The sequence below is a fragment of the Janthinobacterium rivuli genome (genome assembly GCF_009208735.1).
Lineage (GTDB): Bacteria > Pseudomonadota > Gammaproteobacteria > Burkholderiales > Burkholderiaceae_D > Janthinobacterium.
Window position 1 is genome coordinate 455850 of the sequence record NZ_WFLJ01000001.1, and the last position, 57671, is coordinate 513520.

The window sequence follows — 57671 nt, forward strand, 5'->3', positions numbered from 1 at the left end:
AAGATGGGCAGCTCGCCTTTCATGCTGCCCGGGCCGTTCCAGTGATGACCGTCGGTCTTCACCGTCAGCGCGCCGGGTCCGCCCAGCTCCACCGCGCCGCCGGACAGCTTCAGGTAGGCGCCGCCCGCCGTCATGAAGGTGATTTCGTCCTGCGCCACGCCGACCAGGCGCGTGCCCGCCGTCAGGCGGATTTCCTTGGCCGCGTCCGCCTGCAGCAAGTCGTGCTGGCTTTGCAGCACAAACTTGCCGAAGTGGGCCACCTGCACGATGCCATCCTGGTGCGCGAACAGGGAAATGCCCTTGCCAGCGTTGACGTTGCAGCGCTGGGCCGCGCTCAGTTGCAGATGCTGCTGGGCCACCAGGTCGATATTCGTGCCTGCGTTGCTGGCGATGCTCCTGGGCGTGCTCAGCGCCACGCCCTCGGGCGCCGTGATGCTGACGGCGGCCTGGTCGGCGGCGATGGCTGCCCCCAGCGCCTTGCTGCCGGTCGCGTCCAGCGCCAACGCCTGGTGCTGGGCGGCAAACTCGCCCAAGGAGCTCAACAATTCCAGGCACTCCTGCATCACGGCGGCATGCTCGCTGCCGTCGAGCTGCTTGCCGCTGGCGCCCAGCTGTTTCCAGGCCGAAATCAGCAGCGAGCGGGCGGTGCGCACGCTGCCGCTGGCGTCGCTGCGCAATTCAAAGCCGTCGCCGCGCTGCTGCCCTGCCCCGTCGCTGCGCGGCTCGGTCAGGTAGCCAAGATTCAATTGCGTGGCCGCCTGGTCGCTGGCCAGCTGCGCGCTGATTTGCGATGGCGTGTCGTCAAAGCACAGCTGGTTGCCGCGTCCACCGCGCACTTCGCGACTGCGCATGCCGGAAAGATACCGGTTGCCGGGCAAGGTGCCGCGCACGCTCAAGCCCGGCGGCGCGCCCACGGTGTTGTACAGCTGGCCGACAATGATGGGCCGGTCCGGGTCACCACCGAGAAAATCGATCAGCACTTCCGCGCCGATGCGCGGCAATGTCAAGGTGCCGCATTGTTTGCCGCTGCCCGGGCCATTGCCGGTCCAGCTCGATACCACGCGCACCCAGGCCGAGTCACGCTCCGTATCGGAGGCGCCGCTGCCGTCGGCATGCGCGTGATCCGGCGTGCGCGTGGCGCCAAAGCGCACCTTGACCCGTCCCAGCGCATCGCAATGCACCTCTTCGCCGGCAGGCCCCACGACCAGCGCACTTTGCAGGCGCACGACGGGAAAATCGCCGCGCGGATCAAAAGCGGGCACGATGGCGATGCCGCGCCGCACGCAGGTAAAACGGTTGCGGTAGCGCAAGGCCGCCTGGCCATCGGCGCCTGCCCCTTGCGCGGGACCGGCGTCGCGCTGCCAGCCGCTCTGCGCAAACAGGCGCTCGACCCGCGCGTCTAACCCCGTCGGCAAGTTATTGCTGGCCGCCACGCTCAAGGCCGTGAGGACGAAACTGCGCTCGGCCACCGGGTGGCTGTCGATCTCGGCATGCCCTTCCAGGCTGAACCACTGGCCCGCGCAAAAGTCGCGCACGCAGCCTTCGCCCTGGAAACACTTGCTGTCCATATCGTGGCGCGCCATCGCCAGCTGGCCCAGTTGCCGAAAATCGTCGTTGCTGCCATCGGCCAGCGGCGGCTCCACGATATAGTCGTCGAGACTGGCTGCGAAGCGATTGCCATTGCTGCCCTGATCCACGCCGCCGTGTGACCGCGTGGCCATGAACTGCGGGCTGTGCGGGTGACCATCGTCCCAGCTGTAGCGCTCGGACTTTCCCGGCTGCAAGCGGCGCACGGCGCTCCAGGCCGTCACGGTATCCCTTTCCTCAGTGGCGTCATCGCGGTGATAGCGCACCGTGCCGGCCGCGTTGTGCGCCAGGCGGCTGGCGTCGTCGAACAGCAGCAGGGTATGCACGGGCGTGGTGGCGGCGTTCGAACTGGCCGGCGCTCCCGCCTGGAAGCACCAGGCGATGCCGCGGCGCCGGAGCAGGCGGCGGATAAAGGCGGCATCGGATTCATTGTGCTGCATCGTGAATTCGCGCATGGGCAGGCTGCGCGCCGCCAGCGCCGCATCGATGGCGAGATCCAGGCTGGCCGCAAGCACGCTATTGCCCTGCCGCCACTCGTCAAACAGCAGCTGCACGATCTGCAATTCATGTTTATTGCGAAACACGCGCGTGTTGATACGTTTTTCCAGCAACGCCAATCCATCGCGCAGCACCAGCTGATAGGTGGCAAGGCCGCCGTCGCTCTGCCCCGCACACGCTTCGGCGACGATGCCGCACACCCTGCGCAGTTGCCCCTGGTCGGTAACGATCTGCAATTCGGCCGGCACGGCGATGAACTGTTTCAGCGGCAACTGCGCCTCGGTGGCCACGCACAGAATGCGGTATTCCAGGCCGCCGCAGATGGCCTCGCTGCCGCTGATGCGCTGCGGCAGCAAGACATCCTCATTGATGCCATCCGGGTAAGCGAGGCGCAGCCGCAAGGCACGGTTTCCGGCAGTCAAGTTCTTGTCCACGGCCATCCATTGCGCGAAGTCTTCCATGGGTTTCCTCCTTCCAGCATTCATCGAAACACAGCAGGCGATCTCAGGCGGAACCATCGAAACGCAGTTCGTAATGCATGTCGTCACGGTCGCGGGCCTGCAACTTGTCTGCCAGGAAAGCATCCTCCGCCAGGCAGGCGCCCACGCCCAGGATGCAGCCGCGCACGTCTTCCCGGCGCAGCACCAGGCGTATTTCGAAGCTCACGCCCGGCAAGCCAAACAGCGCCAGCATCTGGCGCAGGGCCAGCGCGCCTGGCCGGCCGGGCAAGAAATCCTCATAGACACGGCGCGCCAGCGGCCCCAGCACCAGACGCACGCGCAAGTCGGCGCGCCGGCAGCGCTCGCCCAGCATGGCGCCCTGCCCCAGCCGCGCATGCGCCGTGGCCAGCAAGGTGCGCTCCCGCGGCGCGCGCCGGAACCAGGCGCCAACAAACCGCTGCAAGCGCACGGGCACGCCGAAATACTCGGCCAGCACCGCCTGCATCGCGTCGGCCGACACCGGGCGATGGCGCAGCATGGCCGCGTAATGGGCCAGCACATGGGCAGGCAAGCCATCCGCCTGCCTGGCCATCTCGGCAGGCCAGGCGCCCGCCAGCGCCAGTTGCAAGGGCAGGAAATCGCCGCCGTCGGTGTCTTGCTGGCATTCGATGCGGAAGCGGGCCCAAGCCTGGTAAAACAGGACGAGCGCGCGGTGCGACAAGGTATCGAGCCAGTCACCGGGGCCACCGTCGCCCGTCTGCCGCGCATGGCGGGCCAGCGTTTCCGTGTAATGCAGCGGCAGGCTGCCATGCACGCCCAAAAAACCCAGCATGGCCGCGCGCACATGCACGTGCATCCCGCCGTCCGCCTGCGGCTCCAGCCACAGCGCTTCGATTTCTCCCGGGGCAAACGACAGCGACGCGCTGCCATGCAGGCGCAGGCAATCGCGAAAAACGTGTTCCTGCGACATGCCTTGCTGACTCAGCCAGGCAGACAACAAGCGCACCGCCTGAAAGAAGCCGGTGCCGGACGGATCGGCAATCAGGCGCGCGACTACACCAGCGTCTGGCTTCCATTGCGTGGCAGGCAGCACAGCAACTCCTTTCCAGTCTTTTGCGACAAGACGATCAGGCGGGTGAACGAGCCCAGATGCACATACAGCCCGAGAAAACGTTCGATGACCTGGGCAAACGCATGCAGGCCGCTGCCGACAAAGGCGTCCTCGTCAACGGACAGCAGCACGTCGACGCCGAAGACCAGGCTGCCACCCGACTCGTCGTGCAGCCAGGTGCTGGCGGCGCGCTGGCGCAGTGCGCTTATGCCCGCGATCTGGCGCGCGGCGCTGGCCGAACCGGGCAAGTTGTACAACTCGAGTATTTGCTTGAAGAGCGGCAAACCCTGTTCATTCAGCGACTGATGGTTCAGGGACAATTGCGCGATCAGCCGCCAGTGCGACGCCGCGCCCGCAGGGAAGCGACACGGCGCACCGGGTTTGCGCAGCAGGCGCACCGGCAAGGCGCTGGCCACGCCGTCATGATGCAAGTCGCCGGCGGCATGGCCGAACACCAGGCGGCCCGGCAAGTCGCGGTTGCTGCAAGTCAGCATGATGGACACCGTTTGCGTCGCGTCGTGCAAGGGCTGCATGGCGCCGTCGACAAAGGCGATGCGCATGTCGTAGCCGGGCTTGCTCAACGCCATGTCCTCGTCGCGCCGCGTCACCCAGTAGCGCCCCTGGCGCCCGCCCGCCTCGCCATGGCGCATCGAATAGAACGGGTGAAACGCATCGAGTCCGCTGCCGTTCTCCATTTCACTGAGGATATGTGCGCTATCGACGCTGTAAATATCGTAGCAATGCGCCTGCCGCACCGATGGCAGCAGCACATGCTCGGCGCTCGCGTGCGTGAGGCGGATGGGGTTGGCCGCCTGGCGGAACAGGTTGACGACAGGCGTGCATCCCGGCAGCAGATGCCTTGCGGACAGGGGCCGCAAGATACGCGCGACATCCGTATCGGCCTGCACGTCGGCCAGCAGCAGGTGCACGGTGCAACGCCGGCAGGCCGGCGGCAACAGCGGGCGCAGCACAGCCAGGTCGAGGTCGATGAAATTGAATTTATCCGGAAAGGCAAACCATTCGCCCAGCAAGCGGTAGGCGGGATGCGAGGCGGCCATGGCCGGCATCAGGGCATCCTCGGCGGCAAAACCGACCGGATGCAGGGGCACGGCGTCCAGCCCATGCCATGTGCCGTCGACTTCCACATAGGCACAACGTGCACGCAGAAACAGGCTGTCGCGCAGGGTGGCGCAAAAGGAAGGCTCGCCGTCGAGGAACAGGCGCAGCGCCGGCAGCGGGAGCCCGTCCAGCGTGGACGTTGCGCCCGTCGCTTCGAGCGTGATGCTGATCGCCGCGCCCAGATCCGGCGCCAGGCGCACTGCGGGCGGGGCCGCCACGATGGACTGGAAGCGCACGTCGGACAGACGCAGCGGCGCCACGGCGACATCGTACGCGGTGGTGAACTTGCAGGCAACGCCCTGATGCTCGGCCGCATGCATGACCGTGCCGCGCGGAATGGTGGCCAGCTCGGTCACCGTCGCCGCGTCATTATCGATGCGGGCAATGGCGCAGGCAGGAAACGGGCGCAAGTAATGGGGAAAGTTCACTTCCAGCAAGGTTTCACTGAAGGTGCCAAAGCCATCGGCCAGCCGCTTGGCCGTGCGCGCGTTGAACATGGCGAACGCCTGCAGCATGCGCGCCAGATGCGGATCACCCATGTCGCCGCCCGCGATGCCCAGCGCGCCGGCGATGGCGGGATAGCGCCGGGCAAACACCTGATTGTGGGCGTGCAAGGTGCCCAGTTCGCGCTCGTAATACTGCAGCAACTCATCCATGAACGCTCCCATCGCCTGATCGACACATGCCGGTATCACCCCATCTGCATTATTGAGGAAGCGGGAACGAGGAAAGTTGAGTTTGGACAAGATTGCATGCATCAGCAAGGAATGCCATCCAGGCGCTGGCATGGCAACTTTTGTTCACTCCTTGTCAATAATAATTGACTTATTCGAAACAATCGTTTTAAATCAGGAAGTTACTCAAAATCAATCATCTTGAGCATGCAAACATCGCATTGACCCTTTTCGATGCTTGACGCCCACGTTGATGCACTCTCAAGCCAAGGTATATGGAACTGCTCGACTCCCTGCGTCAGCCCCCGCCGCAAGACGACACGATCAGCGGGCACTATGAAGTGCGCCGCTTGCTGGGCGAAGGCGGTTTCGGCCATGTATTCGAAGCCTGGGATGCCAAACTGTGCCGCAGCGTGGCGCTCAAGCGGCTGAAACCGCAAGCCGACGTGCTGCATCCCGAAAAACTCATCAATGAAGCGCGCCTGGCCGCCTCGCTCAAGCATGCGGCCTTCGTGCGCATCTTCGCCATCGAAGGCCAGGGAACGGGCCAGTCCATCGTCATGGAACTGGTCGAAGGCCAGACCCTGGGGCAGTTCATGCACGGCGGCAAGGCCGACCTGCACGCCGCGCTCGACATCGCTTACCAGATCGCCGACGCCATGGACGAGGCGCACGCCATGGACCTCGTGCACGGCGACCTGAAACCGTCGAACCTGATGCTGGAGGCGAACGGCAAGGTGCGCATCCTCGATTTCGGCCTGGCACGCCACATGGACCCGCAAGCCACGCAAACGACCACCCTGTGCGACTTGCAGGGCACCATCGCCTACATGGCGCCCGAGCGCCTGATGGGCCGCCTGCCCGACACGCGCGGCGACGTGTATGCCTTGGGTGCCATGCTGTACGAAATGCTGGCCGGCCAGCGCCACTTCGCCCACCTCAACGGCCTGGCCCTGGCCGCCGCCCACATGCAGGCGACGCAGCCGTGGCCCGACCTGCCGGACTCGGTGCCGCCCACCATCAACGCCCTCGTGCGCGCGATGACGGCTCACGACCCAGCCGAACGGCCGCGCACCATGCGCGATGTGCGCGAGGCGATTGGGACGCAGCGCGGGGAACCGCTCACCTTGGCCACGCCCCTTGCTGACGAGACGCCCGCGAAGGAAGAACCGCCCGCCAGCGTCTCCATCCGCCTGCCCCTGCCCCGCAAGCGCACGCTGAAATGGGGCGCGGGTGTGGCACTGCTGGCCGTGCTGGCGGGATGGCAGCTGCCCAACATCATTCCTGCCGTCAAATCGTTCGTCACGGGAGAAAAAGCACCCGCGCCATATTCGGAAATGGCCAGCATGGCGGCGGGGATGGAGGCGTTGCGGGTGTTTGATCGAGATAGCAGCCAGGAACAGGCGATCAAACATTTCAGTACAGTATTGCAACACAATGCATCCAATGCGGCTGCGTCAGCCGGGCTGTCATTGGCATACGCCCTGCGCTATATAGGCAATGGCCGCGATATGGTCTGGCTGAAGCGTGCGGACGCCAGCGCCCAACAGGCAATCGCATTGGATAATCAACTAGCGCTCGCCCATGTGGCACATTCCTGGGTCCTGGAGTTCCAAGGGAAACAGGAAGATGCTCAAATTGCAGTGTCCAAGGCATTGAATCTGGATCCGCAAAACGTACTGGGCCTATACGGAAAAGCAAGGTCACTGGTCTTTACACAAAAATTTGAACTGGCAAAAAAATTACTTGATAGCGCAATAACCCTGCATCCCAAAGAGCGACTTTTCCCTATCATGCAGGGAATCATGATGTATAAGCAGGCCGATTATGCAGGTGCAGAAAAGGCATATCGAAAAAGCATTGAGCTTGATCCGCAATCGGTGAACGGATATGCCTATCTAAATGCCGTACTGCTGCGTCAAGATCGCAATGACGAAGCGTTACGCGTGCTTCAACAGGGCCTGCAATTCCAGCCGCATTGGGAGTTGTACACAAATCTAGGCACGTCACTATTCGCCAAAGGCGATTATTTAGGTGCAGTGCAGGCATTTGAGAAATCGGTTGGTTCGGCCAAGGGTAATCCGGGAACCTATCAGCTATGGGCGAATCTTGCAGATGCACAACGCTGGATACCAGCGCAGGCCGCAGCGTCGCAGCGCTCGTACCGGCGGGCCATTGAATTGCTGACCCCACTCTTGGCCCTCATGCCGGAAGACGCCACCCTCAATTCACGCATGGCAATGTACCTCGCTTATGTAGGTGAAAAAAAAGCGGCAACGATGAGGATAGAAAAGGCCCTTGGCATCGCCCCAAAACTATCCGACCTACAATTTAGAGCGGCCCTGACATATGAGTTAACGGGAAACCGCGACGCAGCCTTGGCGGCATTACTAGAAGCGAGCAAGCTCGGCTACCCTATCAACCTGATCGAATCCGCGCCCGATTTATTGAACCTCAAACGAGATGCTCGCTATCAGCAATTTATTATCCACTTGAAAAGAGACCTTAAGACATGACGCCTGTCAGCCCTTGGATGAAGTTATCCGTACATTTTGATGCAGACCAGATTACCAATCAGCTCGACTATAATTTCACTTCCTGTGACGGTACGGCCGATCCCCGCCATGGGCCCTACATGGGCGGTGTGCACTTCCAGAAAGGCCAGCATGTATACTTGGATGTCACTTGCTGCGGCTCCAAGGAAAGCGGTTTCACGTCGTTCCAGATCGTTGATTGCTGCATCATCACCGTACCGCAATTGACGCAGATTGGCCCCAAAGTACCCACGATTTATTCGCCGCCATCGCCGTTCTTACAAGCCGTGGGCGCTACTTACCATTTACCGTTGGATTTCGAGATCCAACAGCTGTTGGGCGAACCAGATCAAGTGCCGCTGCACCGCATTCGCCAGGAATGGAAACACAACCTGGACGTAGGCTATGCTGCTGGCCGTTGGGAATTGTCTTTCGTCATGACCGTGCGCATCATGCGCGGTGAAGATGTGCAGCCAGAATTGCGCGTCTTCTCTTTCGATCCGGAAAGCTCAGTTGGCGGAACGTCGACCTACGGCTAATATTGCCTTTCCTTATATCCAAGGCACGACTCGATTCGTCATTCGGCTTTCATCGGCATTTATATCGATAGCGTGAGTTCATGACGACATACCTGGCCAGTACGGCGTTCTGGCGAGAGCTAGCTTGCCATTACCTGCCGCCGGCAAGTAACCCAAGCCGCGCCCCCACCGGCGCGGCTTTTTCACACCCGCACGCAATACGCCGCCCTGCCCGCCGAAAGCGGTAAAATGACGGCCTTGAACCCAAGCTCCGCCCCCTGGCGCGGCTTGGCACGCACACAGCACCACACACAGCCCGGCAGGCACGCCTTTCCTGCCGCCGGACCAACGACAAAGAACACATGACCACCGTCCCAAAAGAAATCAACGCCGCCGCGGCAAAGAAGAATTCGGCTGAAAAGCTCACGCCCATGATGCAACAATATATGGGCATCAAGGAAAACCACCCGACGATGTTGGTCTTTTACCGCATGGGCGATTTCTACGAGCTGTTTTTCGAGGATGCGGAAAAAGCCTCGCGCCTGCTGGGCATTACCCTGACGGCGCGCGGCGTGGCCAGTGGCAACCCGATTAAAATGTGCGGCGTGCCTTTCCATTCGCTGGACGGCTACCTGGCCAAGCTGGTCAAGCTGGGCGAGTCGGTGGCCATCTGCGAACAGATCGGCGACCCGGCCACCAGCAAGGGCCCCGTCGAGCGCAAGGTCATGCGCGTCGTCACGCCGGGCACCCTGACGGATGCGGACTTGCTGCCCGAGAAGGCCGAGCGTCCGCTGCTGGCCATGTGCAGCATCACGCAGCGCAAGTCGGTCACCACGGGCCTGGCCTGGCTGTCGCTGGCCAGCGGCGCTTTGAAACTGATGGAGTTTTCCGGCGACAGCGCCACCGTGGCGGCGCGCCTGCAGCAGGAACTGGAACGCATCGTGCCGGCCGAAATCTTGAGCGGCGACAATGGCAGCCTGTTCGACGACTACGCGGGCACCCACATCAACCGCGTGCCGGACTGGCATTTCGACGTGGTGGGCGGCCACAAGGCCCTGCTCGATCAACTGGGCGTGGCGACCTTGACGGGCTTTGGCGCCGATGGCCTCGGCGCCGCGTTCGGCGCGGCCGGCGCGCTGCTGCGCTATGCGCAATCGACGCAGGGACGGGGCTTGCAGCACGTGCGCTCGCTGACAACCGAGACGGAAAGCGAATTCATCGGCCTGGACGCGGCCACGCGGCGGAACCTGGAATTGACGGAAACCATCCGCGGCCAGGAATCGCCGACCTTGTTTTCCCTGCTGGATCATTGCCGCACGGCCATGGGTTCGCGCATGCTGCGCCACTGGCTGCACCATGCGCGGCGCGACCAGAACGTGGCGCGCGCGCGCCATGAAGCCATCGCCGCGCTGGCGCAAAGCGAAGCGGCGGGGCCACTGGCCGCCACCCTGGCGCAAGTGCCCGATATCGAACGCATCACCACGCGCATCGCCCTGCTGTCGGCGCGTCCGCGCGACCTTGCCGCCCTGCGCGACGGCCTGCTGCAACTGCCGGCCCTGCGCGGCGACGTGGTCCGCTGTTATGGTCCTGGCCAAGGCGGCGAAAGCGGCTTGCTGGCCGCCATCCACGCTGCGCTGGCGACACCGACCGCCTGCCTGGACTTGCTGGTGCGCGCCGTGGCGCAGGAACCGGCGGCCATGGTGCGCGACGGCGGCGTGTTCGCCACCGGCTTCGACGCCGAACTGGACGAACTGCGCGCGCTGTCGGAAAACGCGGGCCAGTTCCTGCTCGACCTGGAAACGCGCGAACGCGCGCGCACGGGCATCGCCAACCTGCGCGTGGAATACAACAAGGTGCATGGCTTCTACATCGAAGTCACGCACGGCCAGACGGACAAGGTACCGGACGATTACCGCCGCCGCCAGACCCTGAAAAACGCCGAGCGCTACATCACGCCTGAACTGAAGGTGTTCGAAGACAAGGCCCTGTCGGCGCAAGACAAGGCCCTGGTGCGCGAAAAGCTGCTGTACGACCTGCTGCTGGCCGAGCTGGCGCCGCACATCGGCACCTTGCAGACGATTTCGCAGGGCCTGGCCCAGCTCGACACCCTGAACGCGCTGACGGAACATGCGCAGCAGCACAACTGGGCCGCGCCGCAGCTGGTCGACGAGCCGTGCATCAACATCGTCGAGGGCCGCCACCCGGTGGTGGAAAAGCAGATCGAACGCTTCATCGCCAACGATTGCCGCCTCGTCAACGAGCGCCGCTTGCTGCTGATTACCGGCCCGAACATGGGCGGTAAGTCGACCTTCATGCGCCAGGTGGCATTGATCACCCTGCTGGCTTACGTGGGCAGCTACGTGCCGGCCGCGTCCGCCACCATCGGTCCCATCGACCGCATCTTCACGCGCATCGGCGCCACCGACGACCTGGCGGGCGGACGCTCGACCTTCATGGTGGAAATGACGGAATCGGCGGCGATTCTGAACGGCGCCACAGAACACTCGCTGGTATTGATGGATGAAGTGGGCCGCGGCACCTCGACCTTCGACGGCCTGGCCCTGGCGTGGGCCATCGCGCGCCATCTGATCGACAGCAGCCGTAGTTTCACCCTGTTTGCCACGCACTACTTTGAGCTGACGCAACTGCCGGACAGTCACCCGAGCGCCGCCAACGTGCATTTGTCCGCCGTCGAGCACAAGGACAGCATCGTCTTCCTGCACGCCGTGCAGGCCGGTCCCGCCTCGCAAAGCTACGGCTTGCAGGTGGCGCAACTGGCCGGCGTGCCGCAACCCGTGATCAAGGCGGCGCGCAAGCACCTGGCGCGCCTGGAAGCGCAGGCGCTGGACGCCACGCCGCAGCGCGACCTGTTCGCGCTGCCTTCCGCCGATCCGTATGCGCAAGAGGAAGAAGAGGCAGCGGCGGCGCCGCTGGCCGCGCTGAACGCAGCACAGCAAGCCTTGCTCGACGCCATCGCCGACCTCGATCCCGACGCGCTCACGCCGCGCGACGCGCTGGAACAGCTGTACCAGTTGAAACGGCTGGCCGCCGCATGACCATACGGCGCAGCATCGCCAGCCTGCGCCTGCTGGCTGCCGGCCTGCTGGTCGCCAGCCTGCCATGGCAAGTGGCGCTGGCGGCCCCCGCCGACCAGGCCGGCTTCGAGTTTGCCGTGCTGGGCCATTCCTTCAACGCGGGGCCGGACGATGGCCCCCTGAAGAAAGCCATCGCGGAAACGAGCGCCTTCAATGCCTCTTTCGTGGTGGCCACCGGCATCAAGGCCGCCAGCGAATCGTGCAGCGACAAGCTGTACAGCCAGCGCAAGGACGTGCTGGACGCCAGCGGGCCGCCGCTGATCGTCTCGCTGTCGGCCAGCGACTGGGCCAACTGCCGCAATTCGCGCGGCAGGGTCAACGCCATCGAACGCCTGAACCGCTTGCGCGACGTGTATTTCGCCGACGACCAGAGCCTGGGCCAGCGCAAGCTGACCCTGTCGCGATTGTCATCGACGGCGAAATTCCGCAGCTATGCGGAAAACGCCCACTGGGAATACGGCGGCGTGCTGTTTGCCACCGTCAACCTGCCCGCCAACAACAACCATTTCTTGCCGGAAGCGGGACGCAACAGCGAATTCGAAGACCGCCTGGTGGCCAACCGCTCCTGGCTGCAGCGCCTGTTCGCCATGGCGCAGCGCAAGCAGCTCGACGGCATCGTGCTGTTTTCCGATGGCGACGTGGGCGTGCTCGATGAAGACGACAATTCGCTGCTGCCCAGCTTCAGTTCGAAACAGGATGGCTTTGCGGGACCGCGCAAGCAGATCCGTACCCTGGCGAAGAAATTCAGCGGCAAGGTGTTATTGGTCGATACGCAACGCGATGGCGACGCGGAGGGCAAGGAAGGGAAAAGTAAAAAGGCCGCGGCCAGGGCAGGCGGGCCGAAAATCAGCTGGAAAGGCAACCTGGGCCACGTCAGCATCGACAACGACTGGTCCGCCATCGCCGTACGGCCCGGCAAGACGCCATTCTTTGAGGTGCGTCAACGCGCCACTCGACCATCGGCGCAGGCACGGGCCAGGGCGTCGACGCTGCGCCGATAAAATAAAGGCCGGCACGCAGCCAGCCTTTATCTAACAAACAACAGACGTCACGACGCCTGACAAAACCGTAGCGAGCGGCAGTGATTTGTGGCCGAGAAGCGCAACCGTACTCTAGTACGGTGAGCATCGCCGGCCGCAAAGCGCGCCGCGCAGTAGGTTTGGTCAGGTGTTAATGAATAGGATGGGTGCGGAAGTGATCGCCGTCTTCGCCTTCATCATCTTCATCGCCATGGTCATGGCCGTGTGCGCCATGCACGTGGCCATGGGCGATTTCTTCTTCGGTGGCTTCGCGCACGTCAGCGACGGTCAGCGAGAAGCGCAGCGCGATGCCGGCCAGTGGATGGTTACCGTCCAGCACGACCTTGTCGTCGGCGATATCGGTGACAGTGAAGATCATCGCTTCTTCGTCCGGCGAATCGCTTTCCGGCATGCCTTCGAACTGCATGCCCACTTCCAGCGGCTCAGGCAGGCGATTGCGCGGCTCGACCTTCACCAGCGCTGGATCGTATTCACCGAAAGCATCATCCGGTTCGATCTGGATCGTGTTGGAATAGCCAACTTCCTTGCCGTCGAGCTCTTCTTCGATCTTCGGCAGGGTGTTTTCATAATCACCGTGCAGGTAGACCATCGGCTGACGGCCGTCTTCGATCAGATTGTCTTGCGCGTCTGACAGTTTGTAGTTGACAGTCACGACCGTATTTTTGGCAATCTTCATTATGCTTCCTTTCATTGTATAAGCTGGCAAATTATACCTTCACGCCGCCAACGGCAGGCGCATTCCTGCATTTCCGGTTGTTATAATGGGCGCATGAAAAAATTAACTCTCCTCGGCGATATCACGCCGGCGCAATTCCTGCGCGACTACTGGCATAAAAAACCCTTGTTGATCCGTCAAGCCGTGCCTGGCTTCAAGGCGCTGTTCGATTTCAAGGCCCTGGCCGAGCTGGCCACCCTGGACCACGTCGAATCGCGCCTGGTCAGCCATGCGGATGGCCACTGGAACATGCAGCAAGGTCCGCTAACCAGCCTGCCTTCGCTGAAACAGAAGGAATGGACCCTGCTGGTGCAGGGCGCCAACCTGCACAGCGCCAAGGCCGACGCCCTGCTGCGCCAGTTCCGCTTCCTGCCGGACGCGCGCCTGGACGACCTGATGGTCAGCTTTGCCACCGACGGCGGCGGCGTGGGCCCGCATTTCGATTCCTATGACGTGTTCCTGCTGCAAGGCCAGGGCAAGCGCCACTGGCGCATCGGCGCGCAGAAAGACCTGAGCCTGATCGACGGCTTGCCGCTGAAAATCCTCAGCAACTTCACGCCCGACGAGGAATTCACCCTGGAACCGGGCGACATGCTGTACCTGCCGCCCCACTACGCGCACGACGGCGTGGCCATCGGCGATTGCCAGACGTATTCGATCGGCTTCCGCTCGCCCACGTTCCAGGAACTGGGCGAAGCGTTCCTGCAATTCATGGCCGACTCGATCGACTTGCCGGGCATCTACAGCGATCCCGACCTGAAAGCGTCGGGCAAGCCAGCGGAAATCCCCCGCGAAATGCTCAGCACCATCACGGAAGAAATGAACAAGGTGCGCTTCACGGAAGAAGACGTGACCATTTTCCTCGGCGAACACCTGTCGGAACCGAAGCACAATGTGTTTTTCACGCCGCTGTCCAAGCCGCTGACGGTGGGCCGCTTCGCGGATGCCGCACAGAAAAAGGGTGTCGTGTTGTCGCGCAAGACCCTGATGCTGTATCGTGGCAAGAATGTCTTCATCAATGGCGAATCGTTTGCCATTGGCAAGGCCGATAAAACGGCCCTGGAAACCCTGGCCAACGAACGCGCCCTCGATGGCGCCACCGTGGCCCAGGCTTCCGATGACGTGATGGATGCCTTATATACCTGGTATCAGGATGGCTGGATCGAACTGGCTTGAATGAGTGTGTCGTAGCAAAGTGATATTACAGCAGGTAAAATAGCAGCATCTGCGTCAGCGCAATGGAACATATTATTTTTATATCGTTTTGTCGCGCTTTCGCAAATCGCTTACACTTGCTTGCAATTTGCTTCGGCAAATATTGCGATATCACAAAATAGTTGCGAATTTGCCTCTTGCTCCTATTGCGACGCACCAAAAATCGCTATAATATTCGGTTAGGAAGTTTCCGTTGTCTGGCAGGCACCACCTGGTACGAAAAGCCTTCGAAGACGACCTAACGAGCGATAATTACCGGTAATTATTCATCGCAACAATATTGATTTATTTTTTGAAATAATTAAGGAAAACAAATGAAAAAATCCCTGCTGATCGCCTCCCTGATGGTTGTTGCTCTGGCTGCTTGCAGCAAAAAAGAAGAAGCTCCTGCACCAGCACCAGTAGTTGAAACCCCAGCACCAGCACCAGCAGTTGAAGCTGCTCCAGCTGCTGCTGCTGCTGACGCTGCTGCTTCGGCCGCTACCGACGCTGCTGCTGCTGCTTCGGCTGCCGCTTCGGCCGCTACCGACGCTGCTTCGGCTGCTTCGGCTGCTGCATCGGCTGCTAAGTAATTTAGCACCCTGCACTAAAGAAAGCCGACCTTAGGGTCGGCTTTTTTGTTGGGTAAACGCCCAGCAAACCTGCTGCGCGCCGCGCTTTGCGACCTGCGATGCTCACCGTACCATCGTACGGTTGCGCTTCTTTGCCACACATCACTGGCGCTCGCTACGGTTTTGTCAGGCGTTGCTGCGTCCAGGCGCATGCATAATAAAAAAAGGCTGACCCCGTTTCCCGGGGTCAGCCTTTTTTAATGCGCGGCAGGTTTTCAAAACTGCCGCTGCCACACCACTTATTTCAACTGATCGTTCAGCAAGCCCAGGATCTTCTCGGCCACTGGCGAGACGGCCGGCTGGCCTTCGTTGCTGAGGATGCTGACCAGGCTGGTCGAGCCATTGCCGGCCTTGACCAGGACGCGGTAACGCTGCGCTTCCTTGTCCTTGTCGGACGACGAACCCCAGCTGAACAGTTTCGAGAAGAAACCATCTTTCTTGACCACGTCCGGATCCACGTAACGCACGAAATACGTGCCTTGCGTGCGGTCGCGGTCTTCCACGGTGAAGCCAACGCGGTCCAGCGCCAGGCCGACACGGCGCCAGGCGCGGTCGAAACCTTCATCGACTTCGATGGCGCGCGCCGGCGTGGCGGTATCGCCCACCAGCTTGGCGTGCTGCGGCTGCACGATGGCACCGTCGACGGCCGTCTTCGCTTGCGCATCGTCGCTGGCCGCGCCCAGGCGCGTCATCAGCTTGGCCAGGAATTGCGCTTCCAGGCCAGGATCATTCGGACGCGCGGTCCAGGTGGTGGTTTCCTTGTCGCGGCCAGTAACAACCTCTTCCACGCCACGGTGGCTGATGTAGATTTCGGTCGAGCCATCGGCCAGGCGCTCCACGCGGGTGCGGAACTTGTCTTTTTCACCGGTCGAGTACAGCGAATCGAAGGCCTTGCCGATGGTGCTGCGGATAAAGTCTTGCGGCACCTTGGCGCGGTTCTCGTTCCACTCGGTTTCCATGATGCCAGCCGTCGGCTGGTCGATGGCGATGGTAAAGCCCGAATCTTCCCAGAATTGCTTCAGTTGCGGCCACAGCACTTCAGGCGACTGCTTGACGACCAGCCAGCGCTGGTTGCCCGCGCGCTCGACCTTCACGCCACCTGCCGTGACGGGCACGACACCCACCACGCCGTCGGCGCCCACGATGACGGGCGCGCCGGCCGTGGCGTTGCGCTGCGCGTTGTAGCCGGAAGCCGTGGCCACGCCGTTTTTCGCATCAGGCAAGGAGTAACGGTTGTCCTGCTGCAATTGCGTCAGGTCAGGCGGCACGTCCAGGGTGCTGGCTTTCTTGACCGACTTGTAGTCGACCTTGTCGCCGCCGACTACCGAACTGATCATGCCGCAGCCCGCGAGGCTGGCTGCGACGGCGCCGATGACGATGCCGCGGACGGCGATGGTGGCAGGCGCCGGTTGGGTTTTCTTGCAATTAGTCATGTCGTAACTGGATAAGAAGCTAAGTAGCAGCTGGAATCAGGGAAGGTCCGGACTGGTCGAGCCCGGGCTTGAAGTTCGGCTTAAGACAGGATGCCAGCGTCGCGCAAGGCATCGCGCACGGTGGCATGGCAATTTTCAGCCAGCGGCACCAGTGGCAAGCGTATGCCGGCAGGCATCAGGCCCATTTCGGCCATCGCCCATTTGACGGGCACCGGGTTGGGCTCGACAAACAATTTCTGGTGCAGAGGGAACACTTTGTTATTGATGGCGATCGCCGTGGCGCGCTCGCCCGCCATGGCCGCCACGCACATGTCGTGCATGGCGCGAGGCGCGACGTTGGCCGTCACGGAAATGTTGCCGTGACCGCCGCAGAACATCAGCGCCATGGCCGTCGGATCGTCGCCCGAGTACACGGCGAAGTCCGCTGGAACCAAACGCAGCAGGTCGACGCCACGGCCGATATTGCCGGTCGCATCTTTCACGCCGACGATATTCGGGATGGCGGACAGGCGCACGATGGTTTCGTTGCTCATGTCGGCAACCGTGCGGCCAGGCACGTTGTACAGGATGACGGGAATGTCGACGGCTTCGGCGATGGCCTTGAAGTGCTGGTACATGCCTTCCTGGGTAGGACGGTTGTAGTACGGCACGACTTGCAAGACGGCATCGGCGCCCGCTTCTTTCGCGTAGCGCGTCAGTTTGATGGCCTCGGCCGTGGAGTTGCCTCCGGCGCCGGCGATGATAGGAATGCGTCCCTTGGCATGTTCGACGGTCAACTGGATCAGTTCGCAGTGTTCTTCCACGCTGACCGTTGCCGATTCGCCCGTTGTGCCAACGATGACGATGCCGTCCGTACCCTCGGCGATATGCCAGTCGATCAGCTTGCGCAGACCTGGAAAGTCCAGACTGCCGTCTGCGTGCATCGGGGTGACGATTGCTACAATGCTGCCCTTGATCATAGTAAGTTTATAGCGCCGATAAATAAAACAACGATTGTAGCGGATAGCCCGCGCCTGTGGTGCATTCTGACATAGTATGGCCGCTCAAAACGTCGGCAGCAGGGCTGCCAACCGTGGAAAATCCGGCCGGACGGCGCAAATTCGTTGCACCAGAGCAGCTTTTGGCTGTTCCACGCGCCCATCCTCATACGCTACCACACGCAAGCCCTGCTGCACCGCCCAGGTCAGCATTTCGCCTTCCTTCAGCAGGAATTTCGGGTTCGACGGCTTGCCGAACTGTTCATTGCCTTCGGCGAACGTTTCGTACAGCAACACGCCATCGGGCGCCAGGCTGGCCACCATGGCTTCCAGCAGCGGCCGGTGCAGATAATTGGTGACGACGATGCCGGCAAAGCGGCCGGGAGCGAAGGGCCACACGGCGCCCGGCGCTTCCAGGTCCACCAGCGAGGTGGTGATGCCCGTGCCGGCCGCCTTTTCCAGCATCTCCGGATCATGGTCGAGCGCGATCACGGGGTGGCCCAGGCTCACCAGGTGGCGCGCGTGACGGCCTGCGCCGCAGGCCAGGTCCAGCACCTCGCCGCCCGGGATCAGGGGCGCCCAGCGGCGCAGCCAGCCGGAAATCGCTTCGGTTTCTATGGTTGGTTCAGTTACTTGCATCGGTACTTCCATCAATTATGTGCATACATCCAGTTGCCTGTCGTACATCCAGCTTATCTCACGTCAACAGGGCCGTCAGGGGCGTGACCACAGTGACAAAAATGCCGATGACAAATTCGATCGCCGCCAGCAAGGCGCGGTTTAAGATGCCCGTGTACATCAGCAGCACCAGGGCGCCGAACACATACAGGCTGTAGCGCTCGATGCTGGCGTAAGGACGCGCCAGCGACATCGGCAGCAAGCCCGTCATGATGCGCCCGCCATCGAGCGGCGGCACGGGAATCAGGTTAAAGACGAACATGGCCGCATTCACGCTGACGCCCGCACCGGCCATCTTGCGGAAAAACATGCCCATTTCCGTCGGCGGCAGGACGCTCAGGACGACGAAGGCGATCATCCAGCCCAGGCCCATGACGAAATTGGCGCCTGGACCGGCAAACGCCACCCAGGCCATCTGCTTCTTCGGGTTGCGCAGGCGGCTGAAATCGACGGGCACCGGCTTGGCATAGCCAAACGGCACCTGGATCGTGAAATACAGCATCAAGGGCAGCAGGATCGTGCCGAAAGGATCGATATGCCGCATGGGATTGAGGCTCAGCCTGCCCTCGTTCGAGGCCGTGGGATCGCCGAAATAGCGGGCGGCGTAGCCGTGCGCCGCCTCATGCAGGGAAATGGCAAACAGCACCGGCACCAGGTACACCGCAACGGTCTGGACTATCGTATTGAAATCGCTCATGGACGCGATTCTACCAGAGGCGTCCTGGACACTTTCTTACGTTGCCATTAAAGACAGGTAAATTTCGGCGCCGGGATGGACGCGCGATGCCGCCTACAAGCCCAGCACGGCCGGGTCGCCGCGCCCCACGCGCACCACTTCCGGTTCCGCGCCCGTCAAGTCGATCACGGTGCTGGGGCCATGCGCGCAGACGCCGCCATCGATGATCAGGTCGACCAGTTTTTCCAGGCGCTCACGGATCGTGTCGGCATCCGTCAGGCTGTCTTCCTCGCCGGGCAAGGTCAAGGTCGCGCCCAGCAGTGGCTGGCCCAGTTCTTCCAGCAGGCATTGCACGATGCGGTGCTGCGGCACGCGCAGGCCGATGGTCTTGCGCGAAGGATGGCTGAGGCGGCGCGGCACTTCCTTGGTCGCCTCCAGGATGAAGGTGTAGGCGCCCGGCGTGGCCGCCTTGAGCAGGCGGAACTGGCGGTTGTCGACCCTGGCGTACACGCCCAGCTCGCTCAAGTCGCGACACAGCAGGGTCAGGTGATGCTTTTCATCCACGCCACGGATGCGGCGCAGGCGCTCGACGGCGCCCTTGTCGTCGAGCTGGCACACCAGCGCGTAGCAAGAGTCGGTGGGCAAGGCCACGACGCCGCCGGACTGGATGATCTGCGCCGCCTGTTTGATCAGGCGCAATTGCGGGTTCTCTGGGTGAATATGAAAAAATTGACTCATGTGTAAGCGTTCTGGCGAACCAGCTTGTTAAGTTATCATGATTGTACGCCGCGCAGCGCGGCGATGCGTTCTTCGATCGGCGGGTGGGTGGCGAACAGCGCGCCCCAGCCGCCATTGCCGCCGCTGATGCCCAGCGCCTGCATCGATTGCGGCAACTCGCCCGGCGGCACGCCGCCCAGGCGGGCCAGCGCATGCATCATCGGCGTCGGACTGCCCAAGAGCTTGGCCGAACCGGCGTCGGCGCGGAATTCGCGCTGGCGCGAGAACCAGGCCACGATGATGGAGGCGAGCAAGCCAAAGATCACTTCGCACACCATCACGGTCACAAAGTAACCGATGCCGCGTCCGCCGCCTTCGCGGTTGTTATTTTTCAACAGTACATTGTCGACAAAGAAACCCACCACGCGGGCCATGAAGACGACGAAGGTGTTCACCACGCCCTGGATCAAGGTGAGTGTCACCATGTCGCCATTGGCGACGTGGGCGATTTCATGGCCCAGCACGGCTTCGACTTCATCGCGGTTCATGCTTTGCAGCAAGCCGGTGGACACGGCCACCAGCGCCGAGTTCTTGAAGGCGCCCGTGGCGAACGCGTTCGCGTCGCCTTCGTACACGGCCACTTCCGGCATGGCAATGCCGGCCCGTTCGGACAGCGCCCGCACGGTATTGACCAGCCACAATTCCGTCGACGAGGTCGGGTTGTCGATCACGCGCGCGCCCGTGCTCCACTTGGCCATGGGTTTGCTGATCAACAGGGAAAAGATCGAGCCCGTGAAGCCCACCACTAGCGAAAACACCAGCAGGCTGCCCAGGTTCAGGGTGCTGCCGCGCGCCGGATTGCCCACGCCCAGCAAACTGAGCACGAGCGACAGCACCAGCATCACGGCCAGGTTGGTTGCGATAAACAGGACGATACGTTTCATGGGCGTTGGCTCCGGATGACTATGTATAACAAGAATAACAAAAAGATATGCACGCTAACGCAGATTTCAAGCAGCGACACGACGGCGCATCGGCAGCCGCAAAGCGCGCCGCGCAGCAGATTTGCCTGGCTGTCAGCTAAAACCAGTCGTGCCAGATCGGCGTCACGTTCGCTGGCAACGGCGGCAGCTTGGCAAAATCCACGCGCGACTCGCCCGGCGCATGGAAATCCGTGCCGCGCGAGGCGAGGAAACCGTAGGCGTTGGCCAGCTGCGCGTATTCGGGATACTGGTCCGGACTGTGGCTGCCCGTGACGACTTCGATGGCCACGCCGCCGAGCTGCTTGAATTCATCGAACAGCACGCCTTGCGCCATGTCGCTGAAGCGGTAGCGGCCCGGATGGGCGATGACGGCCACGCCGCCCGCGCCGCGGATCCAGCCCACGGCTTCGGCCAGGGTGGCCCAGCGGTGCTCGACGTAGCCCGGCTTGCCTTCCGACAGGTATTTCTTGAACACGTCGGGGATATTCGCGCATTTGCCCGTTTCCACGATGTAGCGGGCAAAGTGCGTACGCGACATCAGGTCCGGGTTGCCGACGAATTTCAAGGCCCCTTCATAGGCATCGGGGATGCCGGCCAGATCCAGCTGGCGGGCGATTTCGCGGCCGCGCGCGTCACGCCCCGAACGCGTCTGGTGCAAGCCCTGCACGAGACCCGGATTGGCTTCATCGACTTGCAAGCCCACGATGTGCACGGTTTCGCCGGCCCAGGTGATGGAAATTTCCACGCCGGCCACGAAGCGCATGCCCAAATCCAGCGCGGCCGCGCGCGCGGCGGCGACGCCGGACACCTCATCGTGGTCCGTCAGCGCCCACACATCGACGCCCGCCTTGCGCGCGTACGCGGCCACGGCGGCGGGCGCGAGGACGCCGTCGGAAATATTCGAATGACAATGCAGGTCAACTTTAAGCATGTGAAAACAATACCCTGCACGGGCTCAGCATGGAAGAAGTTTTCATTGTACGCTGCTTGTCCAATCGCGCTGCAGCGTTCCCGACACACCTCAGGCCAAAAAGGCTTCCACCAGGCGCGCCAGCGCCTGCGGCTGATCATGGTGCAGCATGTGGCCCGCGTCCAGCAGCATCTCGCAGCGCACATCCTTGATGCAGGCCAAACGCCGGTCGATTTCAATGCGCGCCTCTTCCTTTGGCCCCATCCATTGCCACATATTCGTGTCATCGGCCTCCACCCACAGCACGGGCGCCGTGATGCGGCGCCAGCACGCCATCACTTCTTCCACCTGGTACAGGATGGGATTGACCCGTTTGTGCCGCGGGTCGCCCATGATGTCCCACTCGCCCGCCTCGTTGCGTGCCGACCAGTGTTCGGCCAGGAAGGCCGCGCGCGCGTCCGGCAGGCGCGGATTGGTCTTTTGCAGGCGTTCGGCCACCGCCTTTTGCGAAGGATAGCTGCGCATGGCGGGCGGCTCGCGCAATTCGTCCAGCCACTTGGCGTAGCGGCCCGGCGCCTGCTCCGGCTGCGTCGCCATCATGCCGAAGCCTTCCAGGTTGATGAAACGGCTGACGCGCTCCGGGCGCACGCCCGCGTACAGGCCGGCCACGTTGGCGCCCATGCTGTGGCCCAGCAGGTTGACGGAAGCGTCCGGCGAGTAGTGCAGCAGCATGGCATCCAAGTCCGCCAGGTAGTCGGGGAACCAGTAGGTGTCCGACTGCGTGTAGTCGCTCAAGCCAAAGCCGCGCCAGTCGGGGGCGATCACATGCCAGTCGCCTTGCAACTCGTCGACGACGAACTGGAACGAGGCGGCCACGTCCATCCAGCCGTGCACCATGAACAGGATGGGCGCGCCTTCGCGGCCCCAGTGGCGCACATGCGTGCGGGCGCCGCGGATGCTGATGAATTCGGAACGGGAAAGTTTCATGGGTTTCATCTCATTGCCTGCCTTGAAAGTGGCGCGGATGGCGCCACATGCTGTGTCTGTAGATAGTGCGGATATAAAAGTACGACCGTTCGATAATTATACCGGATTGGCGCTCGGCAGCAGGACTTGTCCTGCAACAGCGTAAAATAGCGTACGCAGCACAGTAAAACTTCAGCGTCCGGCCGTGCCCGGCGCTTCCACCACCGCCACAGGCTAACGATGACACTCTACCAATTGGGCGCCGATGCGCCGCAGATTGATGCTTCCGCTTTTGTTGCCGACACGGCCAACGTGATCGGCAAGGTGACCCTGGAAGCGAATACGTCCGTATGGTTCGGCGCCACCATTCGCGGCGACAACGAACGCATCACCGTGGGCGTCAACAGCAATGTGCAGGAAGGCGCCGTGCTGCATACGGACCCCGGTTACCCGCTCGACATCGGCGCGAACGTGACCATTGGCCACCAGGCGATGTTGCATGGCTGCACGATCGGCGATGGCGCCCTGATCGGCATCCAGGCCGTGATCCTGAACGGCGCGAAGATCGGCAAAAACTGCCTGGTCGGCGCGGGCGCCCTGGTCACGGAAGGCAAGGAATTTCCCGACAATATGCTGATCCTCGGCTCACCGGCGAAAGCCGTGCGGGCTCTGACGGCAGACGATATCACCAGGCTACAAGGCAACGCCGTGAACTATGTGCAACGCGGCCAGCTATTTAATACGCAACTCAAGAAGATTGGATAAAAGAATGACGACTGAAACGACGGGCGCCGTCAGCGCCGCCGCCACCGGCCAGGATACCCTGCAAAAATTTATTTTCGACAACGCCGCCGTGCGCGGCCAGTTCATCGACGTTTCCGGCACCTGGCAGGAAGTGGTCTCGCGCCACGCCTACCCGACGGCCGTGAAAAAAGTGCTCGGTGAAATGGTGGCCGCCGCAGCCCTGCTGTCGGCCAACCTGAAATTCAACGGCTCCATCATCATGCAAATCCATGGTGACGGTCCCGTGCGCCTGATGGTCGTCGAGTGCGACTCCGACCTGCGCCTGCGCGCCACGGCCAAGCTGGACCCGGACGCCACCATCGCCGACGTCGCCACCGTGCCGCAATTGCTCAACGCCACGGGCAAGGGCCGCTTCATCATCACGCTGGACCCGGCCGACAAGGTGCCGGGCCAGCAACCGTACCAGGGCATCGTGCCGCTGGACGGCGACGACATGGCCACCGTGATCGAAAACTACATGTTGCGCTCGGAACAGCTCGACACGCGCCTGTGGCTGGCCACCGATGACACCGTCTCGCGCGGCCTGCTGCTGCAAAAATTGCCCCACCATGGCGGCAAGGCCGAAGCGACGCCCGTGTCGGAAGAAGATGCGCTCGACACCTGGCACCGCGCCGTGATGCTGGCCTCGACCCTGAAAGAGGAAGAAATCCTCGCCACCGACATCGAGACCCTGATGCAACGTTTGTTCTGGGAAGAAACCATCCGCGTCTTCGACCCGCTGCACCCGAGCTTCCATTGCTCTTGCACGCGTGAAAAAGTGGGCAATATGCTCAAGATGCTGGGCGAGGAAGAAGTCAACAGCACCCTCGACGAAGTGGGACAAGTGGGCGTGAACTGCGATTTCTGCGGCCAGCACTACGAATTCGACAAGGTCGATTGCGCCCAGCTGTTCATCACGGATGCGCCAGCCGAAGTCTTGATCCCCCCCGCAGCCAGCATTAACTAATTGCAATTCCCTCCGCGCCGCCCCTCAGGCGGCGCAATTGTTTCCACTGTCATCGTTCCGTCATCAGTTCGTCATCAGCCCGTCACGCGCCGCCGTTACGCTGCGCAGCTTGTATTACCCACACTACTTTCCACAGGCTGATGATGAATACCCACTTGACGCTGGCCCTGCGCCGCCATTCCTTCCACGTTTTGCTGGGCGCCTGCGCCGCTGGCCTCCCCCTGCCGGCGCTGGCGCAAACGACCGTGGCCGCCGCCGTGGCTTCGGCCACCGCCGACATGGCCGCGCCCGCTGACGACAATGCCCCGATGGCCACCGTGGAGATTTCCTCGCGCAAGACGCGCTCCTCGGTCGCCCTGAGCAAGAATGAAATCCAGAAAATCCTGCCCGGCACGAATCCCCTGAAAGCCCTGCAAACCTTGCCCGGCGTCAGCTTCCAGACGGCCGATCCGTGGGGCAACAACGAGCAAAACCTGTCGCTGTTCGTGCATGGTTTTTCGGGCCAGCAACTCGGCTACACCATGGATGGCGTGCCGCTCGGCGACCAGCAGTACGGCAACTACAACGGCCTGTCGCCGCAGCGCGCCGTGATCAGCGAAAACGTGCGCAGCGTCGTGCTGTCGTCGGGCGCCGGCGACCTGGCGACGGCGTCGACCAGCAACCTGGGCGGCACCATCGAAACCTATTCCAGCGACCCGCTGGCCACGCAGGGCGCCAGCGTGCAGCAAACGGTGGGCAGTCACCGCACCTCGCGCACGTTTGCCCGCTACGACACGGGCACCTTCGGCGACGGCAGCAGCGCCTATTTTTCCATCCTTCACCACGAAGCGCGCGCCTGGGATTTCGATGCGCGCCAGGGCGGCGACCAGTTCAACGCCAAATACGTCAACCGCAGCGAGGCGGGCAAGCTGACCCTGTTCTTCAATTACTCGGACAAGATCGAGCCGAACGAAGACAGCACCGTGCACGTGGCGGGCGAGACGAGCGCGCCGTACACGCGGCCGTTCCTGTATCCGGACTTCAAGGCGGCTCTCAACTACCTGTCGCCCACGGGCGCCACGCCGGCCGCCGACGGCAACAATTACCGCAATTACTACAGCGATGCGCAGCGCACCGATTACCTGGCCTACGCCAAGTTCGACGCCAACCTGGCCGAAGGCACGACGTGGTCGAACCAGGTGTATTACCACAAGGATGATGGCGCGGGCGTGGTGGCCGGCCCCATCGGCGTGGCCGGCTTGCCCGGTTTGTTCAGCGTCTATTACCCGAAACAGAACCTGAAGCAGGTGTTCGGCAACTCGGGCTACGCCGTGCGCACGACGGAATACGACATCAAGCGCGGCGGCCTGATCTCCACGCTGCGCAAGGAAATCGGCGAGCATCAGCTGGAAGCGGGCCTGTGGCTGGAACAGAACCGTTCCTCCGCCTACCGCCGCTGGTATGCGCTGGACGTCAACAACCCGACGTCGCCGTATGACCGCCCCAGCAATCCCTTGATCACGCAGTACGGCAGCGAGATCGACAACAAGGTGGTGCAGCTGCACCTGCAGGATGAATGGCGCATCCGCCCCGACGTCGCCCTGCAGGCCGGCTTCAAGTCCAGCCTGCAGTTTGCCGATGGCCAATTCCCCGTGCAGCCGGCCAAGGGCGCCATTTCCGGCGGCTCGACGGCCTTGCCGGTCGGCACCATCAACACGAAAAAATGGTTCTTGCCGCAAGTGGGCGCGCGCTGGGACTTCACGCCGCAAGACCAGCTGTACTTCAACATCCAGAAAAACATGCGCCAGTTCGTCACCTATGGCGGCGGCGGCGCCTCGCCATGGAGCTTGTCGAGCCAGGCCGCGTTTGATTTGTTCAAGCGCGACGCCAAGCCGGAAACGGCCCTCACGTATGAAGTGGGCGTGCGCGGCAGTCACCCCTTGAGTCTGGGCGCCATCACGGCCATCGATGGCCAGGTCAACGTCTACCACGTCGATTTCAGCAACCGCTTGCTGCAGATCAGCCCGACCCCCGTGATTTCCTCCATCATCGGTGGCAACCCCGTGCTGGCCAACGTGGGCAGCGTGCGCACGGACGGCATCGATATCGCCGGAACCATTCACTTCGGCAATAATTTTTCGTTCTACAATGCCCTGTCGTACAACCGCTCGCAGTACGCGGACAATTACAACAATGGCGCCGCGCTAGTGCTGACGGCGGGCAAGAACGTGCCGGGCTCGCCGGAATGGCTGAACAAGTTCGTGGCTTCCGCCACGGTGGGCGATATCGAAGTGCAACTGACGGGAGACTATGTGGGCAAGCGCTACGCGACGTACACCAACGATTTGTCCGTGCCCAGCTATTTCCTGATGGGCCTGGGCGTGTCGGGCAAGCTGCCGGCCCTGGCCGGCTGGCTGAAAAATCCGCGCTGGCGCGTGAATGTGAGCAACCTGGCCAACCGCGAAGGTTCCCTGAACGTGGTGGTCGGTGCGGCCGACAAGACCTACAACACCTTCCCCATCGCCCCGCGCCAGGGCTTCCTGACCCTGACGGCGGATTTCTGATGCGTTCGCCCATCCTCCCGCAGCGGCATTTTTCGCGCCGCAACTTCGTCCGGGCGGCCGCCGGCGGCCTGGCCCTGGCGGCCGCGCCCGGCTTTGCCGCCGGCCTGCTGGCCACGCCACCGTCGCGTCCGCTCGTCTTCGCCCACCGGGGTGCCAGCGCCCTGCGTCCCGAGCACACGCTGGCGTCGTACGCCAAGGCCATCCTCGACGGCGCCGATTACGTGGAGCCGGACCTGGTCGCCACGCGCGACGGCATCCTCGTGGCGCGCCACGAAAGCAACCTGGTCGACACCACCGACGTGGCGCGCCGTCCCGAGTTCGCCAGCCGGCGCGGCAAGAAGCTGGTCGACGGCGAATGGCACGAAGGCTGGTTCGTCGACGACTTCACGCTGGCGGAATTGAAAACCCTGCGCGCCATCGAACGGCTGCCGAAAGTACGTACCGGCAACACCTTGTACGATGGACAATTTCAGATCCCGACCTGGGAAGAAATCATCGATTTTGTTGCAGCGCAATCGGCCGCCAGCGGCCGCATCATCGGCCTCGTGCCCGAGCTGAAAAGCTCGACCTATTTCCGCGATGCGGGCCTGGCGCTGGAAGACCGTTTCCTGTCGACCATGCTGGCGCACGAATACACGCGCCGCGCGCCGATCGAGATCCAGTCCTTCGAAGTGGCGAATTTGAAATACCTGCGCGACAAGCTGGGACGGCGCGCCAACGTGCGCCTGATGCAACTGGTGGTGGGCGGCGACATGCGCCCCATGGACGTGGCCAAGGTGGACGGCAAGCTGACCTTCGGGCAAATGATCACGCCGGCCGGCCTGCGCGACATCGCCGCCTACGCGGACGTGGTGGCGCCGCCCACGCGCGGCATCATCCCGCTGGGCGCCGACCAGCGCCTGGCCAAGCCCTCGTCCATCGTCGACGATGCGCACCAGGCGGGCTTGCTGCTGCACACGTGGACCTTCCGTCCGGAAAACCGTTTCCTGGCGGCCGACTTCCGCGATGGCAATGGAGACAATGCGCGCAACGAAGCGGGATCCGTGGCGGAAATGCGGCGCTATATCGAGACGGGACTGGACGGCTTTTTCAGCGACGATCCCGGTTTGGGACGCATCGCCGCCGGATAAACATTTCGTAACAAATTCTTTTCCAGGGCGTGGCCGGCGGCTACGCCCTTATTATGTGTTTCTTGAATTTCTGAAATTGGAATTTGGAATTAGACATATATCGCGAACTCCATTATTGTGCAATGCAACAACAGACCATTCATGGAGGGCATATGTCCACTTTTACCAACACCTACAGCAACGACAACGACAACTACTTCAGCAACCTGGGCCGCGCCACGCGCGCCTTCCTGGGCGCCCTGCTCGCTTCCAAGCCATACAGCGAACTGGCGCAGAAGGAAGTCATCGCCACCGCGACGACCAGCGCCGACGACGAGCGCTATGTGCGCCCAAGCAAGCGCGATTTCGCGCTGCTGAACTCGGAAGCGAACCGCTACGAAAAACTGATGCCGAATCTGGCAGCCGAACTGCGCTTCCTCGCTTCGCGCGGCTAAAAAAACGCCCAGGGCGGCGTTGCCTGCGCCTCGCCGTACGTTCGTACTGTCTTCGGCTTGGCGCCTGGCCCTGGACGTTTTTTTATGCTGACTAAACGCCTGTCCAAAAGTGCGTTGCCTGCTCCTCGCTGTACGTTCGCACTGTCTTCGGCTGGGCGCCTGGCCCTGGACGTTTTTTACCTAAATAATTATTAACAAGGAATTTTTATGATATTTCTCGAAACTGCACTGATTACCGTGGCCGTCGTGGTCACCGGCATCCATTTTTACTTGATCACGACCGGCAAAGCCCGTTTCTGATCGGCAAGCAGCAGTAGCACCACGCCGCGCCATGCGGCCAGTCGTGTGCAGCAGTACAAGGTAATAAGTACAAGGAAGTAAAGTGATATGTCAGCCTGGCAATCGGTCCAGGCTGGCAAGCGGGAAGTGATCCGTACTCAGTGGGGCGCCGCGGCGTCCACCGGTGTTTCCAGCAGTGGCGGGGTCTGGCCCTTGCGCACGATCTGCACGAAAATCTCATTCTGTTTGACCATGCCCAGCTCATAGCGGGCACGCTCTTCGACGGCGCCCGTACCATCCTTCAGGTCGCGCACTTCGGATTCGAGCTTGGCGTTGCGCGCCTTCAATTCCATGTTCTTCTTGTTGGCCACCGCCACTTGGGCTTCCATGTCGGCAACACGCAGCCAGCCGCCTTTACCCAGCCAGAGGGGAAATTGTATCAACAGCAGCAGGGCTGCCAGGGCGAGCGTAATGAGGCGCATGGGGCATTCAGTTAAAAAACCGGCCGGAACATCTCCGGCCGGCCAGTGGGTTTTACATCAGCTTACTTCAGATTATAGAACGCATCGCGGCCAGGGTAGCTGGCGATGTCGCCCAGGTCTTCCTCGATACGCAGCAGCTGGTTGTACTTGGCCATGCGGTCCGAGCGCGACATCGAGCCGGTCTTGATCTGCAGGGCGTTCGTGGCAACGGCGATATCGGCGATGGTCGAGTCTTCCGTTTCGCCCGAGCGGTGCGAAATGACGGCCGTGTAGCCGGCGCGCTTGGCCATTTCGATGGCGGCGAAGGTTTCCGTCAGGGTACCGATCTGGTTGATCTTGATCAGGATCGAGTTGGCGATGCCTTTCGAGATGCCTTCTTTCAGGATCTTGGTGTTGGTGACGTACAGGTCGTCGCCGACCAGTTGCACTTTCTTGCCCAGTTCCTTGGTGAGGATCGCCCAGCCGTCCCAGTCGCCTTCGTGCATCGCGTCTTCGATCGAGATGATCGGGTACTTGTCGCACCAGGTCGCCAGCAGGTTGGTGAACTCGGTGGCCGTCAGGCTCAGGCCTTCGCCTTCCATTTCGTACTTGCCGTTCTTGTAGAACTCGGACGCGGCGCAATCGAGGCCGATGGCGATCTGCGTGCCTGGCTCGTAGCCCGCTTCTTCGATGGCCTGGATGATCAGCTTGATGGCTTCTTCATGGTTGGCCAAGGATGGCGCGAAACCGCCTTCGTCGCCCACGTTGGTGTTCAAGCCCTTCTTGTGCAGGATCTTTTTCAGCGTGTGGAACACTTCCGCGCCGTAGCGGACGGCTTCCTTGAACGACGGGGCGCCCACGGGAATGATCATGAATTCCTGGATGTCCAGGTTGTTGTCGGCGTGCGCGCCGCCGTTGATGACGTTCATCATCGGCACCGGCATCTGCATGGCGCCCGAACCGCCGAAATAGCGGTACAGCGGCAAGCCCGCTTCTTCGGCGGCAGCCTTGGCGACAGCCATGGAGACGGCCAGGATGGCGTTGGCACCCAGGCGCGACTTGTTTTCCGTGCCGTCCAGGTCGATCAGGGTACGGTCCAGGAAAGCCTGCTCATTGGCGTCCAGGCCCATGATGGCTTCGGAGATTTCGGTATTGATGTTCTCGCATGCCTGCAGCACGCCCTTGCCGAAGTAGCGCTTGGCGTCGCCATCGCGCAATTCCACGGCTTCGCGCGAACCGGTCGATGCACCCGACGGCACGGCCGCACGGCCCATCACGCCCGATTCCAGCAACACATCGCATTCGACGGTCGGGTTACCGCGCGAGTCCAGGATTTCGCGACCGATAATATCAACAATAGCACTCATGTCATTCTCCAAAGTTAAGCGTAACAGGGGCTGCACACTGCGTTCTGATGCGCAATTGCACAAAGGGGCAAAGAAACTCCCGGCGGTAACCATCTGGCCGGGAGCTGTCTTACGGGTAATACTGTCGCGATCGACCGCGTTATTGCGCAGCGGCGTTGGCTTCCTTGTGCGCCAGCGCTGCCTTGATGAACGAGGTAAACAACGGATGGCCGGTGCGTGGCGTCGACTTGAACTCGGGATGGTATTGCACGCCCATATACCATGGGTGGGCATTTTCACCCGTGCGTGGCAATTCCATGATTTCGCACAAATCTTCGCTCGGCGTGCGGGCCGACACGATCAGGCCAGCCGCTTCGACACGGGCCAGGTAGTGATTATTGGCTTCGTAGCGATGACGGTGACGCTCGGTCACCACGCTGCCGTAGATCTCGGCGGCGAGGGTGCCCGGATTGACGGCGCAGGTCTGCGCGCCCAGGCGCATGGTACCGCCCAGGTCCGAGTTTTCATCGCGCAACTCGACTTTACCATCGTGGTTTTGCCACTCATTGATCAGTGCAACGACAGGTTGATCCGTATCAAGGTCGAACTCGGTCGAATTCGCGTTCGGCATGCCTGCCTTGTTGCGCGCGTATTCGATCAGGGCAACTTGCATGCCCAGGCAGATGCCCAGGTAAGGGATCTTGTTTTCACGGGCGAACTGGGCGGCCTTGATCTTGCCTTCCACGCCGCGCTTGCCGAAGCCGCCCGGTACCAGGATGGCGTCGTACTTGGCCAGGTTGTCGCAACCGGTCGTTTCGATTTCTTCCGAATCGATGTACTCGATGTTGACGCGGCTTTCCGTATGGATGCCAGCGTGGCGCAGCGCTTCGATCAGCGACTTGTACGATTCGGTCAGCTCGACGTACTTGCCGACCATGCCGACGGTCACTTCCGCCTTCGGGTGCTCCATCGTGTAGATCAGCTTGCTCCAGATCGACAGGTCGGCCGGCGCAGGATCGAGGTCCAGCGCGTCGCAGATGATCTTGTCGAGGCCCTGGTCGTGCAGCATTTGCGGCACTTTGTAGATGGTGTCGACGTCCCACACGGAAATGACGGCGTCTTCCTCGATGTTCGAGAACAGCGAGATTTTCGCGCGCTCGTCTTCCGGGATGGCGCGGTCGGCGCGGCACAGCAATGCGTTTGGCAAGATGCCGATTTCGCGCAGCTTTTGCACCGAGTGCTGGGTCGGCTTGGTCTTCAGTTCACCGGCCGAGGCGATGTAAGGCACCAGGGTCAGGTGGACGAAGGCCGTGTTCTTGCGGCCGGCGCGCAGGCTCAGCTGACGTGCCGCTTCCAGGAAGGGCAAGGATTCGATATCGCCGACGGTGCCGCCGATTTCGCACAGGGCCACGTCGTAGCCTTCGGCGCCACGGCGGATGTAATCCTGGATTTCATTGGTGATATGCGGAATCACCTGCACGGTCTTGCCCAGATATTCGCCCCGGCGTTCCTTGCGGATCACCGATTCATAGATCTGGCCAGTGGTGAAGTTATTCACCTTTTTCATGCGGGTGGAGATGAAGCGCTCGTAGTGACCGAGGTCGAGGTCGGTTTCGGCCCCGTCATCGGTGACGAAGACTTCACCGTGTTGCATAGGGCTCATCGTGCCAGGATCGACGTTGATATACGGGTCGAGCTTGAGCATGGTGACTTTAAGGCCGCGCGATTCGAGGATCGCGGCGAGGGAGGCGGCGGCAATCCCTTTACCAAGGGAAGACACAACGCCACCAGTGACGAAGACAAATTTGGTCATTGCAGATGGTGCCGAACGGCACGTGCGGGAAATTGAAATTATACACTAAAGCCCGCCTGCGGCGCTCCCCGCGCACGGAAATTTGCGCCCAATGACGACTATCTCCCCCTCTCCTGCGGTCTACACACAACAAACGCGCAATGAGAAAAATTGAAATATTTCAAATTCCATACTTTGTGTGGGAGAACGAACAGACCCTGCCGCGCTCCGGCCGCAGACTGGGATTTTTCAACAGGAGGTCTATCATGAGCTACGAAGAACGCGACGCCTACGGCATGTATGTCAACCGCGGCCATAAAGGCCCCGGCCCTGAACTGATGGGTGCCGACACCCTGATCGGCGACCATGTGCACAACGCCAAGGATGAACATCTGGGCGAAATCAAGGAAATCATGATCGACATGCGCAGCGGCAAGATCGCCTACGCCGTCATGTCGCACGGCGGTGTCTTCACCATCGGTGAAAAACTGTTCGCCGTGCCTTGGGAAGCGCTGCTGCTCGACACCGTCAACAAGCGCTTCACCCTCAACGTCGACAAGGAACGTATCGAAAACGCGCCCGGCTTCGACACGGATAACTGGCCGAACATGGCGGACACCACGTGGGCCCAGTCCATCCACAGCTATTATGGAACGACACCGCGCGAGTATTAATTAACCCCTAAGCGGAAGGCTGGGGTCGTACCCTGCAGGGTACGACCCCAGTATTTGCACTGGGGTTTAACTAAAAGCGGTACTCCAACCCCGCCACATACGTCCTGCCCCGCGCCGTGCTCATCGGCGTATTGTCGTTCGACTGCGACGGCATCGAGTTCAGGCGGTTCAACGCTTCCGAATAATTCTTGTCCATGGCGTTTTGCACCGACAGGCGCAGGAACAGGTTTTTTGACACCTGGTAACTGGCGTACAGGTCGATCACGGCCGGGATCTTCGGATTGTCCACCTTCGTCACTTCACCCGTGACCTCATCGGCTTCGTTGTCCGGCGACAGGCGCCGGTTCGATCCCGTGTGCTTGACGATGGCGCCGATCTCCATTTTATTGTCCAGCAGGCGCGTGCCCACGTCGAGGTTGTAGTAAGTGCTCGGCAATTCGCTGATGTCCGCCGCGCCAAACCACGCGCTGGCGATCGAGGTGGGCTGGCTGGTCTTTTCACGCGTGTACGACAGGCGCGCATACGCCGGCCCCAGCTGGTACTGCGCTTCCAGTTCCCAGCCGCGCGTGTGCACGGGCGTGGCCGAGTTAATGTAGATATACATGTTCGTCACGTACTCGTCGACCGTTTCCCAATCCGTGGCGATCACTTCCGCAATATTGCACTTGCGCCCGTTGTCGCAGACGAGGAAGGACTGGCTGGTGATGTAGCCGTCGATCTTGCTCTTGAAATACAGCGCCTTGAAATGGAGTGCGTCCTTGGCGCTCAGCAGACCGTGCAGGCTGCCATTGAAGCCCAGCTGATAGGTCGTCGCCTTTTCACCCTTCAGGAAAGGGTTCATCGACGCCCCGCCATCATTCGAGAAAAACACTTCCTGCGGATTCGGCCCGCGCATAGTGCGCTCGGCGCTGGCAAACGGCTGGAACCACGGCGTCACTTGCGCGGAAACGAGCAGCGATGGATTCATGCCGTGTTCCTTCAGCGCGATATGCGCCTCCCCTTGCGGGAAACATTTCACGCGCTCGTCGCAGGCCGGCTTGTAGCCCGTCAATTCAAAACGCGTGTAATTCAGACCCGCATTGACCTGGTAGATGCCGCGGTTGTACTGCAGGCCCGCGTACAGGCTGTCGATCTTTTGTTTGCCGGCGGGGCCAAAGGTATTGTTTTCAATCGATTGCTGGTTCGCGTCCGGGTTGTCCGGATCGTCGACGAGGCTTTCCACGTGCTTGCTGTATGCATTGCGCATCCGCTTGCCGCCCACGGTCACCAAGGCGTCGCCGCCGGCCAGCTTGAAGCTGCTCGTGTTGTTGATGTCAAAGGCGTCGGCGCGGTTGGCCGTGCTGGTGTTGACGAAATTGAGCAAGGCTTCCGGCATGTATTTCTGCCGGCCTCGGCTGGTGCTGGCGACCACCTTGAGGTCGATCAATTCGGAAAACGGCGTGTAGTGATATTTCACATAGTAATCGTCGCTCTGGATATCGCGGCGCGTAAAGGTGTTGCGGTAATCGCGCGCCGACAGTTCCAGCGCATGGAAGTCGCTCAATGTGAGGTCCAGCTTGAGCAATTGCGACTTCGGTTTCTGCTTGTAGAAACGGTTGTAGCCGAAGCCGAATTGTTCGCTGTCCGTGCCTTTGCCATTCTTGTAGTTGTTGCCGATCACGCTCGCGCTGGTGGCCGCCATGAAACCCACGCTGCCGCCGTCGAAGGCGGGGTTTTTCATGGCCACGGCCAGCATGGCGCTGCGTCCCACGCCGTTATTGCCGGCGGACATCTTCGTGCGCGCGCCCACCTTGTCGCCCGCAAACACCACGTCATCGACGCCGATGGTGCGAAAGTTGCTGCTGCCGGCCAGCGCATTGACGCCATCGCCGCCGATGGCATTGCCACGCGACACGTCCACGCCGATGATGAAGTTCGGATCGATCAGGGCGCCGAACTGGCTGCTGGGCACGCTACCATGCGCCACTTCCGACGGCGCGCTGCCATAGTAATTTTGCGTCACGCCATCGATCATGGTATTGACCCGACCAAAGCCGGACAGGCCGCGGATATTCACGCTGACGGCCCCTTGCGCCGGATCGATCTGGGTAAACGTGCCCGGCATGCCGCGCAAGATCTGGTCGACGCTCTGCAAGCGCGTGTCCGCGCCGCGCGCGCTGACGGCGCCCGGTCTTTCCAGCGCCTGCTGTTCCACGGACACCGCTTCGCCCGAGACATTCAGCGGCGAAAACTCCACCTTGCCCGCCGTACTTTCCCGCACCTGCTGCGCCCATGCCTGTTGCGCCAGCAACGCCATGCAGACGCCCACGGCCCGTGCCATTGTCTTGATATGCATACACCCTCGATTTGTTATGTTATTGAAAAATTTGAAATTCAGCTGGCGTCGAGCTTGAACGACACGGGCAAGGTCACCGTCACCGTGCCCTGGTGCAGGACGTTGGCGGGCGGCGCCGGCAACGGCTGCGCGCGCTGCAGCACTTGCAAGGCTTCGCGGTCGAGCAGCACCGTGCCCGATGAGGTGATCAACTCGCTGGCCAGCAATGTGCCGTCGCGGTCCACCTGGAAGCGCACCCAGGCGGCGCCGGCCCGCTTGCGCTGGCGCGCGTCGCCCGGATAGCGCTTGAAGTGCGCCAGGTGGCCGAGCACCCGGCTTTGCCAGCTGGCCGGCGCCGCGCTGGTCGATGGCGTGTCGCTATCGAACGGCGCGGCCTGCGGACCGCGCACGGCGGCAGGCGCCGGCGTGGCGCTGCTGCTGGCCTGCGCGGGCATCGATGCTTCCTTGACGGCATCCTTGCCCGGGTCCGTCGATGGGCTGGCCGCCGCCCTTTCCTCCTTTTCAGCGGCGACGATCTGCGGCGCGGCGGCACGTGCCAGCACGGGCAACGCCTCTTGCCGGATGGCGCTCTTTGGCGGCCGGGCTGCGCTGGACGCGGCCGACCGGCGCGCGCCCACGGCGTGCGCCACCTGTGTTTCCGGCGACATCGCTTGCGCGGCAAATACCAGCATCACGCTGGCGGGCGGCTGCGCGGAGGCCGGCGTCGCGGGCCGCCAGGCCGCCCACAGCAGCACCGCCAGCATGCCCGCTACCACCAGCGCCGTGGCGATGCCCCAGTTCAATACAGGGCGCGGATTCACCCGCCCTCCCGACCGACCAGGCCCACCTTCAGATAGCCGGCCTGGCGCAGGGCATCCATCACGACCAGCACGTCTTCATAGGCGGCTTGCTTGTCGGCCTGGAAAAACAAGGTGCGCTGGCGGTCGCCGCCCGTCTGCGCGTCGAGCAGGCGGCCCAGCTGCTCGCGCGCCACGGGCGACTCGCCCAGATACAGGCTGTGGTCCGCTTTCAGGGAAACGAACAAGGGTTTGTCGGGACGCGGTTCGGGCTGGGCCGTGGCGGCCGGCAAGTCGATTTTCAGGTCGACGGTCGCCAGCGGCGAGACCACCATGAAGATGATCAGCAGCACCAGCATCACGTCGATGAAGGGCGTGACATTGATCTCGCAAAGCTCCGGCATGTCGGCCGTGTCGTCGTCCGGGGAGGGAAACAGGGATGCCATGTTTCAGGCCTGCCGGCGCGTGTCGAGGTCGCGGCTGAGCATCAGCAGCACTTGCGCCGACGCGGCGCGCAGCTGCGCCTTGTACTGGTTGATGCCACGACTCAAGACGTTATAGATGACGACGGCGGGAATCGCCGCCACCAGGCCCAAGGCTGTCGCCAGCAAGGCTTCCGCGATGCCAGGCGCGACGGTCGCCAGGTTCGTGCTCTGGCTGGCGGCGATACCGATGAAACTGTTCATGATGCCCCACACGGTGCCGAACAGGCCGACGAACGGCGCCACGGCGCCTATGCTGGCGAGCAAGCCGATGCCTTGCGTCATGGTGCGCACCTGCTGCGCGATCCACTGTTCCTGGCGAAAGCCGGCCCGCTCCTTCAGGGCCGCCGCCGGCGCATGCGCGTGCGACAGGCTCAGCTCCTGCTGCACCTCGTCGAGTAGTTGCCGCGCCAGCGAAGTGCTGCCGCCCCCCTCCACTTTGGCGGCCGCGTCCGGCAAGGAGGTGGCCGTCTTCAGCACGGCGACGGCTTGCGCCGCCGCGCGCCGCGCCTGCAGCAAGCTGGCGCCCTTCACCAGCAAGACCACCCAAGTGGCCAGCGCGGCAGTCAACAAGCCGATCAGCACGCTTTTTACGACCTGGTCGGCGGCGAAAAACATGCCCAGGGGCGACATATCGTGCGGCAAGGCGGACGCTTGCGCGGTGGCATGCAACAGGGAAAGAAATACGCCGCCAGCGGCGACTTTGATATAGAGGATACGCATGAGAACTTTGACAGGTAACAGGCATGGCTGCGCCAACGGCGCGCACGCGCATGCAAAAGAATCGGACGGACTACCTGGCTGCCATGGAGGAGCTTGCTGGGGGAGAGTGCCGGGCAGAACGCCCGGCGGACATACGAGGAATTATTGGGCGCTGGCGACGGCGGGCAATGCCGGTGTGAACCAGACGAAATCCGCCTGCCGCGCCAGCACCGTGGCCCCCTGCTGCGCCAGCACCAGCACCAGCGGCGCCGGGCCGCCCGTCAAGTCCTGCACGTGCAGCGGCACGCCCAGGTCCTTGTGCGCATGGTAGGCGCCGGCGATCAGCACGGCCGGCGCGGGCGCGGCCAGCAGGCGCTCGGCCATGCGACGGTCGCGCTGCTGCTGCACCGCCAGCATGGCGGCCAGGCGCGGCGCGTCGATCTGGTTGTCGTGCATGACGCGGATGATGTCCTTCAATTTTTCATGCACCTTGCCATCGTTGGCCAGGTTGCTGTGCTTGCCCTGCACGGCCGGCTGATCGATGAACAGTTGCTTGATGTCGCCGCGGTCCAGGTTGGCCGACCAGACGGGGTATGGCGCGCGCATCACGGTCATGACCAGGTCGCCATATTGCGCCCACTTCCAGCTGGGCTGCCAGGCCAGCAGCTCGGCCACGTGTTCGGGGCGCACGACGGGGTCCGTCTGCAGCCACGTCTTGACCTTGTCCACCTTGGCTTGCTGGTCCGGGTTCAGCATTTCCAGCAGCACGCTGCCTTGCGGGCGCTGGCCCTGCAACTGCTGCAGCAGCCATTGCTCGATCTGGTGATGGCTGAGCTGGTCATGCTGCTCGCCGATGATGACGCGCGGCGCGGCGGCCAGCTGGGCCAGCAATTGCTCGGCGCTCACGCGCTGGCCGCTGCGCAGGTCGACGATCTCGCCCAGCTGGCGCACATCTTGCGCAGAAGCGGACGCGGCCATCGTGGCGGCAGCCGTGCCGGTGGCGGGCGCGGCGCTGCTGCAGGCGCTCAGCGCCAGCACGCAGGCGGGCAGGACGGCGGCGAGGGACAGGGGGAAATTCATGGCATGGCCTTTCGGGTGGAAGCACGCATTGCAAAATCACTACTGGCGGGCATTTTAATAGAAATGATTCTCATTTACAACCAATGCACGGCGCACCATGCGAATTCTTTTTACAGCTGGCAAAAAATCGATATGCCGCTTCGGTGAAATCCCCGGGCGCGGAGTAGAATAAAAAAAACGGAGGACTCGCGTGAATCAAACTGACCAGTTGGCGGTACTGAACAAACCGCTGCCCGCATCCCTTGCTGCCGTACTTTCCCTGATCTTTGCCGACCGCTTTTCCATGACGCAAGCCATGCGCGAACACCATGGCCGCGACGAGTCGAGCTATCCCCCCATGCTGCCGGACGCCGTCATCTTCGCCCATTCCACCGAGGAAGTGGCGGCTGCCGTCAAACTGTGCAGCGCGCACGACGTGCCCATCATCGCCTACGGCAGCGGCACTTCGCTCGAAGGCCACGTGCTGGCCCTGCACGGCGGCGTGACGATTGATCTGTCGCAAATGAATCAGATGGTCGCCGTGCATGCTGAAGACTTGACGGCCACCGTGCAGGCAGGCGTGACGCGCAAGCAACTGAACGAGGAGCTGCGCGACACGGGTCTGTTCTTCCCCATCGACCCGGGCGCCAATGCGTCGCTGGGCGGCATGGCGGCCACGCGGGCCTCGGGCACGAACGCCGTGCGCTACGGCACCATGCGCGAAAACGTGCTGGCCCTGACGGTGGTGACGGCCGATGGCCGCATCATCAAGACGGGGACCAGGGCGAAAAAATCGTCGGCCGGCTACGACCTGACGCGCCTGTTCGTCGGCAGCGAGGGCACGCTGGGCATCATCACGGAAGTGACGGTGAAACTGTATCCGCTGCCGGAAGCGATCTCGGCCGCCGTGTGCTCGTTCCCCGGCACGGGCGAAGCCGTCAGCGCCGTGATCCAGACCATCCAGATGGGTATTCCTGTGGCCAGAGTCGAGTTTCTCGATGAAAATGGCGTCAAAGCCATCAACGCCTACGACAAAATGGCGCTGCCGGAAAAGCCATTATTACTGTTTGAATTTCACGGCACGCCGGCCAGCGTGGCCGAGCAGGCGCAGCTGGTGCAAGCCATCACGGCGGAGCACGGCGCCAGCGATTTCGAGTGGGCCAGCCGCCCCGAAGACCGCTCGCGCCTGTGGGCCGCGCGCCATAACGCGTATTTCGCCCTGCTGCAGATGCGTCCCGGCAGCCGCGCCATTTCCACCGATTGCTGCGTGCCCATTTCGCGCCTGGCCGAATGCATCCTCGCCACCAAGGCCGATTGCGAAGCGCAGGGCCTCGTCTACGCCATCATCGGCCACGTAGGCGACGGCAACTTCCACGTGCAGATGCTGGTCGACCCCGATGATCCGGCCGACATCGCGCGCGCCGAAAAGGTCAACAGCGACATGGTCACGCGCGCCATCGGCATGGACGGCACCTGCACGGGAGAACACGGCGTGGGCATGCACAAGATGGCCTTCCTCGTGGAAGAACATGGCGAAGGCGCCATCGACACCATGCGCGCCCTGAAACACGCGTTGGATCCGAAGAACATCATGAATCCGGGCAAGATCGTGCGCTGGTAATCAGGCCGTCCATTCCATGCGCATCGGCACGAACGCGATGCCGCCCGTCTCCACCTTCGGTCCCGTGGCGACAAAGCCCAGGCTTTCGTACAGCGGCAAGGCGTAGGCCGAGGAATTGACGGTAAACGCCGTGACATTCCCCCTGGCCAAGGACGCATCGCGGGCGGCCTGCCACATGCGGCGCGCCATGCCGCGCCGGTGCAGGGCGCGCGGCACGAACATGTGGAACAGATGCGTGTTGTCGCGCATGGCCACCACGCCGGCCAGTGCGCCATCGATATGCGCCAGCTGGTAAGCGTAATTGGGTAGCGACAGGTAGCCTTCGATGGCGGGCTGGCGGCAGTTCTCGATGAACTTTTCCGCCCCCGCTCCGTCCGGGTGCAGAGTCAGAAAGGGCATCAGGTCGTCGATCAGGGCGACGATGGCGGGCGCGTCGGCGACCAGGGCGGGGCGCAGTGTCGGTTCGGGCAAAGTAGTCATATGACAATCATGCCACCGCCTGGCCGACATTGACAAGCCTCAACAGAAATCGCGGCTGCTGGTCCTCAAACGCCCCAGCAGATGCGACATGTCGACCAGGCGCTTGGCCACCAGGTTGCGCACCAGCCCTTCCCTTTGCCACACGCCATATACGCCCAGCAGCGGCGCGCTCAGCACTTCGCGCCGCTGGCTTTCCACCAGGTCGGGCCAGACGATGACGTTCACCGTGCCCGTCTCGTCTTCCAGTGTCATGAAGATCACGCCCTTGGCCGTGCCCGGACGCTGGCGCACGGTGACGATGCCGCAGGCGCGCGCCAGCTGGCCATTCGTGTAGCTGGCCAGCGCGGATGCCGGCAGGAAACGCTGTTCCAGCAATTGCCTGCGCAGCAGCGCCAGCGGGTGGCGGCCCAGAGTCAGGCCTTGCGCGCGGTAGTCGCTGACGATGCTCTCGCCTTCCGTCGGCGCGGCCAGCACGGGCAAGTCTTCCTCTTGCGTGGTGGCGCGCAGCAAGTCCCTGTCCGGCACGGCGCCGGCCGCCTGCCACAGCGCCGCGCGCCGGTGCCCGGCCAGCGCGTGCAGCGCGTTGCCGGCGGCGAGCACCTGCAAGTCATGACGGTCCAGGCCGCCACGCCGCGCCAGGTCGGCCACGTCGACAAAGGCGGTGATGGCGCGCGCATCCTCGATGCGCCGGGCCGCCTCGGCGCGCATGCCAAACAGGCTGTTCAAGCCCAGGCGCACGGCGGGCGCGGCCCCTTCCGCAGTCTCTTCCAACGTCGCTTCCCAGCCGCTGACGGCCACGTCAACGGGCAGCACGGGCACGCCATGGCGGCGCGCATCCTGCACCAGTTGCGAGGGACTGTAAAAGCCCATGGGCTGGCTGTTGAGCAAGGCGCACAGGAAGGCGGCCGGTTCGTGGCATTTCAGCCAGGAACTGGCGTACGTCAGCAAGGCGAAACTGGCCGCGTGCGACTCGGGAAAACCGTATTCGCCAAAGCCCTCGATCTGGCTGAAGATGGCCTCCGCGAACTCCCGTTTATACGCATTTTTGACCATCGTTTCGACGATGCGTTCCTTGTAATTGTTCATGCCGCCCTTGCGTTTCCAGGCCGCCATGGCGCGCCGCAACTGGTCCGCCTCGCCGGGCGTGAAATCGGCTGCGATGATGGCCACCTGCATCACCTGCTCCTGGAAGATCGGGATGCCCAGGGTGCGTCCCAGCGCCTTTTCCAGGCCCTTCGGATACTCGACCGCTTCTTTCTGCTGGCGCCGCTGCAAATACGGATGCACCATGCCGCCCTGGATGGGGCCGGGGCGCACCAGCGCCACCTCGATGACGAGGTCGTAGAATTCACGGGGACGCAGGCGCGGCAGCATGCTCATCTGCGCGCGCGACTCGATCTGGAACACGCCGATGGTGTCGGCCTGGCACATCATGTCGTAGGTGGCCGGGTCTTCGGCGGGAATATCCTGCATCCGGAATTCCTCGCCGCGCCGTCCGCCGACCAGTTCCAGGGCGCGGCGCAGGGCCGACAGCATGCCCAGCGCCAGCACGTCGACCTTCATCAAGCCCAGCTCCTCGAGGTCGTTCTTGTCCCACTCGATGACGCTGCGCTCGGCCATGGTGGCGTTTTCGATCGGCACCAGGCGCGACAATTTTCCTTGCGCGATGACAAAGCCGCCCGGATGCTGCGACAAATGGCGGGGAAAGCCCAGCAACTGCTGCGCCAGGCTGGCCCACTGCTGCGACAATGCCGCCTCCGGGTCGAGCCCGCATTCGGCCAGGCGCTCCAGCAGGTCGCGCTTGCCATCGAACCAGCGATGCGCCTTGGCCACTTTTTCCACGATGGCCAGGTCGATCCCCAACGCCCTGCCGCTGTCGCGCAAGGCGCTCTTCGGCCGGTAGCTGATCACCACGGCCGCCAGCGCGGCCCGCTCGCGCCCATATTTGCCATAGATATATTGAATCACCTCTTCGCGCCGCTGGTGCTCGAAGTCGACGTCGATGTCGGGCGGCTCGTTGCGCTCGCGCGACATGAAGCGCTCGACCAGCGAATTGCCGCGCGCCGGGTCCACTTCCGTGATGTGCAGGCAATAGCAGACGGCCGAATTGGCGGCCGAGCCCCGGCCCTGGCACAGGATGTTTTGCGAACGGGCAAAGCGCACGATGTCGTAGACGGTCAGGAAATACGGCTCGTAGGAAAGGTCGGCGATCAGTTCCAGTTCATGCTCGATCTGCTGCTGCACGTTGGCCGGAATACCCAGCGGAAAGCGGATGCGCGCGCCCGCGTACGTTTCCTCGCGCAGATAGGTGGCCGGCGTGTAGCCGTGCGGCACCAGTTCGTCGGGGTAGTCATAGCGCAGGCTGTCGAGCGAAAACGTGCACAGCCCCGCGATGCGCAGGGTTTCCGCCAGCGCCTGCGGCGGATACACATTGGCCAGGCGCAAGCGCGCGCGCAGATGCTGTTCCGCGTTTTGCGCCAGCGCATAGCCGCACTCGCCCACGGGCTTGCCCACACGTATCGCACACAGGGTATCGAGCAAAGGCTTGCGCGAACGCACGTGCATGCACACGTGGCCGACGGCCACCACGGGCAAGCCCTGCGCCTGCGCCACCTCCTGCACGACGCTGCGGTGGGCGTCGTCCTGCGCGCGCTGCAGCAGGTTCAGGCCGATCCAGCTACGCCCGCTGCCAAAGGTGGACGCCATCCACGCGCCCTGCGCGCGCACGGCTTCCGGCCGGGCCGGATAGCCCGGCAGCAAGATCATCAGGCAGCCGGGCAGTCCCTGCAAATGGGCAAATCCCGCCGATGGCGCGGCGAAGTCGTCCGGCGTCAGCACATAGCGGCCCTTGGCCGCCCGCGTGCGCGCCATGGTGATCAGTTCCGACAAGTTGCCGTAACCGTCGCGGTCCTGCACCAGCGCCAGCAAGGACAGCGCCGCGCTGCCGTCGGCCTGCGTCAAATGAAAATGCGCGCCGATGATCAGCGGAAAACCGGCCCGCTTGGCCGTCGCATGGGCGCGCACGACGCCCGCCAGCGTACACTCGTCGGTAATCGCCAGCGCCTTGTAACCGAGCTGGACAGAGCGCGCCACCAGCTCTTCCGCATGCGAGGCGCCATGCAGGAAGCTGAAATTGCTCAGGCAGTACAACTCAGCATACTCGGGTAAGACTGCGCCCCACATGATCCACCTCAATACTGTATATAAACACAGTATATTATACTCATCTGAAAACGGCCATCTCAGTTATGCTGGGGTTTTACCTTTTGTCTCGACCGCCATGATCGTCCACTTATTAAAATGTTTCGGCGCCGCCCCCGGTGGCGGCAATGCGGCGCTGGTCGTGGAAAACGACCATGGCAGCGAAACGGCGCGCCAGTCCTTCGCCCGCGAACGCCAGGTCAGCGCCTGCGTCTTCCTCGACCGGCAAGCGGACGGCGCTATCGTGCTCGACTATTTTTATCCGCACACGCGCATCCCCCTGTGCCTGCATGCCACCCTGGCGGCCGCGCATGTGCTGCTGACGGCGCCCGGCGCGCCGGCAACCCTGACGGTGAGCACGGCCATGCGCGGGCAAGCCTTGCAGTTGGTGCGCAACGCAGCCGGTCTATTCATCGGCCTGGCACCGCAGCCGGCGCCGGCCGTCACGGTGGAAAAATATATTCCGTCGGAACTGATGGGCCAGCACATGCACTTGCTGTCGCCGCCCGCGATCGCCTCCGTCGGCAGCCCGAAGCTGCTGCTGGAAGTGGCCGACCGCACCACCCTGCGCGCGCTGCGGCCGAACCTGGAACTGATCGCCGACTGGAGCGCCTTGCACCAGGTCAGCGGCTGCTATGCGTATTGCCGCACGGGCGAGAACGCCTACGAAGGGCGCAACTTCAACCACCTCGACCCGGCGCAGGAAGACAGCGCCACGGGTGTGGCGGCGGGCGCGCTGTCAGCGCATCTGCAACAGTCGCTGCGCCTGTCGCAGGGCCACGTGACGCAGCAGCCGTGTTTGATCGAAGTGCAATACAGCGCGCAGGCAATCTGGGTAGGCGGCATGGTGCAACGCAGCACCTGAACGGGGCATGTCGCACCAGGACGAGGCAAGTCAGGCAGCGGCCAAAAGATAATCAACCAGGAAACAACAGTTACAGCGAATTTGTAATAACAAAACAAAGTATCGCTGGTGAATGCTGAAATGATGGCACTAGAATCAAGTCACGAATTTTTGCTCATCAGCCACTTGGAGATACTGCGTGCCGACCCTCACCACCTTGCGTAAAGCAGTCCTCATCAGCCTGTACGGCAGCGCCGCCCTGGCCGCATTCAGTCCGGCCGCCCAGGCCCAGAACACGGAAGCGGCCGCCACGGATGGTCCCGTGCAAACGGTCAGCGTGGTCGGCTCGCGCCGGGTCGCCAGTTCCGCCACGGATACCATGGTGCCGGTCGATATCATTCCCATTTCCAAGGTGGCCGAGCAAGGCGGCCAGTTCGACCTGGCGCAGTCGCTGCAATACATCTCGCCCTCGTTCAACTCCACGCGCCAGACGGGCGCCGACGGGGCCGACCTGATCGATTCAGCCGCCCTGCGCGGCCTCGGTTCCGACCAGACCCTCGTGCTGGTGAATGGCAAGCGGCGCCACACGACGGCCCTCGTCAACCTGTTCGGCGCGCGCAACCGCGGCAACACGGGCACGGACATGAATGCGATTCCTTTGCTGGCGATCAAGAACGTGCAAGTGCTGCGCGACGGCGCCGCCGCCCAGTACGGCTCGGACGCCATTGCCGGCGTGATCGATATCGAACTGAAGAAAAGCCTGGGCTGCGAAGCGGTGGCTGGCTACAGCCAGTATTCCGCAGGCGACGGCAAGAATTACATGACTTCCGCCTACTGCGGCATCGCGCTGGGCGACAAGGGCACCCTGGCCATCACGGGCGAATACCTGGACCGGGGTCGCTCGAACAGGGCCGACGCGGACAGCATGCGCATCATCGGCGACACCAAGTCCAGGAACAAGACCCTGTACGTGAATGGCGACTACGCCACCAGCGGCACAGGCAAGCTGTACTTCACGGCCGGCGCGCAGACGCGCGACGCCTCGAGCGCCGCGTTCGGCCGCGGCGGCATCGGCAGCGACGACATTCCATCGCGCAATTCGGCCGCCATGTACCCGGACGGTTTCGTACCCTTCATAAACGGCAAGATCGACGACCAGTACGCCACCATCGGCCACCGCAGCCAGATCGGCGAGTGGCATGCGGACTTTTCGCAAACCTATGGCTACAACAAGATGCGCTACGACATCAGCCATACCTTGAACGCCTCGATCGCCAATCTCGATCTGATGAACGGCGGCAAGGGCGTCAGCGCCAGCAGCTACGACGCGGGCGGCTTCTCGTTCCAGCAACTGACCAGCAACGCCGATTTCAGCCGCTACTACGACACGGTGATGAGCGGCATGAACGTGGCCTTCGGCGCCGAGTACCGCAGCGAGGAATACAAGATCATGGCCGGCGAACCGGGTTCCTACAGCGACGCCGACGGTGTGGGCGTGGGCGGCAATGCGGGCAGCCAGGGCTTTCCCGGCTTCCAGCCAGGCGATGCCACCAAGGCCAAGCGCCACAGCATCGCCGCGTATGGCGACGTGGAACTGGACTGGACGGAACGCCTGAAAACCCAGGCCGCTGTGCGCTATGAAAAATTCAGCGATTTCGGCTCCACCGTGACGGGCAAGCTGGCCGCCAGCTATAAAGTGGCGCCCAACGTGCTGCTGCGCGGCTCGGCCAGCACGGGCTTCCGCGCGCCGTCGCTGCAGCAAGTGTATTTCTCGTCCACCTTCACCGACTTCATCGGCGGCGTACCCACCGACGTGGTACTGGCACCGAACGGCGGCGCCGTCGCCAACGCGGCCGGCATCCCCAAACTGAAAGAGGAAAAATCCACCAGCTTTACCTTCGGTGCCACCTGGACGCCGACGCAAGCCATTTCCGTGACGGCCGACCTGTACAACATCAAGATCAAGGACCGCATCGTGCTGTCGGGCCGCTTCAATGCCGACAACTACCCGGACCTGGCCGCGCGCCTGGCCCTCCTGGGCGTGGGCGAAGCGCAATTCTTCGTCAACTCCATCGACACGCGCACGCGCGGGCTCGACCTGACGGCCTCGCACAAGGGAGAGTTGGCCGGCAACCGCCTGAACACCTTCCTGGCCTTAAATTTGAGCAAAACGGAAGTGACGAAGGTCAAGACGCCGGCCTCGCTGACGGGTTTCGAAGATGTCTTGCTGTCCGAGCGCGAACGCCTGTTCATCGAACAGGGCGGCCCGCGCGCGAAAGCCACCCTGGGCTTCGACTACATCACGGGCAAGCTGGAATCCGACCTGCGCATCATCTACTTTGGCCCGCAAACCCTGGGCACCTTCAGCGGCACGGCCGAAGGCGTACCGAACGCCCGCTACGCGGCCAAGACCTCCGCCGACCTGAGCTTCACCTACAGCATCAACAAGAACACCAAGCTGACCTTTGGCGGCAACAACATCTTCAACGTCAAGCCCACTACACAAAACGCGGACGAGACGGACAACGGCTTCAAATACGACAGCGTGCAGTTCGGCCTGAACGGCGCCTCGTATTTCGGACGACTGTGGGTGAAGTTCTGATCGCCGTGTCCACCTGAAAAAACAGCGGCTGCGCCAGCATGGGCAGCCGCTGTTTTTTATGTCGGCACCACACGTCAATGCTCATCGCCGGCATAGATCCACATGGGTTCTGTTTTCCCTGCGCGCACGAAGCCCACGGATTGGTAGAACTCGATGGCCTTGCCGTCCGCTGTCAGCATTTGCTGGTGAAACCCCGCGTATTTTTCCAGCATGGCCGCCATCATCCGTCTGCCGACGCCTTGACCTTGCGCCATCGGATCGACGAGCATGTGCGGGAAGTAGACCACCAGATAGCCATCGGAAATGGCATTGCCGATGCCAATCAATTTTCCATCTGCGCGGGCCGTCACCAGGCTGTGGGAATTGCGCAGCGCGGCCATCAGCTCTTTCGGTTTTTCTGCGGACGACCAGTGATTGGCCTTGTAGAGGGCAATCACTTCTTGCTCAGTGATTACATCATTCATGGAAATTTGCATCGGCACGCTCTCTCTTATGGACGACGCTGACCTTCGCCATGGGAAGGACTAAGCGTTTCGACAACATCGCCCTGTATTGTATCGATCAACGCCCCTGTTTCTCCAGTTTTCGCACACAGTCGCTTTTCCGGCCATGCCTTCGGCGTCATCACGGTATCGGCTGCCGCATTCGTCACAGGTTTTCACTGCTCGTACACGCCCATGCTCCAGTACCGGCTGCCTTGCCTGTTGCGGGCAAGCCAACCCAATGCCTGCAGTTCCTTGCCGATCAATCGATTCATGATGCCATGCCCGACCAGCAGCACAGGCCCCTTGGCGGCAAGCGCCACCAGACGCTCGGCGGCTGCCCTGGCGCGCCGCCGCGTTATCTGCAGCGAGTCCGATCCGCGCGCATATCCGAACAACCAGAGTAGGCGAAAAATCACTGCCCAGGCTTCAGCCGGCAGCCAGGGTGCTCTCCACAGGGCAAAAGGCAGCTCGGCTTCGGTGAACATCGCCTCTTGCATGAATGACAAGTCCCCCAGTGCCCTGGCCGATGCGCAAGCCCGGGGTGCCGTGCTGGCCACGATGGTCGACGCGGAAAGTGCCGCCGCAGAGCACTGCGCAGGGATGCCACCCTCTTTGATGATCGATTGATTGTAGAGATCAATCCACTGTCCCATTTGCATCGGCGCTATCCAGCGCCCTCTGGCGAGTCGGGGCTCGCCGTGTCTCATTAATGTTATTCGCATATTCAGTCAGATCGCCTCGCACATTTATCAGTCTGCCTCTTGCCCCGGCGGCTCCCCGCCAGCGCGGCCGCAGTGAACAATCTTTGCCCTGCGGCGGAAAGCACGGATAATAGCGTCTAACTCATAAGCACAGTATTGGATTACCTCATGGAAATTAAAGTCAACTTTCTCGACAAGCTGCGTCTCGAAGCCAAGTTCGACGATTTTACGGTCATCGCCGACCAGCCCATCCGCTATAAAGGCGATGGCTCGGCACCTGGCCCGTTCGATTACTTTTTGGCATCATCTGCACTGTGCGCGGCCTACTTCGTGAAGTTGTATTGCGATACGCGCAATATTTCCACCGAAAACATCCGCCTGTCGCAAAACAATATTGTCGATCCAGAAAACCGTTACCAGCAAATCTTCAAGATCCAGGTCGAGTTGCCGGCCGATATCTCGGCCAAGGACCGCCAGGGCATCCTGCGCTCGATCGACCGTTGCACGGTGAAAAAAGTGGTGCAAACGGGCCCCGAGTTCGTCATTGAAGAGGTGGAAAACCTGGACGCCGATGCCCAGGCCTTGCTGGCATTGAACCCGGCTCCTGGCGCGAGCACCTATATCGTCGGCAAGGATTTACCGCTGGAACAGACCATCGCCAATATGTCGGGTCTGCTGGCGGGCCTGGGCATCAAGATTGAAATCGCTTCGTGGCGCAACATCATTCCGAACGTGTGGTCGCTGCATATCCGCGATGCGCATTCGCCCATGTGCTTTACCAACGGCAAGGGCGCGACCAAGGAAAGCGCGCTGGCGTCGGCCCTGGGCGAATATATCGAGCGCCTCAGCAACAACCATTTCTATGCCGGTTCGTTCTGGGGCAACGACATCGCCAACGCGGATTTTGTCCATTACCCGAACGAACGCTGGTTCAAGCCGGGCCGCAAGGATGCGCTGCCGAAGGAGATTCTCGACGCATATTGCCTGGACATCTACAACCCCGATGGCGAGCTGCGCGGCTCGCACCTGATCGACACCAACTCCGGCAATGCCGAGCGCGGCATTTGCTCGCTGCCGTACGTGCGCCATTCCGATGGCGAGACCGTGTATTTCCCGTCCAACCTGATCGAAAACCTGTACGTCAGCAATGGCATGAGCGCCGGCAATACCCTCGTCGAAGCGCAGGTGCAATGTCTGTCGGAAATTTTTGAGCGGGCCGTCAAGCGCGAGATCCTCGAAGGCGAAATCGCCCTGCCCGACGTGCCGCAGGACGTGCTGGCGAAATACCCGGGCATCCTGGCCGGCATACAGGGGCTGGAAGAACAGGGTTTCCCCGTGCTGGTCAAAGATGCGTCGCTGGGCGGCGTGTACCCGGTGATGTGCGTCACCCTGATGAACCCGCGCACGGGCGGCGTGTTTGCCTCGTTCGGCGCGCACCCGAGCCTGGAAGTGGCGCTCGAACGCAGCCTGACGGAATTGCTGCAGGGCCGCAGCTTCGAAGGCCTCAACGACTTGCCGCAGCCGACGTTTGCCAGCGAAGCCGTCACCGAGCCGAACAATTTTGTCGAACACTTCATCGATTCCAGCGGCATCGTCTCGTGGCGCTTCTTCAGCGCCAAGGCCGATTACGATTTTGTCGAGTGGGATTTTTCCGGCCACGGCGAGAACTCGAATGCCGAGGAAGCGGCGACCCTGTTCGGCATCCTCGCCGACATGGGCAAGGAAGTGTACACGGCCGAGTACAACCAGCTGGGCGCCACCGCCTGCCGCATCCTCGTGCCCGGTTATTCCGAGGTGTATCCGGTCGAGGATTTGATCTGGGACAACACCAACAAGGCGCTGCTGTTCCGCGCCGACATCCTGAACCTGCACGGCCTGGATGATGCCAGCCTGGAAGACTTGCTCGACCGTCTGGAAAACAGCGAGCTCGACGAGTACGGCGACATCGCCACCCTGATCGGCATCGAGTTTGACGAAAACACGGTATGGGGCCAGTTGACGACGCTGGAATTGAAGCTGCTGATTCATCTCGTCCTGCAGCAATTCGAGGAAGCGAAAGAGCTGGTGGAAACCTTCCTGCAGTACAACGACAACACGCTCGAGCGCAAGCTGTTCTATCAAGCATTGAACGTGGTGCTGGAAGTAGAACTCGATGACGCGCTGGAGCTGGACGACTACGTCGTCAATTTCCGCCGCATGTTTGGCGACGCCCGCATGGACGCGGTGCTGGGTTCGGTGGACGGCAGCGTGCGTTTCTTCGGCCTGACGCCGACCAGCATGCAACTGGAAGGCCTCGACCGGCACCAGCGCCTGATCGACAGCTTCAGGAAATTGCACGCGGCGCGCGCCAGGGCGGCCGCCGCATCCAGCTAGGACGACGCGCCAGGACCGCTTGAGCGTATGGAAAGAGACACCATGGCCACACTGGAATTCTGGTTCGACTTCGGCAGCAACTACAGCTACCTGAGCGCCATGCGCATCGACGCGCTGGCGCGTGAAAAGAAGGTACAAGTGATCTGGAAACCCTTCCTGCTGGGCGTCGTCTTCAAGGCGCTGGGCTGGGAAACGTCGCCCTTCGTCTTGCAAAAAATCAAGGGCGACTACACGTGGCGCGACATGGCGCGCCAGTGCGACAAATACGGCTTGCCATGGCGCCAGCCCGCCACCTTCCCCCGCACGGCCCTGCTGCCCATGCGCGTGGCCCTGATCGGCGCGGACCAGGGCTGGATCGCGCCGTTTGCGCGCCGCATGATGACGATGAATTTTGCCGAAGACCGCGATATCGACAACATCGAGGCCGTCAGCGAGGTGTTGGCGGAACTGGGCCTGGACGCGCCCGCCATCGTGGCGCTGGCGTTGACACCGGACAACAAGCTACGCCTGCGCCGCCAGACGCAGCAGGCGCAAGCGTTAAACCTGTTCGGCGCGCCCAGCTTCCTCAGCGACGGCGAACTGTTCTGGGGCAACGACCGGCTCGAGGATGCACTGCTGCATGCGGCAGCGAGCCGCCGTTAAACTCAGCCGCCGGCCAGCGCCGCGATCTCCTTCCGCATGTTTTCAATCGCCCGCTCGTTGTACTGGTCGGCGAAATACGCATCACCGAACAGCTGGCCCGCCTGCGCCTTGCCGCATAAATGCTGCAGGGCCAGTCCCCGTTGCTGCTTGAAGCGCGCGGGGTCCACGTGCGCATATTCGCGGCCGATGGCTTGCGTGTAGGCTTGATAGACTTCGTCATCCTGGCCGAGGATGGCCAGGTCGGCGCTGAGCATGGCGTCCTTCAGCGCGTGGCTGATGCCCGGTCCCTGGAAATGGTCGGTGGCGCGTATCAGTTGCGCCACATCGAGGTTGTCGCCAGCATCGAGGCCGCTGGCCAGCCACAGCTGGGCGCTCGCCTCTTCGCTCGAATACAGGGCGTCTTCATCGTGGCTGTAGACGGCGTCGTGGAACCAGAACGCCTTCTTGACCAGCGCGCTGTCGCGCTTGGGCGCATAGGTATTGTCGGCCCACACGCGGATCTCGGACAGGCCGTGCACCAGGTGGTCGAGGTTGTGATAGTGGCGGTCCGCGCCGCCATACGCTTGCGGCCCCGTCAGGTGCGCGAACCAGTGGTCAAACAGGGCGATGTCGGCGTCGGACGCGGTGGCGTAGTTCCACAGCGCTTCCCACTCCTTGCGCAGGCAGTCGAGTATCCACGCCTGGTAGGCCGGGCCGGGGACGAATTTCTTCATGGTCCAGTTCCAACCGACGGGGCCTTCCAGCGCCTTGACGAAGCTGGAGCTGACGGAGCCGAGGTCGCGCGGCGGCATGACGAAGATGGTCTTGGCGCCCTGCAGCACGTCCACATTCGTTTGCTGGATCAGGTTTTCATAATCGAAATCGGCCGTCGTGCGGATGCCGCGGATCAGGTAGTCGCAGCCGTGCTTTTTCGCCGCGCGCGCCGTGTAGTCGCCCTTGACGATGACCACCTGCACATTGTCCCAACCGCATTCGCGCGCGCTCTGCTCGATGATGCGCTTGCGGTCTTCTGCTGGAAACTGCGGCTTCTTGGCGGGGTTTTGCGACAGGAACACGATCACCTCGTCGGCGAGCGAACGCGCTTCGCCGATCACCCACATGTGGCCGTTGGTGATGGGGTCGAGGGTTCCTGAAAATCCGATCTTCTGCATGCTGCGCTCCGTGGTCTGGTTCTGCTTGTTTCGCAGACAATATAGGGCCACGGCGCGCACGTCAATGCAACACGCCAAAGATCATGATCAAAACGCTATTTCTTCACGGCTTGCGGGAATTCCACGCGCACGCACAGGCCGCCCAGGCGTTCGGATTTGTCCAGCACCAGGCGCGCGCCATGGCGCTCGGCGATGGCCTTGATGATGGCCAGCCCCAGGCCGCTGCCGTTGGCGTCCGTACCGGGCACGCGGTAGAAGCGGCTGAAGACGCGCTCGCGCTCCTCGGGCGGGATGCCGGGGCCGCTGTCTTCCACCGACAAGGTCACGCCGACGGGACTGGCGCGCAGGTCGATGTCGACCGTGCCGCCCTGCGGCGTGTACTTGATGGCGTTGTCGACCAGGTTGCGCAGCATGATGTTGAGCGCATCGGCCTGCCCCGCCACCTTGGCCGGGTCCATGTGATGCAGGCCCAGGTCGATCTTGCGCGCCTGCGCGATGCCGGCCATGTCGCCCAGCGCGCGCTTGACGACATCGTTCAAGTCCACCGCCTGCAGCTGGTCGCCGCTGGCGGCGCTCGCTTCCTGGCGCGCCAGCACCAGCAACTGCTCGACCAGGCGCGTGGCCCGCTCGATGCCGGCGCTGACGCGACTGATGGCCAGGCTGCGTTTTTCTTCCGATTCGGCCCGTTCCAGGCTCAATACCTGCAGTTTCAGGGCCGCCAGGGGCGTGCGCAATTCATGCGCGGCGTCGGCAACGAAATGCTGCTGCGCGTCGAACGCCGTCTTGACGCGTCCGAACAGCAAATTCAGTTCATGCACGAGCGGGCGCACTTCATCGGGCAAGCCCGCTTCCGAGACGGGAGACAGATCGTCCGCCTGGCGCGCCGCCACCTGCTTGCGCACGCGCGAGACGGGCGCCAGCGAACCGCTGACGACCCACCAGACGACCAGCATCAGGATCGGCGCCATCAGCGCGATGGGGCCCACCGTGCGCAGCGCCAGGCTGCCGGCCATGCGCTTCCTGACGGCCATGTCCTGGGCGATCTGCACGGTCTGGGAACTGGTTTGCACGGAGAAGATGCGGTAAGTCGTGCCGTTCGCCTTCACATTGGAAAAGCCCAGCACGGCGCGCTGCGGCAATTCCGCGCGCGTGATCGAGCGGAACACCTGCACGCCGTCCGGCGTCCACACCTGCACCACCATGTCGTTGTTGACGGGGTCGGCCGGCAACGCTTGCGCATGGTTGGCCAGCGGCGCGCCGGAGCGCAGCGACAGGGCCATCTGCTGCATGTGGTAGTCGAAGATCTGGTCGGCGTCGTACAGGGCGCTGCGGTAGGCGATCGACGCCTGCGCCAGGGCCGCCATGATGATGGCCGCCAGCAAAAACCACAGCAGGCGGCCGCGCAGCGAATGCGTCACCGTGACCTTCATCCTCATGCCTTGGGCACCATGTAGCCGAGGCCGCGCACGTTCTGGATCAAGTCGCTGCCCAGCTTCTTGCGCAAGCCATGGATATACACTTCCACGGCATTGCTGTTGACTTCATCCTTCCAGCTGTACAGTTTTTCTTCCAGCTGCGCGCGCGACAGCACGATGCCGGGACGCGCGATCAAGGCTTCCAGCACGGCCCATTCGCGCGCCGACAGGTTGACCGGATGGCCCTCGGCGATCACTTCGCGCGTCAGCGGATTGATGGAGACGCCCTGGTGCTCGAAGACCGGTTCCGGCCGCCCCGAGGCGCGCCGCAGCAAGGCGCGTATGCGCGCCAGCAATTCGTCGAGGTCGTAAGGTTTCAGGACGTAATCGTCGGCGCCCGCGTCGAGGCCCGCGATGCGCTGCTCGATGGCGTCGCGCGCCGTGGCCACCAGCACCGGGGTGTCGAGCTTGCGCAGACGCATCGAGCGCAGCACGTCGAGGCCGTCCTTGCGCGGCAAGCCCAGGTCCAGCAGCACCAGGTCATAGGTCTGCGTCTGCAGGGCCGTGTCGGCCATGTCGCCATCCTTGACCCAGTCCACCGCGTAATGCTCGGCGCGCAGCAAGTCGAGCACCACCTCGCCGATCATCGTATCGTCTTCTACCAGCAATAAGCGCATGGCTTGCCTCTCTCTAGTTACTCTTGTTTTCAGCCCAAACGCACGGGAATGAATATCTTGTCCGGTCCCCGCTGGATCAGCAAGGCCACCGACTTGGCGGATTTTTCCACCACGTCGCGCACCTGCTCGACCGTGTTGACAGGACGGCCATTGACCGACAATAGCACGTCGCCCGGCTGCACTCCGGCATTCGCGGCGGCACCGCCCGCGTCTTCCACCAGCAGGCCGGCGCTGATGCCCGCCTCGCGTTTTTCATCCGATTGTAACGGACGCAGGGCCAGGCCCAGCTTTACCTTGCCGGCGGCGCTGTCGCTCTTCGCCACTTCGGCCACCTTGTCGGCCGCATTGCCCAGGGTTGCTGTCAGGCTGACGATCTTGCCGTCACGCCAGACATCCATGCTGATCTTGTCGCCTGGCAAGGACGTACCCACGAGCGCCGGCAAGTCGGCCGAACCGATGATGCGCTGGCCATTCACCTTGCGCACCACGTCGCCCGATTTCAGGCCCGCCTTGTCGGCCGGGCTGCCCCGCTCCACGTTGGCCACCAGCGCGCCTTCCGGCGTGGCCAGCTTGAACGAGTCGGCGAAGCCCTGGTTGACTTCCTGCACCGTCACGCCCAGCTTGGCGTGGCTGGCCTTGCCCGTGGCGACGATCTGGTCCTTGATGCGGCCGGCCAGGTCGATCGGGATGGCGAACGACAGGCCCTGGAAGCCACCCGTCTGGCTGTAGATCTGCGAATTGATGCCGACCACTTCGCCGCGCGTGTTGAACAGCGGACCGCCCGAGTTGCCGGGGTTCACCGCCACGTCCGTCTGGATGAACGGCACATTGCTGTCGTCCGGCAGGGAACGGCCCTTGGCGCTGACGACGCCGGCCGTCACCGTGCTGTCGAAGCCATAAGGCGAACCGATGGCCAGCACCCACTCGCCCACTTTCAAGTCACTCGAATGGCCGAGCGGCACGACGGGCAGGTTGTTGGCGTCGATCTTCAGCACGGCGATGTCCGTCTTCGGATCCGTGCCCAGCACCTTGGCGCGGAATTCGCGGCGGTCGTTGAGCTTGACGGTCACTTCGCGCGCATCGCGCACCACGTGGGCGTTCGTCATGATGACGCCGTCCGGGCTGACGATGAAGCCGGAGCCGAGACCGTGCGTGGGCACGTCGCGGCCACCGCGCTGCCCGCCTTGCGGCCCCTGGAAGCGGCGGAAGAATTCGAAGAAGGGGTCGTTGCCGAAATCGTCGTTGCCGGCCTGGGCAGAGGGGTCATACGCCACCTTGGTGCTGCCCGTCACGCTGATATTGACGACGGCCGGGCTGTTGCGCGCGGCAATCTGGCTAAAGTCGGGCAAGGCCACCAGCGGCGCGCTTGCTGCAGGCGCGACTGCCGCTGCCACAGGGGCGGCCGCGGCCGCTGCGGCATTCGCGCCGGCATTGTTCTGATGCACCACCATGGCGCCACCGGCGCCCAGCACACCGATCGCGGCCAGCGCGGCTACGGTGCGTTTGATTTTCAGGGATGCGGTATTCGTTTGCTGTTCCATGAATTGCTCCTCATTCAATGAGATTTTGATGTATGCAATAGTGGGCCACGAGTCTTAGACGGTGCTTAACATTTTTCCATTTGGAAACAGGCATTTGCGCCTTTAAGCAGGATTTAATCTTGCGTGCCGCGCGCACCGCGCATGGCGGGCGATGAAGGGCCCGAACGGGCTCCGGACGTGACACTGGCCGGATCAACCGGCCAGTATTTTACTGCATGAAGGGAACCTGCCCGGGCGCCCGGAGGGCGCCACGATCAGATCAAGCCGCCTGACGCTGTTCCAACGCGCTGACGGTGGCGCCGCTGCCGGAGCCGATCTCGATCTTGCGCGGTTTCAGCGCTTCCGGTACTTCACGCACCAGGTCGATGGTCAGCATGCCGTTTTCAAACGTGGCACCCGTAACCTTGACGTGGTTGGCCAGCTGGAAGCGCTGTTCGAAATCGCGGGCAGCGATGCCGCGGTGCAAGAACGTGCGCTCGACGCCATCCTTCTGCTTGCGGCCCGTGACGTGCAGCGAGTCGCGTTCGGTGATGATGTCGATCTCTTCGCGCGAGAAGCCGGCCAAAGCCATCACGATGCGGTACTTGTCTTCCGACACCAGTTCGATGTTGTAGGGCGGATAGCTGGGTTGCGCATCGGTGCGTTGTTCATTGAGCAGTTGTGCCAGACGGTCAAAGCCAATGGCGGAACGATACAGAGGAGCAAGGTCAAAAGTACGCATGATAAATATCCTTTTCAAATGAAGCGATAAGAGGGGCGGACCTCACCGTGAGCATCCGCCTGTTACCGATATACGGCCTGCCAACGCCCTTTCAAGGCCTTGAAATTGGCGAAAAACGCCCCAGACGGCAAAGAATTTGTAAGAAATTTTTACATGCCCCATCCAGGGACGGGTTGCATGACGCCCCTCATGCAGGGTCGGCTTTTGGTGTATGCTGGCGGCATGAACAATGACACCGACATCCAGCTCAGCGGCCCCTTCAAGGCCACCGACGGCTCCGGCCGCGCCCACGACATCAAGGCCATCCGCATCTTCGACGAAGGCTACGGCATCATCGACGTCTACGTCGATTTCGCCGCCCCCCTCGAAGCGGGCGCCTGCAAAGACAAGACCCTGGTCGGCCACATCCTGGCCCGCTTGCGCAGCCTCGGCTACGTGGGCCCCGACTTCGGCCATGGCGACCTGGGCTTGCAAGACAAGAAACTGATCGTCCTGGAAGCGCCGGAAGAATTTTCCGCCTTTGCCGTGAGCAAGGGCTGGAAGGACTTATCCGCCGAATTTGACGAAGACTGAGAACACCTGACCAAATCTACTGCGCGTCGCGCTTTGCGGCTGGCGATGCTCACCGTGCTTTAGCACGGCTGCGCTTCTCGGCCACAAATCACTGCCGCTCGCTACGATTTTGTCAGGTGTTGTAAAGTACCAATAGTATCCGCGCCGCGCCAGCTTCTGCTGCCGCGGCGTTTTTCATGGGCGACAACTTAGTTCAAATAACGCGCGCTCCACGCGGCGATCACGTTGGCGACATACGCCGCGTCATCGCGCCCCGTCAGCAAGTGGTCGGCGTCGTCGAGCGAAACGAAGCTTTTCGGGTGCTTCGCGGCCGTAAAGATATCCATCGCGTTCGACAGGCTCACCGTCGTGTCCTGCGGCGCGTGCATCACCAGCAGGGCGCGG

The 57671-nt window shown here is 62.5% G+C and carries 48 protein-coding genes (2 of these 48 cut by a window edge); 18 read left to right on the forward strand and 30 right to left on the reverse strand.

Features of this window, described 5'->3' with window-relative positions:
* The 3 genes in view from GCN78_RS02085 to tssF are tightly spaced (at most 43 nt apart) and all read right to left on the reverse strand, a layout consistent with a single transcriptional unit that may run on beyond the window.
* A protein-coding gene (locus GCN78_RS02085; protein ID WP_152250185.1) for a type VI secretion system Vgr family protein crosses the window boundary here: on the reverse strand, nucleotides 1–2546 show its 5' portion. 199 nt of this gene lie to the left of the window's left edge; 2546 of the gene's 2745 nt are visible here — the first part of the coding sequence; its start codon is at nucleotides 2544–2546; its stop codon lies beyond the left edge, outside the window.
* 43 nt (nucleotides 2547–2589) lie between these two features.
* On the reverse strand, nucleotides 2590–3618 hold the full coding sequence (tssG, locus tag GCN78_RS02090) for a type VI secretion system baseplate subunit TssG (protein WP_152250186.1): 1029 nt from the start codon (nucleotides 3616–3618) through the stop codon (nucleotides 2590–2592).
* The gene (gene tssF / locus GCN78_RS02095; RefSeq protein ID WP_152250187.1) at nucleotides 3579–5411 is read right to left on the reverse strand and encodes a type VI secretion system baseplate subunit TssF; all 1833 of its coding nucleotides are present in this window, start codon (nucleotides 5409–5411) and stop codon (nucleotides 3579–3581) included. Before tssF ends, tssG begins: the two co-directional genes overlap by 40 nt.
* 293 nt (nucleotides 5412–5704) lie before the next feature.
* Here tssF and GCN78_RS02100 point away from each other — a divergent pair, with 293 nt between their 5' ends.
* The 4 genes from GCN78_RS02100 (at nucleotide 5705) to GCN78_RS02115 (ending at nucleotide 12577) form a co-directional block, all read left to right on the forward strand.
* Nucleotides 5705–7945, forward strand: coding sequence for a serine/threonine-protein kinase (locus GCN78_RS02100; RefSeq protein WP_152250188.1), 2241 nt, complete (start codon nucleotides 5705–5707; stop codon nucleotides 7943–7945).
* Nucleotides 7942–8502: a hypothetical protein gene (locus tag GCN78_RS02105; protein ID WP_152250189.1), complete on the forward strand. Its 561-nt coding sequence runs from the start codon at nucleotides 7942–7944 to the stop codon at nucleotides 8500–8502. Before GCN78_RS02100 ends, GCN78_RS02105 begins: the two co-directional genes overlap by 4 nt.
* A gap of 341 nt (nucleotides 8503–8843) precedes the next feature.
* A complete protein-coding gene (mutS, locus tag GCN78_RS02110; protein WP_152250190.1) occupies nucleotides 8844–11537 on the forward strand; it encodes a DNA mismatch repair protein MutS in 2694 nt (897 codons plus the stop codon).
* Complete coding sequence (locus GCN78_RS02115) at nucleotides 11534–12577, forward strand: hypothetical protein (protein WP_152250191.1); 1044 nt, start codon at nucleotides 11534–11536, stop codon at nucleotides 12575–12577. Before mutS ends, GCN78_RS02115 begins: the two co-directional genes overlap by 4 nt.
* Before the next feature lie 169 nt (nucleotides 12578–12746).
* On the opposite strand, the gene GCN78_RS02120 is transcribed toward GCN78_RS02115, so the two are convergent.
* Nucleotides 12747–13292: an FKBP-type peptidyl-prolyl cis-trans isomerase gene (locus GCN78_RS02120; RefSeq protein WP_152250192.1), complete on the reverse strand. Its 546-nt coding sequence runs from the start codon at nucleotides 13290–13292 to the stop codon at nucleotides 12747–12749.
* Between the two features lie 93 nt (nucleotides 13293–13385).
* Between GCN78_RS02120 and GCN78_RS02125 the strand changes: the two genes are divergently transcribed.
* Both GCN78_RS02125 and GCN78_RS02130 read left to right on the forward strand, forming a co-directional pair.
* Nucleotides 13386–14507, forward strand: coding sequence for a cupin domain-containing protein (locus tag GCN78_RS02125; RefSeq protein ID WP_152250193.1), 1122 nt, complete (start codon nucleotides 13386–13388; stop codon nucleotides 14505–14507).
* Nucleotides 14508–14860: 353 nt separating this feature from the next.
* Entirely contained in the window at nucleotides 14861–15118 is a 258-nt protein-coding gene (locus tag GCN78_RS02130) for a hypothetical protein (RefSeq protein ID WP_077407633.1), read from the forward strand.
* 278 nt (nucleotides 15119–15396) lie between these two features.
* On the opposite strand, the gene bamC is transcribed toward GCN78_RS02130, so the two are convergent.
* The 8 genes from bamC to GCN78_RS02170 all read right to left on the reverse strand — a co-directional run bounded on the left by bamC (nucleotide 15397) and on the right by GCN78_RS02170 (nucleotide 22518).
* The gene (bamC, locus tag GCN78_RS02135; protein ID WP_152250194.1) at nucleotides 15397–16590 is read right to left on the reverse strand and encodes an outer membrane protein assembly factor BamC; all 1194 of its coding nucleotides are present in this window, start codon (nucleotides 16588–16590) and stop codon (nucleotides 15397–15399) included.
* Nucleotides 16591–16670: 80 nt separating this feature from the next.
* Nucleotides 16671–17549 (reverse strand): 4-hydroxy-tetrahydrodipicolinate synthase, encoded by an 879-nt coding sequence (gene dapA, locus GCN78_RS02140; RefSeq protein WP_152250195.1) that lies wholly within the window; start codon nucleotides 17547–17549, stop codon nucleotides 16671–16673.
* An 84-nt stretch (nucleotides 17550–17633) separates the two neighbouring features.
* On the reverse strand, nucleotides 17634–18206 hold the full coding sequence (locus tag GCN78_RS02145; RefSeq protein ID WP_131687527.1) for a class I SAM-dependent methyltransferase: 573 nt from the start codon (nucleotides 18204–18206) through the stop codon (nucleotides 17634–17636).
* A 58-nt stretch (nucleotides 18207–18264) separates the two neighbouring features.
* On the reverse strand, nucleotides 18265–18942 hold the full coding sequence (locus GCN78_RS02150) for a site-2 protease family protein (RefSeq protein ID WP_152250196.1): 678 nt from the start codon (nucleotides 18940–18942) through the stop codon (nucleotides 18265–18267).
* 93 nt (nucleotides 18943–19035) lie between these two features.
* Nucleotides 19036–19659 carry an L-threonylcarbamoyladenylate synthase gene (locus GCN78_RS02155; protein WP_152250197.1) on the reverse strand — a complete coding sequence of 208 codons (624 nt, stop codon included), beginning with the start codon at nucleotides 19657–19659 and terminating at the stop codon, nucleotides 19036–19038.
* A gap of 35 nt (nucleotides 19660–19694) precedes the next feature.
* Nucleotides 19695–20582, reverse strand: coding sequence for a protease HtpX (gene htpX, locus GCN78_RS02160; protein WP_152250198.1), 888 nt, complete (start codon nucleotides 20580–20582; stop codon nucleotides 19695–19697).
* Between the two features lie 136 nt (nucleotides 20583–20718).
* Nucleotides 20719–21552, reverse strand: coding sequence for a 3',5'-nucleoside bisphosphate phosphatase (locus GCN78_RS02165; RefSeq protein WP_152250199.1), 834 nt, complete (start codon nucleotides 21550–21552; stop codon nucleotides 20719–20721).
* A 90-nt stretch (nucleotides 21553–21642) separates the two neighbouring features.
* On the reverse strand, nucleotides 21643–22518 hold the full coding sequence (locus GCN78_RS02170; protein WP_152250200.1) for an alpha/beta fold hydrolase: 876 nt from the start codon (nucleotides 22516–22518) through the stop codon (nucleotides 21643–21645).
* Nucleotides 22519–22737: 219 nt separating this feature from the next.
* On the opposite strand from GCN78_RS02170, the gene GCN78_RS02175 reads away from it, so the two are divergent.
* From GCN78_RS02175 to GCN78_RS02195, 5 genes are all read left to right on the forward strand, one after another.
* Complete coding sequence (locus GCN78_RS02175) at nucleotides 22738–23262, forward strand: gamma carbonic anhydrase family protein (RefSeq protein ID WP_152250201.1); 525 nt, start codon at nucleotides 22738–22740, stop codon at nucleotides 23260–23262.
* A gap of 4 nt (nucleotides 23263–23266) precedes the next feature.
* Nucleotides 23267–24247 (forward strand): Hsp33 family molecular chaperone HslO, encoded by a 981-nt coding sequence (gene hslO / locus GCN78_RS02180; protein ID WP_152250202.1) that lies wholly within the window; start codon nucleotides 23267–23269, stop codon nucleotides 24245–24247.
* A 140-nt stretch (nucleotides 24248–24387) separates the two neighbouring features.
* On the forward strand, nucleotides 24388–26790 hold the full coding sequence (locus GCN78_RS02185; RefSeq protein ID WP_226939413.1) for a TonB-dependent receptor: 2403 nt from the start codon (nucleotides 24388–24390) through the stop codon (nucleotides 26788–26790).
* A complete protein-coding gene (locus GCN78_RS02190; RefSeq protein ID WP_152250203.1) occupies nucleotides 26790–27920 on the forward strand; it encodes a glycerophosphodiester phosphodiesterase in 1131 nt (376 codons plus the stop codon). Before GCN78_RS02185 ends, GCN78_RS02190 begins: the two co-directional genes overlap by 1 nt.
* 152 nt (nucleotides 27921–28072) lie before the next feature.
* Nucleotides 28073–28354: a hypothetical protein gene (locus GCN78_RS02195; RefSeq protein ID WP_058049567.1), complete on the forward strand. Its 282-nt coding sequence runs from the start codon at nucleotides 28073–28075 to the stop codon at nucleotides 28352–28354.
* Nucleotides 28355–28791: 437 nt separating this feature from the next.
* On the opposite strand, the gene ftsB is transcribed toward GCN78_RS02195, so the two are convergent.
* The 3 genes from ftsB to GCN78_RS02210 form a co-directional block, all read right to left on the reverse strand.
* On the reverse strand, nucleotides 28792–29115 hold the full coding sequence (gene ftsB / locus GCN78_RS02200; RefSeq protein WP_035821182.1) for a cell division protein FtsB: 324 nt from the start codon (nucleotides 29113–29115) through the stop codon (nucleotides 28792–28794).
* Nucleotides 29116–29177: 62 nt separating this feature from the next.
* Nucleotides 29178–30461, reverse strand: coding sequence for a phosphopyruvate hydratase (gene eno / locus GCN78_RS02205; RefSeq protein WP_070260371.1), 1284 nt, complete (start codon nucleotides 30459–30461; stop codon nucleotides 29178–29180).
* 139 nt (nucleotides 30462–30600) lie between these two features.
* On the reverse strand, nucleotides 30601–32253 hold the full coding sequence (locus GCN78_RS02210; RefSeq protein WP_152250204.1) for a CTP synthase: 1653 nt from the start codon (nucleotides 32251–32253) through the stop codon (nucleotides 30601–30603).
* Between the two features lie 245 nt (nucleotides 32254–32498).
* On the opposite strand from GCN78_RS02210, the gene GCN78_RS02215 reads away from it, so the two are divergent.
* A complete protein-coding gene (locus GCN78_RS02215; protein WP_071075939.1) occupies nucleotides 32499–32906 on the forward strand; it encodes a PRC-barrel domain-containing protein in 408 nt (135 codons plus the stop codon).
* Nucleotides 32907–32976: 70 nt separating this feature from the next.
* Here the strand turns inward: GCN78_RS02215 and GCN78_RS02220 are convergent, their stop codons facing one another.
* From GCN78_RS02220 to GCN78_RS02240, 5 genes are all read right to left on the reverse strand, one after another.
* Nucleotides 32977–35241, reverse strand: coding sequence for a TonB-dependent receptor domain-containing protein (locus GCN78_RS02220; RefSeq protein WP_152250205.1), 2265 nt, complete (start codon nucleotides 35239–35241; stop codon nucleotides 32977–32979).
* A gap of 38 nt (nucleotides 35242–35279) precedes the next feature.
* Nucleotides 35280–36041 (reverse strand): energy transducer TonB family protein, encoded by a 762-nt coding sequence (locus tag GCN78_RS02225; RefSeq protein WP_152250206.1) that lies wholly within the window; start codon nucleotides 36039–36041, stop codon nucleotides 35280–35282.
* Entirely contained in the window at nucleotides 36038–36463 is a 426-nt protein-coding gene (exbD, locus tag GCN78_RS02230; protein ID WP_152250207.1) for a TonB system transport protein ExbD, read from the reverse strand. The genes GCN78_RS02225 and exbD overlap by 4 nt, the downstream gene beginning before the upstream one ends.
* A gap of 3 nt (nucleotides 36464–36466) precedes the next feature.
* Nucleotides 36467–37222: a tonB-system energizer ExbB gene (gene exbB, locus GCN78_RS02235; RefSeq protein WP_152250208.1), complete on the reverse strand. Its 756-nt coding sequence runs from the start codon at nucleotides 37220–37222 to the stop codon at nucleotides 36467–36469.
* 141 nt (nucleotides 37223–37363) lie between these two features.
* Nucleotides 37364–38281 (reverse strand): ChaN family lipoprotein, encoded by a 918-nt coding sequence (locus GCN78_RS02240; protein ID WP_152250209.1) that lies wholly within the window; start codon nucleotides 38279–38281, stop codon nucleotides 37364–37366.
* A 190-nt stretch (nucleotides 38282–38471) separates the two neighbouring features.
* On the opposite strand from GCN78_RS02240, the gene GCN78_RS02245 reads away from it, so the two are divergent.
* A complete protein-coding gene (locus tag GCN78_RS02245) occupies nucleotides 38472–39881 on the forward strand; it encodes an FAD-binding oxidoreductase (protein ID WP_152250210.1) in 1410 nt (469 codons plus the stop codon).
* Here GCN78_RS02245 and GCN78_RS02250 read toward each other — a convergent pair whose 3' ends face one another.
* Both GCN78_RS02250 and GCN78_RS02255 read right to left on the reverse strand, forming a co-directional pair.
* Nucleotides 39882–40361, reverse strand: a complete 480-nt coding sequence (locus tag GCN78_RS02250; RefSeq protein WP_226939414.1) for a GNAT family N-acetyltransferase — start codon at nucleotides 40359–40361, stop codon at nucleotides 39882–39884.
* Between the two features lie 39 nt (nucleotides 40362–40400).
* Nucleotides 40401–43544 carry an error-prone DNA polymerase gene (locus GCN78_RS02255; RefSeq protein WP_152250211.1) on the reverse strand — a complete coding sequence of 1048 codons (3144 nt, stop codon included), beginning with the start codon at nucleotides 43542–43544 and terminating at the stop codon, nucleotides 40401–40403.
* Between the two features lie 97 nt (nucleotides 43545–43641).
* Between GCN78_RS02255 and GCN78_RS02260 the strand changes: the two genes are divergently transcribed.
* Together GCN78_RS02260 and GCN78_RS02265 are read left to right on the forward strand one after the other, a co-directional pair.
* Nucleotides 43642–44427 carry a PhzF family phenazine biosynthesis protein gene (locus GCN78_RS02260; protein ID WP_152250212.1) on the forward strand — a complete coding sequence of 262 codons (786 nt, stop codon included), beginning with the start codon at nucleotides 43642–43644 and terminating at the stop codon, nucleotides 44425–44427.
* 178 nt (nucleotides 44428–44605) lie between these two features.
* Nucleotides 44606–47008 (forward strand): TonB-dependent receptor plug domain-containing protein, encoded by a 2403-nt coding sequence (locus GCN78_RS02265; protein WP_152250213.1) that lies wholly within the window; start codon nucleotides 44606–44608, stop codon nucleotides 47006–47008.
* A gap of 74 nt (nucleotides 47009–47082) precedes the next feature.
* Here GCN78_RS02265 and GCN78_RS02270 read toward each other — a convergent pair whose 3' ends face one another.
* On the reverse strand, nucleotides 47083–47472 hold the full coding sequence (locus GCN78_RS02270) for a GNAT family N-acetyltransferase (protein WP_226939415.1): 390 nt from the start codon (nucleotides 47470–47472) through the stop codon (nucleotides 47083–47085).
* A gap of 194 nt (nucleotides 47473–47666) precedes the next feature.
* Nucleotides 47667–48215, reverse strand: a complete 549-nt coding sequence (locus GCN78_RS02275; RefSeq protein WP_152250215.1) for a histidine phosphatase family protein — start codon at nucleotides 48213–48215, stop codon at nucleotides 47667–47669.
* Between the two features lie 147 nt (nucleotides 48216–48362).
* Here GCN78_RS02275 and GCN78_RS02280 point away from each other — a divergent pair, with 147 nt between their 5' ends.
* Together GCN78_RS02280 and GCN78_RS02285 are read left to right on the forward strand one after the other, a co-directional pair.
* Nucleotides 48363–50567 carry an OsmC domain/YcaO domain-containing protein gene (locus tag GCN78_RS02280; protein WP_152250216.1) on the forward strand — a complete coding sequence of 735 codons (2205 nt, stop codon included), beginning with the start codon at nucleotides 48363–48365 and terminating at the stop codon, nucleotides 50565–50567.
* A gap of 42 nt (nucleotides 50568–50609) precedes the next feature.
* Nucleotides 50610–51209 (forward strand): 2-hydroxychromene-2-carboxylate isomerase, encoded by a 600-nt coding sequence (locus tag GCN78_RS02285; protein WP_226939416.1) that lies wholly within the window; start codon nucleotides 50610–50612, stop codon nucleotides 51207–51209.
* A 2-nt stretch (nucleotides 51210–51211) separates the two neighbouring features.
* On the opposite strand, the gene coaD is transcribed toward GCN78_RS02285, so the two are convergent.
* The 5 genes from coaD to GCN78_RS02310 form a co-directional block, all read right to left on the reverse strand.
* Nucleotides 51212–52360, reverse strand: coding sequence for a pantetheine-phosphate adenylyltransferase (gene coaD, locus GCN78_RS02290; RefSeq protein ID WP_152250218.1), 1149 nt, complete (start codon nucleotides 52358–52360; stop codon nucleotides 51212–51214).
* Between the two features lie 95 nt (nucleotides 52361–52455).
* Entirely contained in the window at nucleotides 52456–53790 is a 1335-nt protein-coding gene (locus GCN78_RS02295; RefSeq protein ID WP_099379071.1) for an ATP-binding protein, read from the reverse strand.
* Between the two features lie 2 nt (nucleotides 53791–53792).
* Nucleotides 53793–54452: a response regulator gene (locus GCN78_RS02300; protein WP_034750756.1), complete on the reverse strand. Its 660-nt coding sequence runs from the start codon at nucleotides 54450–54452 to the stop codon at nucleotides 53793–53795.
* Between the two features lie 29 nt (nucleotides 54453–54481).
* Nucleotides 54482–55993: a Do family serine endopeptidase gene (locus GCN78_RS02305; RefSeq protein ID WP_152250219.1), complete on the reverse strand. Its 1512-nt coding sequence runs from the start codon at nucleotides 55991–55993 to the stop codon at nucleotides 54482–54484.
* A gap of 259 nt (nucleotides 55994–56252) precedes the next feature.
* Nucleotides 56253–56714, reverse strand: a complete 462-nt coding sequence (locus tag GCN78_RS02310; protein ID WP_152250220.1) for an Hsp20 family protein — start codon at nucleotides 56712–56714, stop codon at nucleotides 56253–56255.
* Nucleotides 56715–56936: 222 nt separating this feature from the next.
* Here GCN78_RS02310 and GCN78_RS02315 point away from each other — a divergent pair, with 222 nt between their 5' ends.
* On the forward strand, nucleotides 56937–57287 hold the full coding sequence (locus GCN78_RS02315) for a hypothetical protein (RefSeq protein ID WP_099668403.1): 351 nt from the start codon (nucleotides 56937–56939) through the stop codon (nucleotides 57285–57287).
* A gap of 188 nt (nucleotides 57288–57475) precedes the next feature.
* Here the strand turns inward: GCN78_RS02315 and GCN78_RS02320 are convergent, their stop codons facing one another.
* On the reverse strand, nucleotides 57476–57671 hold the 3' end of the coding sequence (locus GCN78_RS02320; RefSeq protein WP_152250221.1) for an alpha/beta hydrolase family protein. 563 nt of this gene lie beyond the right edge of the window; the window shows 196 of its 759 coding nt (coding positions 564–759); its start codon lies off the right edge, out of view; the stop codon is at nucleotides 57476–57478.

Excerpts from the sequence above, each read along its gene's own strand:
- GCN78_RS02155 (WP_152250197.1), bottom strand. The coding sequence starts at position 19,659 with ATGAGTCAATTTTTTCATATTCACCCAGAGAACCCGCAATTGCGCCTG.
- hslO (WP_152250202.1), top strand. The coding sequence starts at position 23,267 with ATGACGACTGAAACGACGGGCGCCGTCAGCGCCGCCGCCACCGGCCAG.
- GCN78_RS02175 (WP_152250201.1), top strand. The coding sequence starts at position 22,738 with ATGACACTCTACCAATTGGGCGCCGATGCGCCGCAGATTGATGCTTCC.
- GCN78_RS02100 (WP_152250188.1), top strand. The coding sequence starts at position 5,705 with ATGGAACTGCTCGACTCCCTGCGTCAGCCCCCGCCGCAAGACGACACG.
- tssF (WP_152250187.1), bottom strand. The coding sequence starts at position 5,411 with ATGGATGAGTTGCTGCAGTATTACGAGCGCGAACTGGGCACCTTGCAC.
- coaD (WP_152250218.1), bottom strand. The coding sequence starts at position 52,360 with ATGCAGAAGATCGGATTTTCAGGAACCCTCGACCCCATCACCAACGGC.
- GCN78_RS02275 (WP_152250215.1), bottom strand. The coding sequence starts at position 48,215 with ATGCGAATAACATTAATGAGACACGGCGAGCCCCGACTCGCCAGAGGG.
- GCN78_RS02210 (WP_152250204.1), bottom strand. The coding sequence starts at position 32,253 with ATGACCAAATTTGTCTTCGTCACTGGTGGCGTTGTGTCTTCCCTTGGT.
- GCN78_RS02120 (WP_152250192.1), bottom strand. The coding sequence starts at position 13,292 with ATGAAGATTGCCAAAAATACGGTCGTGACTGTCAACTACAAACTGTCA.
- GCN78_RS02170 (WP_152250200.1), bottom strand. The coding sequence starts at position 22,518 with ATGAAACTTTCCCGTTCCGAATTCATCAGCATCCGCGGCGCCCGCACG.
- GCN78_RS02150 (WP_152250196.1), bottom strand. The coding sequence starts at position 18,942 with ATGAGCGATTTCAATACGATAGTCCAGACCGTTGCGGTGTACCTGGTG.
- GCN78_RS02105 (WP_152250189.1), top strand. The coding sequence starts at position 7,942 with ATGACGCCTGTCAGCCCTTGGATGAAGTTATCCGTACATTTTGATGCA.
- GCN78_RS02270 (WP_226939415.1), bottom strand. The coding sequence starts at position 47,472 with ATGAATGATGTAATCACTGAGCAAGAAGTGATTGCCCTCTACAAGGCC.
- eno (WP_070260371.1), bottom strand. The coding sequence starts at position 30,461 with ATGAGTGCTATTGTTGATATTATCGGTCGCGAAATCCTGGACTCGCGC.
- GCN78_RS02310 (WP_152250220.1), bottom strand. The coding sequence starts at position 56,714 with ATGCGTACTTTTGACCTTGCTCCTCTGTATCGTTCCGCCATTGGCTTT.
- dapA (WP_152250195.1), bottom strand. The coding sequence starts at position 17,549 with ATGATCAAGGGCAGCATTGTAGCAATCGTCACCCCGATGCACGCAGAC.
- GCN78_RS02165 (WP_152250199.1), bottom strand. The coding sequence starts at position 21,552 with ATGCTTAAAGTTGACCTGCATTGTCATTCGAATATTTCCGACGGCGTC.
- GCN78_RS02255 (WP_152250211.1), bottom strand. The coding sequence starts at position 43,544 with ATGTGGGGCGCAGTCTTACCCGAGTATGCTGAGTTGTACTGCCTGAGC.
- GCN78_RS02145 (WP_131687527.1), bottom strand. The coding sequence starts at position 18,206 with ATGCAAGTAACTGAACCAACCATAGAAACCGAAGCGATTTCCGGCTGG.
- GCN78_RS02315 (WP_099668403.1), top strand. The coding sequence starts at position 56,937 with ATGAACAATGACACCGACATCCAGCTCAGCGGCCCCTTCAAGGCCACC.
- bamC (WP_152250194.1), bottom strand. The coding sequence starts at position 16,590 with ATGACTAATTGCAAGAAAACCCAACCGGCGCCTGCCACCATCGCCGTC.
- GCN78_RS02240 (WP_152250209.1), bottom strand. The coding sequence starts at position 38,281 with ATGAATTTCCCCCTGTCCCTCGCCGCCGTCCTGCCCGCCTGCGTGCTG.
- htpX (WP_152250198.1), bottom strand. The coding sequence starts at position 20,582 with ATGAAACGTATCGTCCTGTTTATCGCAACCAACCTGGCCGTGATGCTG.
- GCN78_RS02215 (WP_071075939.1), top strand. The coding sequence starts at position 32,499 with ATGAGCTACGAAGAACGCGACGCCTACGGCATGTATGTCAACCGCGGC.
- exbD (WP_152250207.1), bottom strand. The coding sequence starts at position 36,463 with ATGGCATCCCTGTTTCCCTCCCCGGACGACGACACGGCCGACATGCCG.
- GCN78_RS02190 (WP_152250203.1), top strand. The coding sequence starts at position 26,790 with ATGCGTTCGCCCATCCTCCCGCAGCGGCATTTTTCGCGCCGCAACTTC.
- GCN78_RS02280 (WP_152250216.1), top strand. The coding sequence starts at position 48,363 with ATGGAAATTAAAGTCAACTTTCTCGACAAGCTGCGTCTCGAAGCCAAG.
- GCN78_RS02195 (WP_058049567.1), top strand. The coding sequence starts at position 28,073 with ATGTCCACTTTTACCAACACCTACAGCAACGACAACGACAACTACTTC.
- GCN78_RS02125 (WP_152250193.1), top strand. The coding sequence starts at position 13,386 with ATGAAAAAATTAACTCTCCTCGGCGATATCACGCCGGCGCAATTCCTG.
- GCN78_RS02130 (WP_077407633.1), top strand. The coding sequence starts at position 14,861 with ATGAAAAAATCCCTGCTGATCGCCTCCCTGATGGTTGTTGCTCTGGCT.
- GCN78_RS02300 (WP_034750756.1), bottom strand. The coding sequence starts at position 54,452 with ATGCGCTTATTGCTGGTAGAAGACGATACGATGATCGGCGAGGTGGTG.
- GCN78_RS02305 (WP_152250219.1), bottom strand. The coding sequence starts at position 55,993 with ATGGAACAGCAAACGAATACCGCATCCCTGAAAATCAAACGCACCGTA.
- GCN78_RS02220 (WP_152250205.1), bottom strand. The coding sequence starts at position 35,241 with ATGCATATCAAGACAATGGCACGGGCCGTGGGCGTCTGCATGGCGTTG.
- GCN78_RS02185 (WP_226939413.1), top strand. The coding sequence starts at position 24,388 with ATGATGAATACCCACTTGACGCTGGCCCTGCGCCGCCATTCCTTCCAC.
- GCN78_RS02295 (WP_099379071.1), bottom strand. The coding sequence starts at position 53,790 with ATGAAGGTCACGGTGACGCATTCGCTGCGCGGCCGCCTGCTGTGGTTT.
- GCN78_RS02260 (WP_152250212.1), top strand. The coding sequence starts at position 43,642 with ATGATCGTCCACTTATTAAAATGTTTCGGCGCCGCCCCCGGTGGCGGC.
- GCN78_RS02115 (WP_152250191.1), top strand. The coding sequence starts at position 11,534 with ATGACCATACGGCGCAGCATCGCCAGCCTGCGCCTGCTGGCTGCCGGC.
- GCN78_RS02250 (WP_226939414.1), bottom strand. The coding sequence starts at position 40,361 with ATGACTACTTTGCCCGAACCGACACTGCGCCCCGCCCTGGTCGCCGAC.
- GCN78_RS02285 (WP_226939416.1), top strand. The coding sequence starts at position 50,610 with ATGGCCACACTGGAATTCTGGTTCGACTTCGGCAGCAACTACAGCTAC.
- exbB (WP_152250208.1), bottom strand. The coding sequence starts at position 37,222 with ATGCGTATCCTCTATATCAAAGTCGCCGCTGGCGGCGTATTTCTTTCC.
- mutS (WP_152250190.1), top strand. The coding sequence starts at position 8,844 with ATGACCACCGTCCCAAAAGAAATCAACGCCGCCGCGGCAAAGAAGAAT.
- ftsB (WP_035821182.1), bottom strand. The coding sequence starts at position 29,115 with ATGCGCCTCATTACGCTCGCCCTGGCAGCCCTGCTGCTGTTGATACAA.